57 protein-coding genes, 2 tRNA genes and 2 pseudogenes (2 of these 61 only partly in view) are annotated in these 55,260 nt (G+C 59.2%); 35 read left to right on the top strand and 26 right to left on the bottom strand.

The window, feature by feature from the left end:
* Nucleotides 1-1,048, bottom strand: the 5' portion of a protein-coding gene (locus RBH10_RS13880) for a YcbK family protein (RefSeq protein ID WP_281036821.1). 197 nt of this gene lie to the left of the window's left edge; 1,048 of the gene's 1,245 nt are visible here — the first part of the coding sequence; it begins with the start codon at nt 1,046-1,048; its stop codon lies beyond the left edge, outside the window.
* Nucleotides 1,049-1,206: 158 nt separating this feature from the next.
* Entirely contained in the window at nt 1,207-1,647 is a 441-nt protein-coding gene (locus tag RBH10_RS13875) for a VOC family protein (RefSeq protein ID WP_045017251.1), read from the bottom strand.
* Between the two features lie 190 nt (nt 1,648-1,837).
* Between RBH10_RS13875 and RBH10_RS13870 the strand changes: the two genes are divergently transcribed.
* Nucleotides 1,838-2,416, top strand: coding sequence for a cold-shock protein (locus RBH10_RS13870; protein WP_045017249.1), 579 nt, complete (start codon nt 1,838-1,840; stop codon nt 2,414-2,416).
* On the top strand, nt 2,416-2,901 hold the full coding sequence (locus tag RBH10_RS13865) for a DUF192 domain-containing protein (RefSeq protein ID WP_281036822.1): 486 nt from the start codon (nt 2,416-2,418) through the stop codon (nt 2,899-2,901). Before RBH10_RS13870 ends, RBH10_RS13865 begins: the two co-directional genes overlap by 1 nt.
* 60 nt (nt 2,902-2,961) lie before the next feature.
* On the opposite strand, the gene RBH10_RS13860 is transcribed toward RBH10_RS13865, so the two are convergent.
* Nucleotides 2,962-3,210 (bottom strand): BON domain-containing protein, encoded by a 249-nt coding sequence (locus tag RBH10_RS13860; RefSeq protein ID WP_003507987.1) that lies wholly within the window; start codon nt 3,208-3,210, stop codon nt 2,962-2,964.
* A gap of 212 nt (nt 3,211-3,422) precedes the next feature.
* On the opposite strand from RBH10_RS13860, the gene RBH10_RS13855 reads away from it, so the two are divergent.
* Nucleotides 3,423-3,692, top strand: coding sequence for a DUF982 domain-containing protein (locus RBH10_RS13855; protein ID WP_045017246.1), 270 nt, complete (start codon nt 3,423-3,425; stop codon nt 3,690-3,692).
* Between the two features lie 183 nt (nt 3,693-3,875).
* Here the strand turns inward: RBH10_RS13855 and RBH10_RS13850 are convergent, their stop codons facing one another.
* Nucleotides 3,876-4,604 carry an NIPSNAP family protein gene (locus RBH10_RS13850; RefSeq protein WP_281036823.1) on the bottom strand — a complete coding sequence of 243 codons (729 nt, stop codon included), beginning with the start codon at nt 4,602-4,604 and terminating at the stop codon, nt 3,876-3,878.
* Between the two features lie 96 nt (nt 4,605-4,700).
* On the opposite strand from RBH10_RS13850, the gene RBH10_RS13845 reads away from it, so the two are divergent.
* Together RBH10_RS13845 and RBH10_RS13840 are read left to right on the top strand one after the other, a co-directional pair.
* Entirely contained in the window at nt 4,701-5,327 is a 627-nt protein-coding gene (locus RBH10_RS13845; protein ID WP_281036824.1) for a TetR/AcrR family transcriptional regulator, read from the top strand.
* A gap of 198 nt (nt 5,328-5,525) precedes the next feature.
* A pseudogene (locus RBH10_RS13840) lies at nt 5,526-6,669 on the top strand (ceramide glucosyltransferase).
* A gap of 54 nt (nt 6,670-6,723) precedes the next feature.
* Here the strand turns inward: RBH10_RS13840 and RBH10_RS13835 are convergent.
* A tRNA-Pro gene (locus RBH10_RS13835) sits at nt 6,724-6,800 on the bottom strand.
* 266 nt (nt 6,801-7,066) lie between these two features.
* On the opposite strand from RBH10_RS13835, the gene RBH10_RS13830 reads away from it, so the two are divergent.
* Together RBH10_RS13830 and RBH10_RS13825 are read left to right on the top strand one after the other, a co-directional pair.
* Nucleotides 7,067-7,372, top strand: coding sequence for an ETC complex I subunit (locus RBH10_RS13830; RefSeq protein ID WP_045017240.1), 306 nt, complete (start codon nt 7,067-7,069; stop codon nt 7,370-7,372).
* Nucleotides 7,373-7,420: 48 nt separating this feature from the next.
* Nucleotides 7,421-7,497: transfer RNA gene (locus tag RBH10_RS13825), tRNA-Arg, on the top strand.
* 55 nt (nt 7,498-7,552) lie between these two features.
* Here the strand turns inward: RBH10_RS13825 and RBH10_RS13820 are convergent.
* On the bottom strand, nt 7,553-7,771 hold the full coding sequence (locus tag RBH10_RS13820) for a hypothetical protein (protein ID WP_306180654.1): 219 nt from the start codon (nt 7,769-7,771) through the stop codon (nt 7,553-7,555).
* A 176-nt stretch (nt 7,772-7,947) separates the two neighbouring features.
* Entirely contained in the window at nt 7,948-8,103 is a 156-nt protein-coding gene (locus RBH10_RS13815) for a hypothetical protein (RefSeq protein ID WP_281036826.1), read from the bottom strand.
* A 236-nt stretch (nt 8,104-8,339) separates the two neighbouring features.
* On the opposite strand from RBH10_RS13815, the gene RBH10_RS13810 reads away from it, so the two are divergent.
* Genes RBH10_RS13810 through RBH10_RS13800 form a run of 3 tightly spaced genes read left to right on the top strand, consistent with a single transcriptional unit; the run spans nt 8,340 to nt 11,570 of the window.
* The gene (locus RBH10_RS13810; RefSeq protein ID WP_281036827.1) at nt 8,340-9,638 is read left to right on the top strand and encodes an efflux RND transporter periplasmic adaptor subunit; all 1,299 of its coding nucleotides are present in this window, start codon (nt 8,340-8,342) and stop codon (nt 9,636-9,638) included.
* A 14-nt stretch (nt 9,639-9,652) separates the two neighbouring features.
* The gene (locus RBH10_RS13805) at nt 9,653-10,372 is read left to right on the top strand and encodes an ABC transporter ATP-binding protein (RefSeq protein WP_281036828.1); all 720 of its coding nucleotides are present in this window, start codon (nt 9,653-9,655) and stop codon (nt 10,370-10,372) included.
* A complete protein-coding gene (locus RBH10_RS13800; RefSeq protein WP_045017235.1) occupies nt 10,362-11,570 on the top strand; it encodes an ABC transporter permease in 1,209 nt (402 codons plus the stop codon). Before RBH10_RS13805 ends, RBH10_RS13800 begins: the two co-directional genes overlap by 11 nt.
* 10 nt (nt 11,571-11,580) lie before the next feature.
* Here RBH10_RS13800 and RBH10_RS13795 read toward each other — a convergent pair whose 3' ends face one another.
* Nucleotides 11,581-12,921, bottom strand: a complete 1,341-nt coding sequence (locus tag RBH10_RS13795; protein WP_281036829.1) for a HAMP domain-containing sensor histidine kinase — start codon at nt 12,919-12,921, stop codon at nt 11,581-11,583.
* Nucleotides 12,918-13,592 (bottom strand): response regulator transcription factor, encoded by a 675-nt coding sequence (locus tag RBH10_RS13790; protein ID WP_045017232.1) that lies wholly within the window; start codon nt 13,590-13,592, stop codon nt 12,918-12,920. Before RBH10_RS13790 ends, RBH10_RS13795 begins: the two co-directional genes overlap by 4 nt.
* Before the next feature lie 273 nt (nt 13,593-13,865).
* On the opposite strand from RBH10_RS13790, the gene RBH10_RS13785 reads away from it, so the two are divergent.
* Nucleotides 13,866-14,453, top strand: a complete 588-nt coding sequence (locus RBH10_RS13785) for a class I SAM-dependent methyltransferase (RefSeq protein WP_281036830.1) — start codon at nt 13,866-13,868, stop codon at nt 14,451-14,453.
* 5 nt (nt 14,454-14,458) lie between these two features.
* Complete coding sequence (locus tag RBH10_RS13780; RefSeq protein WP_281036831.1) at nt 14,459-15,058, top strand: DedA family protein; 600 nt, start codon at nt 14,459-14,461, stop codon at nt 15,056-15,058.
* A gap of 167 nt (nt 15,059-15,225) precedes the next feature.
* Here RBH10_RS13780 and sufA read toward each other — a convergent pair whose 3' ends face one another.
* The 8 genes and pseudogenes from sufA to RBH10_RS13740 form a co-directional block, all read right to left on the bottom strand.
* Nucleotides 15,226-15,615 (bottom strand): Fe-S cluster assembly scaffold SufA, encoded by a 390-nt coding sequence (sufA, locus tag RBH10_RS13775; protein ID WP_003507965.1) that lies wholly within the window; start codon nt 15,613-15,615, stop codon nt 15,226-15,228.
* Between the two features lie 111 nt (nt 15,616-15,726).
* Nucleotides 15,727-16,110, bottom strand: coding sequence for an SUF system Fe-S cluster assembly protein (locus tag RBH10_RS13770; RefSeq protein WP_045017427.1), 384 nt, complete (start codon nt 16,108-16,110; stop codon nt 15,727-15,729).
* 37 nt (nt 16,111-16,147) lie between these two features.
* Nucleotides 16,148-17,398: a cysteine desulfurase gene (locus tag RBH10_RS13765; RefSeq protein WP_281036832.1), complete on the bottom strand. Its 1,251-nt coding sequence runs from the start codon at nt 17,396-17,398 to the stop codon at nt 16,148-16,150.
* Nucleotides 17,391-18,662, bottom strand: a complete 1,272-nt coding sequence (gene sufD, locus RBH10_RS13760) for a Fe-S cluster assembly protein SufD (protein WP_281036833.1) — start codon at nt 18,660-18,662, stop codon at nt 17,391-17,393. Before sufD ends, RBH10_RS13765 begins: the two co-directional genes overlap by 8 nt.
* A 24-nt stretch (nt 18,663-18,686) precedes the next feature.
* Entirely contained in the window at nt 18,687-19,442 is a 756-nt protein-coding gene (gene sufC, locus RBH10_RS13755) for a Fe-S cluster assembly ATPase SufC (protein WP_003507958.1), read from the bottom strand.
* A gap of 113 nt (nt 19,443-19,555) precedes the next feature.
* Complete coding sequence (locus tag RBH10_RS13750) at nt 19,556-19,897, bottom strand: GIY-YIG nuclease family protein (protein ID WP_281036834.1); 342 nt, start codon at nt 19,895-19,897, stop codon at nt 19,556-19,558.
* Between the two features lie 58 nt (nt 19,898-19,955).
* Nucleotides 19,956-21,426: pseudogene (gene sufB / locus RBH10_RS13745) on the bottom strand (Fe-S cluster assembly protein SufB).
* 198 nt (nt 21,427-21,624) lie between these two features.
* Complete coding sequence (locus tag RBH10_RS13740; protein ID WP_281036836.1) at nt 21,625-22,794, bottom strand: cysteine desulfurase family protein; 1,170 nt, start codon at nt 22,792-22,794, stop codon at nt 21,625-21,627.
* Nucleotides 22,795-23,004: 210 nt separating this feature from the next.
* Here RBH10_RS13740 and RBH10_RS13735 point away from each other — a divergent pair, with 210 nt between their 5' ends.
* Entirely contained in the window at nt 23,005-23,682 is a 678-nt protein-coding gene (locus RBH10_RS13735; protein WP_020012833.1) for an alpha/beta hydrolase, read from the top strand.
* Between the two features lie 227 nt (nt 23,683-23,909).
* Here the strand turns inward: RBH10_RS13735 and RBH10_RS13730 are convergent, their stop codons facing one another.
* Nucleotides 23,910-25,031 (bottom strand): anhydro-N-acetylmuramic acid kinase, encoded by a 1,122-nt coding sequence (locus RBH10_RS13730; RefSeq protein WP_281036837.1) that lies wholly within the window; start codon nt 25,029-25,031, stop codon nt 23,910-23,912.
* Between the two features lie 150 nt (nt 25,032-25,181).
* On the opposite strand from RBH10_RS13730, the gene tyrS reads away from it, so the two are divergent.
* Nucleotides 25,182-26,435 (top strand): tyrosine--tRNA ligase, encoded by a 1,254-nt coding sequence (gene tyrS / locus RBH10_RS13725; RefSeq protein WP_281036838.1) that lies wholly within the window; start codon nt 25,182-25,184, stop codon nt 26,433-26,435.
* Between the two features lie 45 nt (nt 26,436-26,480).
* Here tyrS and RBH10_RS13720 read toward each other — a convergent pair whose 3' ends face one another.
* Complete coding sequence (locus RBH10_RS13720) at nt 26,481-29,867, bottom strand: DUF3971 domain-containing protein (RefSeq protein WP_306180653.1); 3,387 nt, start codon at nt 29,865-29,867, stop codon at nt 26,481-26,483.
* Between the two features lie 118 nt (nt 29,868-29,985).
* Here RBH10_RS13720 and RBH10_RS13715 point away from each other — a divergent pair, with 118 nt between their 5' ends.
* The 14 genes from RBH10_RS13715 (at nt 29,986) to RBH10_RS13650 (ending at nt 42,787) form a co-directional block, all read left to right on the top strand.
* The gene (locus RBH10_RS13715; RefSeq protein WP_045017213.1) at nt 29,986-30,453 is read left to right on the top strand and encodes a peroxiredoxin; all 468 of its coding nucleotides are present in this window, start codon (nt 29,986-29,988) and stop codon (nt 30,451-30,453) included.
* Between the two features lie 14 nt (nt 30,454-30,467).
* Entirely contained in the window at nt 30,468-31,295 is an 828-nt protein-coding gene (locus tag RBH10_RS13710; RefSeq protein WP_281036840.1) for a ferritin-like domain-containing protein, read from the top strand.
* A 162-nt stretch (nt 31,296-31,457) separates the two neighbouring features.
* Complete coding sequence (locus RBH10_RS13705) at nt 31,458-32,774, top strand: M23 family metallopeptidase (protein ID WP_281036841.1); 1,317 nt, start codon at nt 31,458-31,460, stop codon at nt 32,772-32,774.
* A 219-nt stretch (nt 32,775-32,993) separates the two neighbouring features.
* Nucleotides 32,994-34,505: a DEAD/DEAH box helicase gene (locus RBH10_RS13700; protein ID WP_045017209.1), complete on the top strand. Its 1,512-nt coding sequence runs from the start codon at nt 32,994-32,996 to the stop codon at nt 34,503-34,505.
* Between the two features lie 32 nt (nt 34,506-34,537).
* A complete protein-coding gene (locus RBH10_RS13695; protein WP_281036842.1) occupies nt 34,538-34,957 on the top strand; it encodes an NUDIX domain-containing protein in 420 nt (139 codons plus the stop codon).
* 882 nt (nt 34,958-35,839) lie between these two features.
* A complete protein-coding gene (locus tag RBH10_RS13690; protein ID WP_281036843.1) occupies nt 35,840-36,919 on the top strand; it encodes an ABC transporter substrate-binding protein in 1,080 nt (359 codons plus the stop codon).
* Nucleotides 36,920-37,050: 131 nt separating this feature from the next.
* Entirely contained in the window at nt 37,051-37,728 is a 678-nt protein-coding gene (gene rpe / locus RBH10_RS13685) for a ribulose-phosphate 3-epimerase (RefSeq protein ID WP_045017204.1), read from the top strand.
* A gap of 61 nt (nt 37,729-37,789) precedes the next feature.
* On the top strand, nt 37,790-38,326 hold the full coding sequence (locus RBH10_RS13680) for a hypothetical protein (RefSeq protein WP_281036844.1): 537 nt from the start codon (nt 37,790-37,792) through the stop codon (nt 38,324-38,326).
* A gap of 110 nt (nt 38,327-38,436) precedes the next feature.
* A complete protein-coding gene (gene purB / locus RBH10_RS13675) occupies nt 38,437-39,744 on the top strand; it encodes an adenylosuccinate lyase (RefSeq protein ID WP_045017422.1) in 1,308 nt (435 codons plus the stop codon).
* Between the two features lie 69 nt (nt 39,745-39,813).
* Nucleotides 39,814-40,377 (top strand): alpha/beta hydrolase, encoded by a 564-nt coding sequence (locus RBH10_RS13670; protein ID WP_281036845.1) that lies wholly within the window; start codon nt 39,814-39,816, stop codon nt 40,375-40,377.
* A 183-nt stretch (nt 40,378-40,560) separates the two neighbouring features.
* Nucleotides 40,561-41,325, top strand: coding sequence for a phosphoribosylaminoimidazolesuccinocarboxamide synthase (gene purC, locus RBH10_RS13665; protein WP_003516002.1), 765 nt, complete (start codon nt 40,561-40,563; stop codon nt 41,323-41,325).
* Between the two features lie 36 nt (nt 41,326-41,361).
* Nucleotides 41,362-41,604 carry a phosphoribosylformylglycinamidine synthase subunit PurS gene (gene purS, locus RBH10_RS13660; RefSeq protein WP_045017198.1) on the top strand — a complete coding sequence of 81 codons (243 nt, stop codon included), beginning with the start codon at nt 41,362-41,364 and terminating at the stop codon, nt 41,602-41,604.
* A gap of 21 nt (nt 41,605-41,625) precedes the next feature.
* Nucleotides 41,626-42,297, top strand: a complete 672-nt coding sequence (gene purQ, locus RBH10_RS13655; protein WP_045017196.1) for a phosphoribosylformylglycinamidine synthase subunit PurQ — start codon at nt 41,626-41,628, stop codon at nt 42,295-42,297.
* An 85-nt stretch (nt 42,298-42,382) separates the two neighbouring features.
* Entirely contained in the window at nt 42,383-42,787 is a 405-nt protein-coding gene (locus tag RBH10_RS13650) for a hypothetical protein (protein WP_281036846.1), read from the top strand.
* A 247-nt stretch (nt 42,788-43,034) separates the two neighbouring features.
* Here RBH10_RS13650 and RBH10_RS13645 read toward each other — a convergent pair whose 3' ends face one another.
* Complete coding sequence (locus RBH10_RS13645) at nt 43,035-43,340, bottom strand: DUF1127 domain-containing protein (protein WP_045017193.1); 306 nt, start codon at nt 43,338-43,340, stop codon at nt 43,035-43,037.
* A 93-nt stretch (nt 43,341-43,433) separates the two neighbouring features.
* Between RBH10_RS13645 and RBH10_RS13640 the strand changes: the two genes are divergently transcribed.
* From RBH10_RS13640 to RBH10_RS13630, 3 genes are all read left to right on the top strand, one after another.
* On the top strand, nt 43,434-44,852 hold the full coding sequence (locus RBH10_RS13640) for a PLP-dependent aminotransferase family protein (RefSeq protein ID WP_281036847.1): 1,419 nt from the start codon (nt 43,434-43,436) through the stop codon (nt 44,850-44,852).
* Between the two features lie 154 nt (nt 44,853-45,006).
* The gene (gene purL, locus RBH10_RS13635) at nt 45,007-47,241 is read left to right on the top strand and encodes a phosphoribosylformylglycinamidine synthase subunit PurL (protein WP_281036848.1); all 2,235 of its coding nucleotides are present in this window, start codon (nt 45,007-45,009) and stop codon (nt 47,239-47,241) included.
* 16 nt (nt 47,242-47,257) lie between these two features.
* Nucleotides 47,258-47,491 (top strand): BolA family protein, encoded by a 234-nt coding sequence (locus tag RBH10_RS13630; RefSeq protein WP_003516012.1) that lies wholly within the window; start codon nt 47,258-47,260, stop codon nt 47,489-47,491.
* A 136-nt stretch (nt 47,492-47,627) separates the two neighbouring features.
* On the opposite strand, the gene RBH10_RS13625 is transcribed toward RBH10_RS13630, so the two are convergent.
* Complete coding sequence (locus tag RBH10_RS13625) at nt 47,628-48,776, bottom strand: hypothetical protein (RefSeq protein WP_281036849.1); 1,149 nt, start codon at nt 48,774-48,776, stop codon at nt 47,628-47,630.
* Nucleotides 48,777-48,988: 212 nt separating this feature from the next.
* Between RBH10_RS13625 and RBH10_RS13620 the strand changes: the two genes are divergently transcribed.
* The 4 genes from RBH10_RS13620 (at nt 48,989) to RBH10_RS13605 (ending at nt 51,463) form a co-directional block, all read left to right on the top strand.
* On the top strand, nt 48,989-49,240 hold the full coding sequence (locus RBH10_RS13620) for a hypothetical protein (protein WP_281036850.1): 252 nt from the start codon (nt 48,989-48,991) through the stop codon (nt 49,238-49,240).
* Nucleotides 49,237-49,647, top strand: coding sequence for a hypothetical protein (locus tag RBH10_RS13615; protein ID WP_281036851.1), 411 nt, complete (start codon nt 49,237-49,239; stop codon nt 49,645-49,647). Before RBH10_RS13620 ends, RBH10_RS13615 begins: the two co-directional genes overlap by 4 nt.
* Nucleotides 49,648-49,784: 137 nt before the next feature.
* On the top strand, nt 49,785-50,120 hold the full coding sequence (gene grxD / locus RBH10_RS13610; RefSeq protein WP_045017179.1) for a Grx4 family monothiol glutaredoxin: 336 nt from the start codon (nt 49,785-49,787) through the stop codon (nt 50,118-50,120).
* A gap of 134 nt (nt 50,121-50,254) precedes the next feature.
* Nucleotides 50,255-51,463, top strand: a complete 1,209-nt coding sequence (locus RBH10_RS13605; RefSeq protein ID WP_281037380.1) for a multidrug effflux MFS transporter — start codon at nt 50,255-50,257, stop codon at nt 51,461-51,463.
* Nucleotides 51,464-51,537: 74 nt separating this feature from the next.
* On the opposite strand, the gene RBH10_RS13600 is transcribed toward RBH10_RS13605, so the two are convergent.
* From RBH10_RS13600 to rpsD, 5 genes are all read right to left on the bottom strand, one after another.
* Nucleotides 51,538-52,362: an inositol monophosphatase family protein gene (locus RBH10_RS13600; RefSeq protein ID WP_281036852.1), complete on the bottom strand. Its 825-nt coding sequence runs from the start codon at nt 52,360-52,362 to the stop codon at nt 51,538-51,540.
* A 29-nt stretch (nt 52,363-52,391) separates the two neighbouring features.
* The gene (locus tag RBH10_RS13595; RefSeq protein WP_045017176.1) at nt 52,392-53,219 is read right to left on the bottom strand and encodes an inositol monophosphatase family protein; all 828 of its coding nucleotides are present in this window, start codon (nt 53,217-53,219) and stop codon (nt 52,392-52,394) included.
* Between the two features lie 16 nt (nt 53,220-53,235).
* Entirely contained in the window at nt 53,236-54,150 is a 915-nt protein-coding gene (ttcA, locus tag RBH10_RS13590; protein ID WP_281036853.1) for a tRNA 2-thiocytidine(32) synthetase TtcA, read from the bottom strand.
* A 63-nt stretch (nt 54,151-54,213) separates the two neighbouring features.
* Nucleotides 54,214-55,143 carry a glutaminase gene (locus RBH10_RS13585; RefSeq protein WP_003507897.1) on the bottom strand — a complete coding sequence of 310 codons (930 nt, stop codon included), beginning with the start codon at nt 55,141-55,143 and terminating at the stop codon, nt 54,214-54,216.
* Between the two features lie 69 nt (nt 55,144-55,212).
* Nucleotides 55,213-55,260: the end of a 30S ribosomal protein S4 gene (gene rpsD, locus RBH10_RS13580; RefSeq protein WP_306180652.1), read on the bottom strand. 570 nt of this gene lie beyond the right edge of the window; only the last 48 of its 618 coding nucleotides appear in the window; the start codon falls outside the window, past its right edge; its stop codon occupies nt 55,213-55,215.

The raw sequence follows: 55,260 nt of genomic DNA, 5'->3' as shown, positions 1-55,260 counted from the left end.
CCTGCCTAATGCCCTTCGGCGGGCGATAACCCGAAGTGACGATGGCCGGGCTGTTATAGTGGCGTTCGACGTCCTTGATCATCTTCACCAGTTCCGGCTTGAAACAGCCGACTTCGACATGATCCGTCTGCAGGAAAAGCCCGTTCGGGGAGACACGGGTCAGGCCGGAGAGCGAGGCGAGCTTCATCAGGCCAGTCGGCTGGTCATCCTCGTCGTCGAGATGCGCATCGTCGAATTCGTCAGACATCACCGAGCGGCCGGAAAGCGCAATACCCATCGTCCTGTCCGGCCCGCCGGGGAGCGCCGCGACCTGCGTATTCTCCGCTGTACCGTTTTCGATCATTTTCGGAAGGCGCTTCTTGGCGGCACCGGCGAAAAAAGCCGCAAGCGTCACGCCCGTGCCTTCACTTTCCTGCCCCGAGCCTGCGCGTTTAGCATCTCCGGAAGGCTGTGCGGCAACGGCAGCCGCCTGTTCCGATGCGTGCTGCGGCACGGGCACCACTTGCCGGTTTTCGCTGTGCTGTTCCGCCGGCACCGGCACCACGACCGGTACTGGTGCGGATACCGGCTGCGGCTGGGCCGCCTGTGCTGGTGCCGAATAAACACTGCTGACGGCGGGGACGATCCCCTGCGATGGCGCGCCGGCTGTGGCGGCAGTACCCGCCGCAACGGCAGGCCTGGTGGAATAGATGCTGGATGTTCCGGCGGAAATCGCCGTCGGTTGCGTCGACAGCCCGCCAATATCGGCGGCGGCGCCATAAGCCTGCGCCGGGCCACCGGGTGTGTGCGGCTGGGCCGGCACGGCCCCGCCGGTTGCCGAGGCCACGGCGGGGTCCACATAATGTCCCTGCTGCTGTTTGGCGGCCGGATTATTGACCGCCGATGCCGCCTGCACCTTCTGCTCGGCGGAGATCGTCGGCTTCTTGGCATTGGCGGCCATGTCGTCATCCGTCACCGCCGAAACGCATCCGGCAAGCCCGAGCAGCGAAACCGCGACAACAAGACGCTGACAGGAAACGCGTCCTTTCGCGCTATCGACAGCTTTCATGGGTGGCCTCCGTATCTTGCATTTACAACAGCAGGACGGGAACGGAATCGTCTGCTTTCTCCAAAACAGGACATGCCGTTTCGATTCGCGGACTATGCCTCAACCTATCCGGACAAGGCAAGAGTGCCCGAAACCGTCGCCGCTGGCCGGTAAAAACCCTACCAGGAACCGGTATTCGGCATAGATATCCACGGTTCGGCTGGTGCGAGGCTTTCGCCCTTTTGCAGGATTTCGAAGGAAATGCCGTCCGGCGAGCGGACGAAGGCCATGTTTCCGTCACGCGGCGGCCGGTTGATCACGATGCCGTTTTGCTGAAGGTGGGCGCAGTAGTCGTAAATATTGTCGACCTCATAGGCCAGGTGCCCGAAATTGCGTCCGCCGGTGTAATCCTCGGTGTCCCAATTGTAGGTGAGTTCGAGGCACGGCGCCTTTTTTTCGCGAGCCGCAGCAATATCGTCGCGCGCGGCAAGAAAAACCAGAGTGAAACGGCCTTTTTCGTTTTCGATCCGGCGTATTTCCTCAAGACCCAGCAGGTCGCAATAGAATTTCATTGATTCGCCAAGGTCTTTGACGCGAACCATCGTGTGCAGATACCGCATTTTCTTCCTCTCCAATACGCATTCCGGGGGCATAAACGCATGATCGCAAGCCCCGGACAAGGACGGCGACATAAAAGCAGCTGAGCAAATCAAAAACTAGGGCTTGCGTGAAACCGTTACCAAGATGTTAATCTGGTACACAGGAATCAGTTGTCCGGTGTATGGCGCGTAATCGAGGGGTTGGCAGGATATGGCTGATAGGATGTCATCGAAAACAATAGTCGATGTCGAGGACCTTTCGGCCGATGCCGTGGACCTGATCGAAATCACTGGTGCCGTAAAATGGTTCGACGTTGCCAAGGGTTTCGGCTTTATCGTGCCTGACAATGGCATGCAGGACGTGCTGCTGCATGTCTCCTGCCTGCGCCGCGACGGATATCAGACCATTCTCGAGGGTACACGTATCGTCGCCCTCATCCAGCGGCGTGATCGCGGCTTTCAGGCTTTCCGTATCCTGTCGATGGATCAGTCCACCGCCATTCACCCGTCGCAGCTGCCGCCGGTGCGCACCCATGTACAGGTAACGCCCTCAAGCGGCCTTGAGCGTGCCATCGTCAAGTGGTTCAACCGCACCAAGGGTTTCGGCTTCTTGACGCGCGGCGAAGGCACCGAGGATATTTTCGTGCATATGGAAACGCTGCGTCGTTTCGGCCTCACGGAACTGCGCCCCGGCCAGGTGGTGCTGGTGCGTTTCGGCGATGGCGACAAGGGTTTGATGGCGGCGGAAATCCACCCCGACAACCCGGCTCCGATCGGGATGTCCCACTAATGACCGTCCTGTTTCGCAACATGATCAAGAGCGCCGTTCTGGCGCTTCTTTTTTTCACGCTTGCAGGCGTTGCGCAGGCTCAGCAGTTGCAGACATTCCAGTCCGAGCCGCTGACGATAGAAACCGCCTCCGGAGAAGTCCACGAATTCGCAGCGGAACTGGCGCTCGACAACGACCAGCGCGAACAGGGCCTGATGTTCCGCAAGTCCATGCCGCTTGAAAGCGGTATGTTGTTCGACTTCGGCAAGGAGCGCGACGTGGCCATGTGGATGAGGAACACTCTCATTCCGCTCGACATGCTGTTCATCGCCCAGGACGGGCGCATCACCCATATCCACGAAAACGCGGTTCCCCATTCGGAAGCGATCATCAGCTCCCGCGGGGCGGTAAAATTCGTGCTGGAATTGAATGGCGGCACTGCCAAACGCTACGGCATCAAACCGGGCGACATGGTCCGCAGTGCGCAAATCGGCAACCGGAAATGACGTTGCCGCGTTACTGCGTCTGAAACAAGCCGGACGATGTTTCGCCCGGCTGACACGATGTCAGTAGACCGGCTCGATATGGCTCAAAATCCGGCAATTGGAAATGGATGCGGCAAGATTGATGGCGATGTCGATCGCCTCGACCGAATCGGCCGTTCCCTCAAGATAGATCACGTCATTTTCGACGCTTGCGGAAATCCGCGACTTCTCAAGACCCGACTCGAAGGCCAGCGCCGAGGTGATCGCCTCGCATACACCCGCCATGCGGTCTCCAAAGAAGCTTTCCTGAATGCCTGACAAATTGAACATGTGCGTTCTCCTTCTTACGGATATTACAACGCCCGAATCGCGGTTTTGTTCATCTCCGGTTCATCATTCCGTTCATCTTCCATTCATCTTGGCAAATTGAAACCCCCTGACCGATCACATTTTAGGTGATCGGGAACCATTTCGTGAGGTGAGCATTTCGCGCATGGGAATGAAGTTTGCCGTCAAGGCGCGTGAAACAGGGAGGAAATGACATGCTGATTAACAGAACGGAGCCGTGTCACCACGCCTTGTGGATGAAGCCGGTGGCGATCCACCTGCCGCTGTCCGCAGCCGTGGAGATCTACAGCCCTCTGGTCGCGCTGGACATGCTGATGTACCGCTGGCCAGAGGAACACGGCCCCGAATATGAAGACGCGCGCAGGAACTGCCTCGATGCCATCGCCGGAAAGTGCGACATCGAAAAAGCGCGGGAATCGTTTCTCGTCGCAAGCAGCCACGCGCATATTCTGAACATCCACTAGGGCGTAATGCCGATCGTTGAGTACGTATTCTCGACACAATATCAGTAGCTTACGTTGGTGATATCCGGATGATCGACAGGCCGTCGATCAGCGTTCATCACCATGCCGCCAAAGGTCAAAAAAAGGGCGATCCAGTGACATGGATCGCCCGTTCGGTTGAAGCGCTGCTTCGTCCTGATCAAATCACCAGGCGCAGAGGGATCGGGACGTTGGCGTCAAATATACCGTCTCGATTTTACGCCAGCACAGGCCGTCCATATGCGGATAGATTTCGTTCGTCCAATCGGTGTTTTGACGTAACCGTTCCTGATAGCGCGTCACACCCGCCTCGTCCTGGTGGCATTCGAACCAGACAAAAACGGTCTCTCCTTCGCGAACCGGCAGCCGGCGAAAACCGTTCGCGCTTTGCTCGGTAACAAACGCGGCATCAACCCGTGCGCCCGCTTCCTGAATGACCGGGAGTGCGCGATCGAAAAAGTAACGCGCGAAATCGCCGTCTTTCCCGGGCGCCAGCGAACAGGTATTCGCGATGACGATGCCTCCCGCCTGTGGCCGCTGCGTCTCCTCTTCCCTCGACACATTGCCCGCGAAGGGCTGCACGGCACCGGCCGATTTCAGCAGCAGCACATTGTCCGAGTTGAGCATGGTTGCGTTTGCTTCCGACCCGAATTGTTTCCAGATGGGTCCCGTATAGAAGGATTGAAGCGCTTCCGTCCGTGCTTCCATGTCCCGGAAAGAGCGCACCCAGACGAAAGCATCGGGATCGTCAAGATCACGAAACTCGGCCACGACACCCATGCCCAACGCTTCCTGCGGCTCAACAAATTCCCTGTCGAACAGGCTGATCAATGGCTCCCGGCCTCCGGGGAGGAGCCGATAGCGGCGGAGTTCAAATATCGTGTGGGGTTCCATTTTTTCTCCTGACAGGTCAATCGTCCTGTTTTAAAAAGAGGATGATTGACCTGTTTTGTCAAGATGCTATTGTGCGCAAAATTCCTTTGGAGGTGCATGATCGAAAACAGAAGAACAAATGACCCTCAGGGCGTGCGCCGCCGCATCGTCGACACCGCCTATGATGCCTTCGTCAGACAGGGTTACATCGCAACCGGGATGATGGAGATCCGCGAAAAGGCTTCCGTGTCCGGCGGTGCCATGGCGCATCATTTTCCGGCAAAACGCGAACTCGGGCTGGCGGTTATCCGCGATCGGGTGAGCCACGCCGTTCAGCAGACGTGGATTGAGCCGCTGGATACATGTGTCGATGCGCCTGCCGCCATCGCTATGATTTTCGAGGGTATAATCGGCGAATTGGCCGACAAGGGCGCGGTTTCCGGCTGTCCGCTCAACAACATGGCTATGGAAGTCTCCCCCCATGATCCGGAAATGCGTGTTGCTCTCGGTGAAATTTTCACTACATGGCACGATGCCTTGTCTGCAAAACTTCAGGCTGACCTAGCGTCAGGACGCGCAAGCGACATCGACCCGAACCGTCTGGCGACGCTGGTAATCGCCACCTATTCCGGTGCCATGGCGATGGCAAAAGCACATCAGAATGTTCGTCCGCTGGTCGATTCCCGGACGGAACTGGCAGCACTTCTGGCACTGAAATATCATGCGGCGCCTCCTGCCGGTTAACGCGCCGTTTTCAGCTCATCAGAGATGGTTTGACCCCGCTTCTCCGCCATTGCTCGCCTGGACACCCAAGGCCACACCCTGCCCTACTGCGGGCGATGACATGTAACTGTCACTCAAACGTTATAATCCGCAGTGACGAATTCCATGGAATCGGTTGGCGGAAAAACCGCTGAGAGCTTGGGAGTGGAACTGGCCAGCATGGAAACTGTTTTTGCCCTTTGCGCAATTCTCCTCCTCGCCTTCAATCTTCTCGGCGTCGTTCTGGCCGGCTGGCGCCTGACGCGGCACGACACGGAAAGCGCGCTTGTGCGGCAAAAACCGCCGGTCTCGCTGGTGGTACCGCTACGCGGCGTCGAAAACTTCACGCCACTCACACTGTCACGGGCGTTTCAGCTCAACTGGCCGGATTACGAATTGCTGTTCTGCGTCGCCGACGAATTCGATCCGGTCATCGAAGAAGTACGCAAGGCAAGCGCCGCTTTCCCGGCGGTTTCGGCACAATTGCTCATCGGCGATGACCGCATCAGCGCCAATCCGAAACTGAACAATTGCGTCAAGGGCTGGCGCGCTGCCCGGCACGAATGGGTCATTCTTGCCGATTCTGAACGTGCTGATGCCGCAGTCCTATATCGCAACGATGATGTCGGCCTGGCGACGCGATAGCGGACTGGTCTGCTCGCCGCCGCTCGGCTCCCGGCCCACGGGCTTCTGGGCGCATGTGGAATGCGCCTTCCTCAACGGCTCGCAAGGCCGCTGGCAATATGCGGCCGAAGCGATCGGCATGGGCTTCGCGCAGGGCAAGTCGATGTTGTGGAACAAGCCGTTTCTGGAAGAACGTGGCGGCATTCGCGCTCTGGCCGCCGAAATCGCCGAAGACGCCGCCTCCACGAAACTGGTCAGAAACGCCGGCCGCAAGGTGCATCTGGTCTCGGCCCCGTTCGAACAGCCGCTCGGCCAGCGCCATGCCGGTGAGATCTGGTCGCGGCAGACCCGCTGGGCACGGCTGCGGCGCGTGACCTTCCCGCAATATTTCGCCCCGGAAATCCTGACAGGCGCGCTGCCCCCGCTTCTCTTCGCACTCGCTGCCGCCGTTGTCGCGGATGCGAATCTTGCCGTCACCGCTATTGCCGTTCTCGCCATCATGTATGGTCCGGAACTGGCGCTTGCCGCCTTCAACCGGTGGCCTGTGTCCATCTACACACTGCCTGCCATGATCGCGCGGGATGTCATCATGCCATTCGTCTGGGCACGCAGCTGGATCGGCAGCGCAGTCGCCTGGCGCGGCAATGTCATGACGATCGGCACAGCCGAAAGCACATTGGCCGGCCCATCGGCGGATTGAACGAAAGCTTTTCTTTGAGGGGGTTACGCCAACAAGCGAATGTTTCGCTTTAAATGGTCGGAGTGGAGAGATTCGAACTCCCGACCCTCTGGTCCCAAACCAGATGCGCTACCAGACTGCGCTACACTCCGCCGAGGCGATGGCTGGGGAATACACGGTTCACCCGAAGTCCGCAACAGGGAAATTCATCTTTGTTCAGCCCATTGTCTCTATCGTGGAAAACTCATGCAAAACGGCAGGACCGCGAATAGGCAGCAAGGGATAATCGTCTTGACTCTCACATGAAGTCAGTCCATTTCAAATTCAGCGTTCCTGACACGATTTGGTTATTCTATTCAGGTACGTGAATAGTAATCTGGGGCGAGACGCCCCGCCGCCCAACCGGAGCAGTTTCGACATGTCTGCGAAGATTTACCGCCCTGCAAAGACCGCCATGCAATCCGGCACGGCGAAAACCAATGTCTGGGTTCTGGAATTCGACGCCGAGGTCCCGCGCAAGATCGATCCGATCATGGGATACACCTCAACAACCGACATGAAGCAGCAGGTCAAGCTGACATTCGAGACGCAGGAACAGGCCGAAGCCTATGCACAGCGCAAGGGCATCGAATACCGCGTCATCCAGCCGAAAGAAGCCACCCGCAAGGTTGTTTCCTACACGGACAATTTCCGTTTCAGCCGCACCCAGCCCTGGACGCATTGAAGACGACGCACTGAACGATTTTCCGCCGGAGTATCATACCCGGTAGACGGCCCCTTAGCTCAACTGGATAGAGCAACTGCCTTCTAAGCAGTAGGTCGCAGGTTCGAGTCCTGCAGGGGTCGCCACTTCTTCTCACATTATCCGTGAATGACTGGTTTGGGTCCTATCGCAGACACGGTATCAGTCTGGGCTTGCACCTCGGCTATTCTTTATCTTTCTCCATCTCAGGAGATAACCAAAGCCCGGTCCAATCAGCATCCCGCCTATAACCCACTCGGCCAAAGTCAGGGGTCGCTCATCCGGATCGTGGCCAGTCACGTAAAGGAAGAGAAAAAACGCGACCACGCCGCAAATCAAGAGTGTGACCGGAAAAAACAGACTGTTGCGAAAGTCGCTCATATAACCCACCTCCCTTAGCGATGTTGATAACGGTATTGGGTATGAACCTGTTGGCAAGTGGCTTTTATAGTAACGATGGCAAATGATGACACGAGCATCTCTGCGCCAACTGCCGTCATTGGAATAATGACAATTCAAGAGCGCTAACGCCGCCCGCTTCGGCAAACTCCTTCGCCCTACCCCTGCCCGAAAAACGTGAAATACCCCCAGGCGGCCACGAAAAATGCGATGATGGCGGCGATTGTCAGGGCTTTTTTCGATTTCGGCCCGAGCGGCTGGCGCGGTTTTTTCGGCGGTGCCGGTTTGCGGAACTTCACCACATTGTCGTTCATTCTATCATCGTCCTGCATGTCGCTGCTGAAACCGGCGCCACCTCAATGGCATCGGCCTTTCCAGATTTATATCTACCAGATCAGAGCTATCATAAATATTACCAAGTTTTCACTTCCCCCTTTGGGCAAGCTATGTCACTTCCCACAATCAGAGGAATACAAACAGCGATAGACGGACCGGAAAACAGGGGTGGAAACAATCCTCTGTAGTATTTTGAATTTTGCGGGTGATGAAAATGAATGACGCCAACACCAATGGTCGCGACACGGAAAACAGCCAGCCCGATCTGCGCGACATTCTGGGCGCAAACAGGTCAGGCAGGAAGAAGAAGTCGCGCCGTTATCTCTATGCCGCAGCAGCCCTCGTGCTGATCGGTGGCGGCCTTGGCTATTATTACCAGTCGCGTGCCGCAGGCGTCGCCTACACCTACACCACGGAAGCGGCGCGGCAGGGTGATCTTTCCGTCATAGTCACCTCCACCGGCTCGGTGCAGCCGACGGATCAGGTCGATATATCGAGCGAATTGTCCGGCACCGTGCGCAAGGTCAACGTTACCTACAACACGCCGGTCAAATCAGGTGATATCCTGGCGGAACTGGACACCAACAAGCTGGAGGCCGACGTGCAGAGCGCCCGCGCCAAGCTTGCCTCCGCCAAAGCCAACGTGCTGAAGGCGCGCGCCGATCTCGGCTCGGCAAAGACCTCGATGGAGCGTCTGCGGTCCCTCGTGCAGAACCGGGTGTCCAGCCAGCAGGATCTGGATGCCGCGCAGTTCAGCCATGATGCCGCCGCCGCCACGCTGCAGGTCAACGAGGCGACCGTGCTTTCCGCCGAAGCGGATTTGCGGCTCGCCGAGGTCAATCTCGGCAAAGCGAAGATCGTCTCGCCCATCGATGGTGTCATCCTCACCCGCAGCGTCGATCCCGGCGCCACCGTCGCCTCCTCGCTCAACGCCCCGGTTCTTTTCACCATCGCCGGCGATCTGCGCCATATGGAATTGCAGGTGTCAGTGGATGAGGCCGATGTCGGCAAGGTCGAGACCGGGCAGAAGGCCACCTTCAACGTCGATGCCTATCCCGACCGCAGCTTCCCGGCGGAGATCGAAACCGTGCGTTTCGCTTCCGAGACGGTGTCGAACGTAGTGACCTACAAGGGCATATTGACTGTCGACAATGAGGAATTGCTGCTTCGCCCCGGCATGACGGCGACGGCCAATATCATTGTCGAGGAAATCAAGGACACGCTGCTGGTGCCGAATTCGGCGCTTCGTTATACGCCGCCGCGCGAATCCGCCTCCCGTGGCGGTGGGTTGATGAGCCTGTTCCGCCCTCCCCGCATGGGTCGGTCGCAGAACCGCGATGCCAGCCAGGCGGCAACGGGTAAAAGAACGGTCTGGGTGCTGCGCAACAATGCACCGGTATCGGTTCCGATCGAAACCGGCTCCACCGATGGCCAGCATACCGTGGTAAAATCGGGCGAGTTGAAAGCCGACGATCTGGTGATTACCGACGCAACGGCCCGTAACGCCGGCTGACGGAGGAAAACCGCATGCAACAGCCGCCGCTCATCGAATTCCGCAACGTCGTCAAGCAATATGGCCGTGGCGAAGCGACGATCCACGCGCTTGATGGCGTCAGCCTGTCCATTCGCGAGAAGGAATTCGTCGCCATCATGGGTCCATCCGGCTCGGGCAAATCCACCTCGATGAACATCATCGGCTGTCTGGATGTGCCGACGGCAGGCGAATATCTGTTTCAGGGCGTGCCGACCAGCGGTTTCGACAATGAACACCTGACGCTGCTGCGCCGCCATATGCTGGGTTTCGTGTTTCAGGGTTTCAATCTTCTCTCACGCACCTCAGCGGTGGAAAATGTCGAGCTGCCGCTGATCTATCGCGGCATGAAGGCCTCGGAACGGCGCGCACGCGCCATGGAGGCGCTGGCACAGGTGGGACTGAAGGGCCGCGAGGATCATACCACGCAGGAGCTTTCCGGCGGTCAGCAGCAGCGTGTGGCCATTGCAAGGGCCATTGTCACCCGCCCCGCCCTGCTTCTGGCTGACGAGCCGACCGGCAATCTCGATACGAAAACCAGCGCCGAGATCATGGAGCTGATCACCGCGCTCAACCGCGACAGGGGCATTACGGTCGTCATGGTCACGCATGAAGAGGATATCGCCGCCCATGCCGGCCGCCTCCTGCGCTTCGTCGATGGGCATCTTGCCTCAGACAGCGCGGCGGAAGAAAAGGAGACATCCGATGTTCTTTGAAACGTCGCGTCTTGCGTTGCGCGCCATCAGCCGCAACCTGTTGCGCTCATTCCTCACCGTGCTCGGCGTCGTCATCGGCGTCGCCGCCGTCATCGCCATGGTCACCATCGGCAACGGCACGACCGAACAGGTGAAATCGGAACTGTCGCGGCTCGGCACCAATATGCTGTTCGTGCGCCCCGGCCAATTCGGCCCCGGCCGCGCCAGCACCGAGGCCAAACGCTTCGATGACCGCGATGTCGAGGCCATCCGCAACCAGATATCAGGCATTCGTGCCGTTGCCCCACAAAACCGCAGCTCCGCCGCGACAGTCATTTTCGGCGGCAAGAACCACCAGACCAGCGTCATCGGCACCACCAATGATTATCTCGTGGCACAGGATTGGACGATTGCGCTCGGCCGCGACTTCCAGCCGGCTGAAGATCGCGGCGGGCAGATCGGCTGCATCATCGGTGAAACGGTGCGGCAGGAACTGTTCGGTGCGGAAAACCCTGTCGGACAGACGATCCGCGTCAGCAACATCTCCTGCCCCGTCATCGGCGTTCTGGCGAGAAAAGGCCAATCCGGCCTCGGTGACGATCAGGACGACACGATCATCATGCCGCTGAAGATCCACCAGCGGCGCATCGGCGGCACCACCACCATTTCCTCGATCATGGTCTCGGCACAGGATGGCGTTTCGACCGCAAAGGTGCAGAGCGACCTGCAGAACCTGCTCAGGGAACGCCGCCGCATCGGCATCGGCCGCGAGGATGATTTCACCGTCAACGACATGACGCAGATTGCCTCCGCCATGACCGGCACGACGACGCTGCTGACCGGGCTTCTGGGCGCGGTCGCCGCCGTCAGCCTTCTGGTCGGCGGTATCGGCATCATGAACATTATGCTGGTTTCGGTGACGGAACGCACCCGCGAGATCGGCATTCGCCTCGCTATCGGCGCGCTGGAGAAACAGGTGCTGACGCAGTTTCTGGTGGAAGCGGTGATGCTCTCCGCCTTCGGCGGCACCGTCGGCATCCTGACCGGCCTTGGCCTTGCCTATGGCGTCGTCAACTATCTCAACGTGCCCTTCGTCACCAGCCCGTCGATCATCCTCCTCGCCTTCGCCTTCTCGGCGGCCATCGGGGTGATTTTCGGCTATTTCCCGGCACGGCGGGCAGCGAGTTTGAGCCCCATCGAAGCGCTGCGGCACGAGTGAAACGGATACTTTAAGTTTCTGAAAAAGCGAGGGTAAAACAGGCGCCCTTCACATGGATCGCGCCATTGTGCAGCTCCATGATTTCCTTCACGAGATTAAGTCCGAGGCCGGTTCCGGAACTGCTGGGCAGAAGCCGATTGAACGGTTCAAAGATGTCCTCCAGATTTTCCGGGGGTATTCCCTTTCCCTCGTCCGAGACTGTGATCGAGCGGTTTTTCGAAACCGTGACCCGGATGGTTCCCGCGCCACCGCCATGATCGATGGCATTCTGGATGAGGTTGGTGACTGCGCGTTCGATAGCCATCTGGTCGCCCTGGACAACGACTTTGTCGCCGTCCGGCTCAAAGGACATTTCATAACCCGCTGCAAATGCCAGAGGGGCAAGATCGAGCACGACGCGACCGGCAACGTCAACGAGATCGACAGGCAGACGCTGTACGGAAGCGTGATTGAGCCTTTGAAGATCGAGAAGCTGGCCGCTCAGATTTGCCAATCTCGACGTATCCTGCAAAAGTCGCGTCTTTTCAGGGCTTTGAGGCAAAGCCGCGATACGCGCGCTCAAAATCGCAACCGGCGTCCTCAATTCGTGAGCGGCCTGCGCCAGAAAACGGTCGCGGATCGCGTGTCCCTTGTCCAGCCGGCTCAACGCATCATTGATCGCCGTGACAAGCGGCCGGATTTCATCCGGAACTTCGCTCGCCGATATGCGAACTCCCCTTTTGTCATAGGTGATTTGCCCGGCCTGATCGGCAGCCTGTTTGATACCCGTCAGGGCAAACCGGACGACGAGCGGCGTCATCGCGAGAGCGGCCAGAACCATTGCCGCCAGAACCGGAAAGATAACCGTCAGCATTCCCGCGGAGATTCCCGTCAGCAGTCGCTTGACCGAAATCCGGCCTTGCGTGCCGGTGAATATCTGCACGTCGCCGGCTTCTGTTTCCTGCCATTTGACAATCGCATCCGGGCGATTGGCGCGTCCGGACTGATTGGTCAGCCGCGCATCGCTCACATGGTCCAATATGGCCACGGTTTGCGCAAACGCCGGAGGAATGACGCCCTCAACGAGTTCCTGACCGTTTCTGTCGCGCACGACAAACCAGAGGTCATGCACGTCGGCCCGCAACTGTTTTAAATCAGGGGTTTCGACAAGCGCCAGCTTGCCATCGTGATCGCGAATGAGAGCATCCTTGAGCACATCGATATTGCCGCCCTCATAGTCCTCGATCAGGTAGCCCGAACCCCAGAGACCACCGACGATGACGGCCAGCACGGACATGATGATAAGAGTTTCAAAGATGACCAGACGGCTGACGAGACGCCATTTCAGCGATCGGGCGCTCCAGAGCCTCATTCCGTTTCCCGCAACAGGTATCCAAGCCCCCTGACGCCGTTGATCGTCACGCCGGCATTCGCATCCGACAGTTTGCGGCGCACCCGGGAGATATGCGTGTCGAGTGCGTTTGAATCAATTTCGTCATTCATGCCGAAAACGGCCTCCATGAGCGTCTCACGTTGCACCATGCGGCCCATGCGCCGCGACAGGGCTTCGAGTACGAGAACCTCCCGCCGCGGCATTTCAACCCGCTCGCCGGAAACCCATGCCTCACGATGCGCGAAGTCAAACTCCAGAGCGCCGATCTTCGCCACGTCCGGCGCCAGGCTGGATGGCCGGCGCAGCAGAGCGCGAACCCGGGCAAGCAGCTCTTCAATCGCAAAAGGTTTTCCAAGATAGTCGTCGGCACCGTTTTGCAGACCCGCAACCCGATCATCGAGATCGCCTCTGGCCGTCAATACGAGCACAGGAATGGTTTGTCCCCTCGCCCGCAATCTCGGCACCAGTGACAAACCATCGCCATCGGGAAGTTGACGGTCAAGCACCAGAACATCGTGCACATTCTCTTTCAGCATGTGTTCGGCAGCTCCAATCGTTGAAACGCTGTCAACAATCATGTTTTGCCGAGTGAGAACGTTGCAAAGAGCGACCACCATCTCCTCTTCATCCTCCACCAACAATACCCGCATCTCGGCCCCCGGTGTCCGTTGATTGTTCAATCGAGCGCTAATATCGCCTTGTACATTGAGGCTACCTTGCATGGATGCACAAGCGGACCGTTCTTTTGCAATGCGTAAATCCGCAGCGGCGCGCAGCATGACACGCTGCCTCAATCTGGAGGTTGCATCCGTTTCTTCGTCACTCACAACACACGCGAGGAAACACCGTGAAACCAACCCTGCACGATGGCCTGTCAACAGCCTCTACGCTGCCCCGTTCCTTTTACAACCTCGGAGCGTCCCATGTCAGTCTCTGATCTGCTCCCGTTTTTGCGATCCTGGGTTCGCAATCCGCTTCGAACCGCGGCAATCATGCCCTCCGGCCCTGCCGTATCGGCACTCATGACGCAGGAAATCCATGCCGACATGGGGCCGGTGCTGGAGCTTGGCCCCGGTACGGGACCATTTACCCGTTCACTTCTCGAACGGGGCATCCCGGAGGCTCAACTCACGCTGATCGAGTATAGCGACGAATTCACCCGTCTTTTAAAAGGCCGTTTTCCCCAGGCCCGCATTCTTCAGATGGACGCCGCACGGATCGGCGAGGCCGATCTCTTTGAAACAGGAACAGTCGGTGCAGTGGTCAGTGGGCTCGGGGTGCTCACCATGTCTCCGAGACAGGTGAAGGGCATCCTCATCGGCGCGTTCAAATACCTGCGGCCCGGAGGATCCTTTTACCAGATCACCTATGGCGGACGCTGCCCGGTCTCCTCAGCACTCCTCGACCGTCTGGATCTCGAAACCAGTTTTGTCGGACGCACCGTGCGCAACGTTCCACCCGCATCGGTTTACAGGATCAAGCGCAGTTCTTGCCCCTCTGCCGCGGAGTGAAGGCTATGGATACTCTCAACTGGTTCGCACCACTGCTCGGTTATGGCTTCAGCGGTATCGTCTGCCTGGCAGTACTGGAAAAATTCGTACCTCTTTTTCCATCCTATCTGCTGCTCATGCTTCTCGGCATGGCCATTGGCGATGTTCATGGCCTTGTTAATACGATCGCAGCCGCCACGGCCGGCTCTACTCTTGGCGCAATATGCTGGTACTCCATCGGCAAATTCTGGGGGGCCGACCGTGTAGTCAGTATAGTCAGGCGGTATGGACGCTATCTCTTCGTCAGCCCGCAATTCTATGACCGAATGACGAATGCCTATCGCCGGAACCATTTCTGGGTGACGCTGTCAGGACAACTCATACCCGCAGTGCGCATTTATCTTGCACTACCCGCCGGCGTTCTGCGGCTCCATTTCCCGAGTTTCGCGGCTGCGACCAGCATCGGGAGCCTGCTGTGGAACGCCACTTTCCTGTGCCTCGGATACGGTATCCGGGCGTCGCACTATGATCCGGTCAAGGTGGGTTTCTGGGCAGCCATATGTCTTGTTTGCGCGGAAGCACTGATTGCCTCTTCAATCGCAATTTACAAACGGGCGTATCGATGACTTTGCGGAATGTCCGATTGTATCATGCTCAATGATCAGAGCAGGAAGCAGAATCGATTTTCGACGGGAACAATGCGCAGATTGAAAGTGTCAGTGCGTCCTTTATCCATCCGAAAGAACGCAAGTCGCCCGAAACCGTCCAGCCGTTTCGGGTGACATGCCCTAAATCAAACGCTGGCCTCTGCCTCGCGCTGCTTGGCAAGCGCCGCCAGATCGGCAGGCTTCAGCTCAACCGATTCGCCGCAACCGCAGGCGGATGTCTGGTTCGGGTTATTGAAGGTAAAGCCGGAACGCATCTTGGTTACTTCGAAATCCATCTGGGTGCCGAGCAGATAAAGCACGGCAGAGGGCTGAACCCAGACCCTGGCGCCTTCGAATTCGACCAGGTCATCCTTCGCATCCGCTTCGGTCACGAGGTCGATGGTATATTCCATGCCCGCGCAGCCACCCTTCTTGATACCGACGCGCACGCCCTTGGCATCCGGGCCGGAATTTTCGACGATTGCTTTAACGCGCGAGGCGGCAGCCCCGGTCATGGTCATGATCGCAAAGCCCATCGGCTCATTCTCCTTCGACAATCGAGTTCAAGGCTCGATGTTCACGGATTTGAATTTAGTAGTGCTTGAAGGCGCCATCAAGCGAGAGCGCCTGTCAAAATCACGTCAGTCTCAATACCAGCCGACAGCGACCTGCGCCTCTTCCGACATGCGCTCCGGCGTCCACGGCGGATCGAAGGTCATTTCAACCGCAACACCGGAAACACCCTCGACGGCGCCCACGGCATTTTCCACCCAGCCCGGCATTTCGCCCGCCACCGGGCAACCCGGGGCCGTCAGCGTCATGACGATCTTGACCATCCGGTCGTCTTCGATATCGATCTTGTAAATCAGGCCGAGTTCGAAAATATCGGCCGGAATTTCAGGGTCGTAGACGGTCTTCAGTGCCGAGATCACGTCATCGCTGAGACGCGCCAGCTCGTCGGGCGGAATGGAAGATGGCTTTGCCGTCTCTTCGGTCGCGTCGGGTGTCTTTGCAGTGGCTTCCGCAGTCATGGTCTGATCCTCAATCCTGATCTCTTTGTTGGCGACATCAGGCGAAAAATTTGCGCGCATAGTCCAGCGCCTCAACAAGAGAGTCTACTTCGGCGCGGGTATTGTAAAGGCCGAACGATGCCCGGCATGTGGAGGTGACGCCAAACCGTTTCAAGAGCGGCATGGCACAATGGGTGCCGGCACGCACGGCAACGCCGCGCCGGTCAATCACCATCGAGACGTCATGGGCATGAATGCCCTCAAGTTCGAAGGAGAAGATGCCGCCCTTATCAGGTGCATTACCGATGATGCGCAGCGAATTGACCTCGCGCAGCCGCTCAGCGGCGTAAGCCGCAAGATCGGCCTCATGTGCTGCTATCGCGGCGCGACCGAGATTGTCCATATAGTCAAGCGCGTAACCCAGACCGATGGCCTGCACGATCGGCGGCGTACCCGCTTCGAAGCGATGCGGTGGCTCGTTATAGGTCACATTGTCTTCGGAAACGTCGAGGATCATCTCCCCACCGCCCTGGAACGGCCGCATCTCGCGCAAGCGGTCAGCCTTGCCGTAAAGCACGCCGATGCCCGAGGGACCGTAAAGCTTGTGGCCGGTCATGACATACCAGTCGCAGTCGATATCGCGCACATCGACCGGCATGTGAACAGCGCCCTGGCTGCCGTCGACCAGCACCGGAATGCCGCGCTCATGGGCGATGCGGCAGATTTCCTTGACCGGCACGATGGTGCCGAGCGCATTCGACATATGGGTGATGGCGACGAGCTTGGTGCGCTCCGTCAGGCTCTTTTCGAAAGCCTCGATATGGAACGCGCCGTCATCATCAACAGGCACCCAGACGAGCTTGGCGCCCTGCCGTTCGCGGATAAAATGCCACGGCACGATGTTGGAATGGTGCTCCATGATCGAGATGACGATCTCGTCGCCCTCGCCGATCTTTGGCATGCCGTAACCGTAAGCGACCGTATTGATCGCTTCTGTCGAGGATTTGGTGAAGACGATCTCGTCCACCGAACCGGCGTTCAGGAAACGGCGCACCTTTTCACGCGACGCCTCATAGGCATCGGTTGCGGCATTGGAGAGGAAATGCAGGCCACGATGCACATTCGCATATTCATTGGAATAAGCATGCGAAATGGCGTCGATCACCACCTGCGGCTTTTGAGCGGACGCGCCGTTGTCGAGATAGACAAGCGGCCTGCCATAGACCTCGCGCGAAAGGATCGGAAAATCCTTCCGCACGGCTTCAACGTCATAGGGGGCCGCCAGCGCGGCGCGTTCGCTCTCAGGCATGATGTTCCAGCCAGCTGGAGATGATGGCCTCCAGCGCCTCTACCAGATTTTCTTCTTCCAGTTCTTCGGCGATTTCCGCGACAAAGGCGTTGACGAGCATCGCCCGCGCCTTGGCCCGCGGCACGCCACGCGCCATCAGGTAATAAAGATGGTTGTCGTCGATATCGGCAACCGTCGCACCGTGACCGCACTGAACGTCGTCTGCGAAGATTTCAAGCTCCGGCTTTGCCGAGAACTCGCCATCGTCAGACATCAGCAGCGTATTGCACGCCATCTTCGCATCGGTCTTCTGGGCATCGGGCGCCACCCGGATCATGCCCTGGAAAATGCCCTTTGCACGGTCGAACACAACATTGCGGAACACTTCCGTCGAAGTGGTGTTCGGCACGTTGTGGCCAAGAACCATCGTCACGTCGGTATGCGTTTCGCCGCCCAGCAGGTTGACGCCGCGAACGATGAGGTCAGTACCCTCGCCGTCCACGTCGATGCGCAGTTCCTGCCGCACCAGCTTGCCGCCGGCGTTGATCACGAACAGGCGAATCTTGGCATCCGCGCCGATTTTCATGCGCAGCTGGCCGAGATGGATATCGGCCGCACCCTGCTGCTGCAGGATGATCCAGGTCACTTCCGCGCCGTCTTCAACGACGACATCGGTGACGGAGGAAACGAAGGCTGCATCAGGAGTCACCGAAAGGTGACGCTCGATGACGGTTGCCTTGGAACCCTTGCCGAAGCGTACCGGAAAGCGGCTGTGAACCTGGCCTGCGCCATGGATCGCCTGCAATTCGATCGGCTTTTCAATCTCGGCATCGGCGGGAATGTCCAGCGTCAGGCCGTCGCGCACGAAGCTGCCGTTGATACGGCCGATCACGTCGTCCTTGCTGGCTTCCGCAAGACCTGCGGCGGCGGAGCCGTCCGCCAAGCTTTCGGCGAAGCTCGAGACACCGACGTCTTCGATCTTGCCGATATTGGCCGTGCCATGCAGCACATAGGCGACCGGCGAACCGGCGATGACGGGCGCAGCCTTCTCGATGACTGGAGCAGGCTGGTCTTCCGGAACGGCGCGCAGCAGGCTCTTGAGATCGGTATAGTGCCATGCCTCGATGCGGCGGGTCGGAAGACCACCGGTCTTCAGATCGTCGAACAGCACGTCACGGGCAGCGACAACCGCACCATTGCCCGGCAATTCGCTGAACTTGGCGGTATAGGCGTCGATCAGCGCGGTTTCCGCTGGTGTCAGCCGATTGGTCGTTTGAATGTTCATGGACATCACCTCCTGGCCTCTGGCTTAGGCCGCTTCACCGATGATGTCGGCGTAACCATTGTTTTCCAGCTCCAGCGCCAGGGCCTTGTCACCCGAGCGGATGATCTTGCCCTTGTAGAGAACGTGAACGCTATCAGGTACGATGTAATCGAGCAGGCGCTGGTAGTGGGTGATGACGACGGTGGCGCGATCCGGCGACTTCAGCGCGTTGACGCCGTCAGCCACGATCTTCAGCGCGTCGATGTCGAGGCCGCTATCGGTTTCGTCGAGAACGCAGAGCTTCGGCTCCAGAAGCGCCATCTGCAGGATTTCGGCGCGCTTCTTTTCACCGCCGGAGAAACCGACGTTCAGCGGACGCTTCAGCATGTCCATGTCGATCTTAAGGTCGCCGGCGGCTTCCTTGACGCGACGGATAAAGTCCGGCGTCGTCAGCTCGGCTTCGCCACGCGCCTTGCGCTGCTCGTTCATCGCAACTTTGAGGAACTGCATGGTGGCGACGCCCGGAATTTCGACCGGATACTGGAAGGCAAGGAAAATGCCCTTGGCAGCGCGTTCGGCCGCGTCCAGTTCCAGAATGCTTTCGCCGTTGTAGAGAATGTCACCGGAGGTGACTTCATAGTCTTCGCGGCCCGACAGGATGTAGGACAGCGTCGACTTGCCGGAACCGTTCGGGCCCATGATGGCCGCAACTTCACCAGCGGCAACCTTCAGGTTGAGGCCCTTGATGATCTCTGTTTCGGTATCGGCGATCTTTGCGTGCAGGTCGATGATTTCAAGCATGGTTTTGTTCCTGTTCATGGTGCGGTTTCAAGGACCGCCTCGTAGACCCAGTTACGGGCCTGTCTCAACTTTTGCATCCGTCATCCTCGGGCGTGTCCCGAGGATCTAATCCGTCAATTGTAGTCGCCCCACTGCCGCGTATTTTCGTGCGGCCGATAGGCATTTTCGATCTCGTTGATGCGCTCGTAAAGGTCCATACAGGTCGGATTCAGCTCTTCTATCAACCTGATTTTCCATTCCCGCGCATAGCGTTTCAACGATTTCTCCCGCTGGATCGCCAGCACGATATTTGGATGGGTTTCAAACCAGACGAGGTTCTTTGCCCTGTATTTCTCGGTATAACCCTTTTGCAACGCGTTTCGATGTTCAAATACCCGTGCCTGTAGATCACTTGTGACACCGGTGTAGATCACACCTCGCGGCTTGTCGGACATCATGTAGACGAAACCGCTCATCCCCGCATCCCACGTTGCAGATCCTCGGGACAAGCCCGAGGATGACGAAGAGCAAGAGTTAACCCACAGACCCTTCCAGCGAAATGCCGATCAGCTTCTGCGCTTCAACCGCAAATTCCATCGGCAGCTGCTGGATGACATCCTTCACGAAGCCGTTGACGATCAGTGCAATCGCCGACTCCTCGGGGATGCCGCGCTGCAGGCAGTAGAACAGTTGGTCTTCGGAAATCTTCGACGTCGTCGCCTCGTGCTCGAAATGAGCAGACGAGTTCTTCGCCTCGATATAGGGCACGGTATGCGCGCCGCACTTGTCGCCGATCAGAAGCGAGTCGCACTGCGTGAAGTTGCGGGTGTTGGTCGCCTTGCGGTGAGCCGAAACCTGGCCGCGATAGACGTTTTCCGAAAAACCAGCAGCGATACCCTTTGCGATGATGCGGCTCGACGTGTTCTTGCCGAGATGGATCATCTTGGTGCCACTGTCGATCTGCTGGTGGCCGTTGGAGACGGCGATCGAATAGAACTCGCCACGACTGTCGTCGCCACGCAGAATGCAGGACGGGTATTTCCAGGTGATAGCCGAACCGGTTTCCACCTGCGTCCACGAGATCTTCGAACGGTCGCCACGGCAATCGCCACGCTTGGTCACGAAGTTGTAGATGCCGCCCTTGCCGTCCTTGTCGCCCGGATACCAGTTCTGGACGGTGGAATATTTGATTTCGGCATCATCGAGCGCCACCAGCTCAACCACGGCGGCGTGAAGCTGGTTCTCGTCACGCTGGGGCGCCGTGCAGCCTTCCAGATAGGAGACGTAGGCGCCTTCTTCGGCAATGATCAGCGTGCGTTCGAACTGGCCGGTGTTCTTTTCGTTGATGCGGAAATAGGTGGAAAGCTCCATCGGGCACCGCACGCCCTTCGGCACGAACACGAAGGAACCGTCGGTGAAGACAGCCGAGTTCAGCGTTGCGTAGAAATTGTCCGTCTGCGGCACGACCGAACCGGAGATATTTCTTCACCAGATCCGGATATTCGCGAACGGCTTCGGAGATCGACATGAAGATCACGCCGGCCTTGGCCAGTTCCGCCTTGAAGGTGGTGACGACGGAGACGCTGTCGAACACGGCATCCACAGCCACGCGGCGGTTTTCCACACCGGCGAGGATTTCCTGTTCCTTCAGCGGAATGCCGAGCTTCTCGTAAACCTTCAGCAGCTCCGGATCGACCTCGTCCAGCGACTTCGGGCCGGGCGTGCTTTTCGGTGCGGCATAATAATAGAGATCGTTGAAGTCGATCTTGGGATAGCTGACGCGCGCCCATGTCGGCTCTTCCATCGTCAGCCAGCGCTGATAAGCCTCAAGACGCCATTCCAGCATCCATTCCGGCTCCTGCTTCTTGGCCGAGATGAAGCGGATCACCTCTTCCGAAAGACCCTTGGGGGCCTTGTCGACTTCGATCTCGGTTTCGAAGCCGTATTTGTACTGGTCCACATCGATCTGGCGAACCTGATCGATCGTTTCCTGAACCGCTGCCATGTCGTTCTCCAATCTCGCCGGAGCCAAGGTCCGGTGGCTTGTCAACGTATCAGGCGGCAAGCCGCCTTATCCATCTTCGGGCAAATAATCCGGGCCCGTATAAACGGGGCGGACCTTATACCCATGTAAGTGCGGGATGGCGCTTTTCACACATCCCGGCAAGCGGAAAATTGCTATTCCGCAATTCTTTGCCGCATTTTAAGCGGCCTGACCGGCCAGCTTGCGCCGCCCGGCAATTTTCGTGAACGCCGCAAGCGTGCGCTCAATGTCTGCCTCATCAGTCGCATGGCCAAGGGAAATCCTGAGTGCGCCAAGCTTGGGATCGCGTCCCATCGCCGTCAGCACATGGCTTTCCCCCACCTTGCCGGAAGAGCAGGCCGAACCGGCCGAGAGTGCTATGCCTTCTATATCGAAGGCAATCTGGCCCGTCTCCGCCTTCAAACCGGGCAAGGTGAAAAACGTGGTATTGCCGACACGTCCAACATCCTCGCCGTGGATGATCACGTCAGGCGCATTTGCCCGCATGCCGTCTTCCAGCCTTGCGCGCAACGCGACAAGACGCGTCGCTTCCGCCTCGAGATTTTGCGCGGCAACAGCGGCCGCGGCACCAAAACCGAGGATCGACAGGGTATTTTCAGTACCCGAACGGTGTCCCTTTTCCTGGCCGCCACCGTGGATCAACGGCTTCGGCATCATCACCTCGCCGCGCGAGATCAAAGCTCCGGCACCCTTCGGGCCACCGAGCTTGTGGGACGAGAGGACGAGAAAATCCGCATCGAGCCTATTGATATCGAGCGGGATGCGACCAGCTGCCTGCACGGCATCGACAATCATCAATCCGCCCGCCGCATGCGCAAGCCGCGCCGCTTCCGCCACCGGCTGAAGAATGCCCGTCTCGTTATTGACCAGCATGCAGGCGACCATCGGCAAGCCGGCGGATTTGTCATGCGAAGACAAGAGCGCTTCGAGTGCGGCGAGATCGATGACACCCGCTGACGTAACGGGAATTTCCGTAACGTCAGCCTTGCCGAACCGACCGCCTTCACGAAAAGCCGGATGCTCGATGGCCGAAACATAAAGACGGCCATAGCGCACGGGAGCGCGTCCCATCCTGAAATCCGGCGTCAACACCAGATTGGCCGCTTCCGTCGCACCGCTGGTAAAGGTGACGTGCGACGCCTGTGCGCCGCAAAGCACCGCCACATCACGACGGGCAGCCTCAACCGCCGCGCGGGCAGCGCGCCCTTCCCGATGCACGGAGGACGGGTTGCCGGCAATCTCCAGCGCGGAGACGAGAACCTCCCGCACGGCGGGCAAAAGCGGCGCCGTGGCGTTCCAGTCCATATATGTGCGCGTCAAACCCGTCATCGCGGAATAGTTTCGCTCAATCTTAATTGCGCCAAAACGCATTTTTCTTGAAATTACAGTTGCGCTTGCCTTATGACACGACCGAGTGCTTAAGCACACGCAAAGTTTCGAATTATTCTAAACTGCGTTCTAGAAAAGATGACACAGTTCGTCAAGTCTTCTCATCGGAAGAATGCGGTTGGAGAATGAAAAAACACGACCGGAGTACCAATGCCCGAAGTCATTTTTAACGGCCCTGCGGGTCGCCTCGAAGGCCGTTATCAACCCTCCAAGGAAAAGAGCGCGCCGATAGCGATCATCCTTCATCCGCATCCGCAGTTTGGCGGCACGATGAACAACCAGATCGTCTATCAACTCTTCTATCTTTTCCAGAAGCGCGGCTTCACCACGCTCCGGTTCAATTTCCGTTCGATCGGCCGCAGCCAGGGCGAATTCGACCACGGCGCGGGCGAGCTGTCCGACGCCGCTTCCGCTCTCGACTGGGTGCAGAGCCTGCATCCGGATTCGAAGAGCTGCTGGGTTGCCGGTTATTCCTTCGGCGCCTGGATCGGCATGCAGCTTCTGATGCGCCGCCCGGAAATCGAGGGCTTCATGTCGATCGCGCCGCAGCCCAACACTTACGACTTCTCCTTCCTCGCGCCCTGCCCGTCTTCCGGCCTCATCATCAACGGCGATTCCGACAAGGTCGCGCCTGAGAAGGACGTGAACGGTCTGGTGGAAAAGCTGAAGACCCAGAAGGGCATCCTCATCACCCACCGCACCCTTCCCGGCGCCAACCACTTCTTCAACGGCAAGGTGGATGAGCTGATGGGCGAATGCGAAGACTACCTCGATCGTCGTCTCAACGGCGAACTGGTTCCGGAACCGGCAGCGAAGCGCATTCGGTGATTTGGGGCGTATAGTTTGGGCAGGCCATAGTTATCGACGGCGGGGGTGGCCCCCCCTCTGCCCTGCCGGGCATCTCCCCCACAAGGAGGGAGATCAGCTAGACGCTTGCTCCTCGCCTACGCTGCTAGGTTAAAGATGGCCGGAAGGTCACCACGATCCGATCTCCCCACCTGTGGGGGAGATGCCCGGCAGGGCAGAGGGGGGTGAGCTACACCCGCCGTCGTCTATTACGCCCTCACCAAAACCCCACCCGTCACCGGCTCATTCACGCCCGTCGTGCCGGGATAGGTCAGCGGCAGACCTTTAAGCGATCGCACGGCGAGATAGGCCCAAGCCTCCGCCTCCATCGCCCCACCATCGAAACCCGCCTCTTCCGCCGCAATCACCCGCGCCCCCACCTTTGCGGCAAGGTTTGCAAACTCTTCCATGATCACCGGGTTAAGACGTCCGCCACCGCAGACCACATAGGTTTTCGCTTCTTCCGGCAGGTAGCCTGCCGATTTGAGGATAGCGGCCCCCGTCAGATGCGAAAGGGTGCGCGCGCCGTCGGCAAACGAGGCCTCGCCCTTTTGCGGCGGCACAAAATCGCTGCGATCAAGGGAGCGGCGGATATTGGCCGAGAAGAACGGGCTTTCCATATAGCGTTTCACAAGCGAGGCAACGACGGTGCCGCCCGCCGCGGTCCTGCCGCCCTTGTCGAAGGCTTTGCCCGTATGCGCCTCGATCCACTGGTCGATCAACATGTTGCCGGGGCCGCTGTCGAAAGCCGCAAGTCGCCCTCCTTCGCCAATATAGGTAAGGTTGGATATGCCGCCGATATTGACGAAGACGGCAGGCGTTTCGAAACCATCAGGCAGGTTGGCGGAGAGCGCCATGTGATAGGCGGGAATGAGCGGCGCGCCCTGCCCGCCATGCACCATGTCGTTCGCCCGCATGTCGTAAACCACATCGATGCCGGTTTCTTCAGCCAGAAGCGCGCCGTCGCCGATCTGCACGGTCAGCGCCTCATCCGGGCGGTGCAGCACCGTCTGACCATGAAAACCGATCACGTCGACATCGCTGGCTTCAAGCCGGTGACGGTGGAGAAAGGATTTGACCGCCGCCGCATGGGCAAGCGTCAGCTTGCGCTCAGCGTCGCCCAGATCGCCGGGGCGTTCGCGTCGTTCACGAATGGATTTGGCTGTCGTGAGCGCCTTCTGCCAGATGGCGCGCAGGCCCGGATCATAGGGAAAATAACCGCTCGGTCCGTGCCGGACGACGCTTTCGCCATCCGTGCGCAGCAGGGCGATATCGATGCCGTCCATCGATGTCCCGCTCATCAACCCGATCGCCGTTTTGACCTCGCCCACGCGCCGCTCCTTTGCAATATCGAATCATGCTTACACGAATCGCCGTTATTCATGGCCGAAACGGGTGCACTTTTCAAAAAACAATGGTAAAGCCCCCGGCGTTCATTGGCTGCCAATGACGATAAATATCCAACCAGAAAGAAAAAGGTTATGTCCAGGTTCAAGTCCGATTTCCTCCGCACGCTCGATGAGCGCGGCTTCATTCACCAGATCTCCGACGAGTCGGGTCTCGACGAACTGTTCGCCAAGGAAACCGTGACCGCCTATATCGGCTATGACCCGACAGCCTCGAGTTTGCATGTCGGCCACCTCACCCAGATCATGATGCTGCATTGGATGCAGAAGACCGGCCATCAGCCGATTTCCCTGATGGGCGGCGGCACCGGCATGGTCGGTGATCCCTCCTTCAAGGAAGAGGCCCGCAAGCTGATGACGATCGACATGATCGAGGACAACATCACCTCGCTCAAGCACGTCTTCGCCAACTACCTCGATTATGACCGCGCTGAGAACCCGGCGTTGATGATCAACAATGCCGACTGGCTGCGCGGCCTCAATTACCTCGAATTCCTGCGCGATGTCGGCCGCCATTTCTCGGTCAACCGCATGCTGTCCTTCGACAGCGTGAAGACGCGCCTCGACCGCGAGCAGTCGCTGTCCTTCCTCGAATTCAACTACATGATCCTGCAGGCCTACGACTACGTGGAACTGAACCAGCGCACCGGTTGCCGCCTGCAGATGGGCGGTTCGGACCAGTGGGGCAACATCATCAACGGCATCGATCTCGGTCACCGCATGGGGACACCGCAGCTCTACGCGCTGACTTCGCCGCTCTTGACCACCTCCTCGGGTGCGAAGATGGGCAAGTCGGCGTCGGGCGCCGTTTGGCTGAACAAGGATCTGCTGCCGGTCTATGATTTCTGGCAATACTGGCGCAACACGGAAGATGCGGACGTCGTTCGCTTCGCGAAGCTCTTCACCACGCTTCCGATGGATGAGATCGCCCGCATTGCGGCGCTTGGCGGATCGGAGATCAACGAGGCGAAGAAGATCCTCGCAACGGAAGTAACCGCGATCCTGCATGGCCGCGCTGCTGCGGAAGAAGCTGCCGAAACCGCGCGCAAGACCTTCGAGGAAGGCGCGCTTGCCGAAAACCTGCCCTCCATCGAGGTTCCGGTATCCGAACTCGATGCTGGCGTCGGCGTGCTGTCGCTCATCGTCCGCGCTGGCCTTGCCGGCTCGAATGGCGAGGCCCGTCGCCACGTTCAGGGCGGCGCGGTAAAGATCAACGACAAGGGCGTATCCGACGACCGCCAGATGATCGGCTCCGCCGAAATCACCGGCGACGGCGTCATCAAGCTGTCAGTCGGCAAGAAGAAACACGTTCTCGTTCGCCCGGCGTAAAACCCGAGCAAATCATCAGATGAAGGGCCGCGAAAGCGGCCCTTTTTATTGAAACTCGAAAATCTGCCTGAAGACACCGGGCGCGATCAGCGACAGTGGGTTTATCGTCAGCTTCGGCTGGTCCGTCTGGCCGGAAAGCTTGAAGGTGATGCCGAGCAGCCCACGGTCGCGGCCATTGCCGAGGAAGATGCCGATGAAGGGCAGCTCGCCGAACAACCGGTTCAGGCCATAGGCGGGCATGAAGGTGCCGGTCATCTCCATACGGCCGCTCTGGTCTTTCAGGAGGCCCTGGAACGTCGCGCCGATCTGTTCGCCGCGCACCACGCCGTTTTCCACCGCAACCGAGCCGTTGACGTAAACGAGCCGGGCAAAACCGCGCTGGAACTTCTCCGAGCTGACATCGATATTGCGGCGCACCGCATTATTGAGACTTCGGCCGTCATCGCCCGTCGGCGTCGCGACGATATCCTGAAGCTTCGCCTCGTTGACGACGGCGAAGTTGCGCAGGTCGAGCGAGCCGCTCCAGTCGCTGCCGTTGACAGTTGTCAGTGCAAGATTGAGAAGACCACCGCGAATGCGCGTGTAGATATTGGTGAAACGGGCGAGAGAACCGGCGTCGCTGCTGGTGAGGGTCACGGTTCCCGTCGCACCGCGATTGGTGGTCTGCGCCACGACGGCCTGCCCCTTGCCCGTAACACCGCGAAAATCGACCGAGCGGACCTTGCCTTCGCGCACGCTGACATCGGCGCTGACATTGGAAAGGATCTCGTCGTTGAAACCGTAGACCTTTTCGAGCTGCGCCTTGATGGCAAGCGAAGGCTGCGAACGCGATGTGCCGTCACCTCCCCCTGAAGAGCTGCGAAGCTTCGAGAGGAAAGGCCGAAGATCCGCCGATTTTCCCGAGGCGTTGATGCTGTATCCATTTTTCGAGGCCGTGACCGCGACGGCGTAATTGTCGGACGGTGACAATTGCACGCGGCTGAGATCGGCCGAAATCAGCCCGTTCTTGCTGAAGGTGATATCGCCGGCAGCACCGAAGCCATCACCGGTGAGGGAAAAATCGCTGACCGTCGTGCGGCCGCCATCGCCGGTTTCCAGGGTAAAGACGGCTTTTGCCGGAATACCGACGCCCTTGCTCCAGCCAAGCCCCGGCAGAATGATTGACGCCTTCGCCAGGTCGAGCCGGATCTCCTGGCTTTTCGTATCCGCGCCTTCGATTTCCACAACCGTGGTGCCGCCCAGAACCGTGGAAAGCTCCGGCGCGAGCTTGGCGACCTGCGTCTCGTTCAGGGTTGCCTTCAGCGACAGCGTCGGGGCGACGTCGCTGTTCTTGCGCACAGGCTCCGTCATCTCGATATTCATCGGCACGTCATCCACCCGGCCCTTGCCCTCAAGCTTGAGCTGCCGGTCGTTGATGGCCATGAAACCGTCAAGCGCGGTCACCTTGCGGCCGCCGAACGGCTTTGTCAGCGACAGGTTCTTGAGATCAAGGTCGGCGGTCCACACCGGCGGCGGCGGATTTTGGCTGGAGAGCATGCCGACGGTCAGCTTTGCATTCGTCTTCACGTCGCCGGTGAAGTCCCCCGGTTTGAACTGCGTGTCCTTGAGCGCGTTGATGGGCTTCAGCGTTGCAAGCTCCGCCACGGCATCGGCCGAACCCGAAACGTTCAAATCGAGATTTCCAAGCAGGGGCTTGTCATAAACGTCGGAGATGGAGAACCGGCTGTCCTCCAGCGCAAGCGACCGGTTGGAAGAGAAATAGGATGTCGCGCTCTTGAGATCCACATTCAAGCGGCCGCCGACGAGATTGAAATGCGCGTCGACATCGCGCAATGGCGGAATGTCGCCGGTGGTGTTGAGCCGCGTACCATTTATATCGAAGCCGATTTGCAGTTCGCTCTCGCCGAGCACCAGCGGGCAACCGGGACCGCACATCCGCCCCAGCGGAATGAAGACCGCAATCGAGCCGTTCGTGACCGTGCCGCCATAAAGATTGGACACCACCCATTCGCGCGGCTTGTGCGCCATCCAGAACGGCCAGAGCTGTTTGACCGCCGTGGCCTCCATCTTCGGAATCTGCCCGACGAAGCTGATTTCAGGCGAGGCCTCACCGAAGCGGATTTTCAGCGATCCCGCCATGTCTCCAAGCGGCCCGGTGACGTAAAGCGAGGGAACCTCGAGCTGTTTGGTTGCCACCGTGAACTGCCCGTCCGCCTTCAGGCTGAAAGGAACGGGTTCCTCGCCGGACGCTGCGGCCGAAGCGATCGCATTGTCGATCCGCAGCGAAAGACCGAAGCCACCTTCCGTGTCCCTGATTTCGCCGGTGACCGGAATAGTTGTTCGCCCGAGATCGATCCGCGAATTGTCGATCACGAGGCTGCTTTTCTGAAAATCGTAGCGCGCGTTGACGGTGCCTGCGGTGAAAGGCTGCGCCTCGCCGCCGATGAGAAGCGTTCCGTTGCCCATGCCGACCGAGACGTCCAGCCGTGGCTCATGCCCTTGCATGGCGCGCCGAGCGAGGATGCTCACACCGGTCTTGACGTCCAGCCCCTCGTGAAGATTGCCGTCCGGATCGAATTTTTCAAGAAAAGGACCGATGTCGAAACCGTCGATCCGCGCGTCGAAGCCGTTGATCACACCGTCGGCTCCCGACGTCTTCAGCGACAGGCTGGCGATTTCGCCGTTAAACAGCGTTTCGCCCTCAAGCGAATATCCGCCCTGCTGGTCGGGAGTCAGCGAAAGTTCGCGCACTTCTATGGTGCGCGGCTTGCCGGCTTCGCTCGGCGGCAGGTGGATCGAAACGCTGGAAAGATCGATTTCCTCGGTTCCGCTGCTTAGAAACGCCTGCGCCAATTTGTCGAGCTGGGAAAACGCCATCTGCAACTGCTGCGGCACGGCATCGAGCCGGAGACTGGCGAGATCAAAACCGTCGCCCTTCGGCAGCAGCGCCGTATCGAGTTCCATCCCGTCTGCTTCGAGGCTTTGCACCGAAACGCGACCAGTCAGAAGTGCGAGCGGATCGAGCGCCATGCCGATCGCCCTCGCCCGGCTCATATGCTGGCCGGACTCTTTCTCGACGATATCCACATCCTCAGCCACCAGCGCGAGACGCAGTCCGGTCGAGAACCTGATGGCCGAAGAGCCTATCCGCGCGCTGTAATGGGGGCCGAGCGCCCGTTCTAGCGCCTGCTGCGCCTGGTTGGAAAGGGCTTTGTCGATCGATCCGGTCTCGACGGAGAGGATGATGCCACCGATGGACAGGAAGGCCAGCACGAAAAGAGCAGCGAAAATCTTGCAAAGAGCGCGCGCCATGGAGCGCGGCGCCGGGCAATGCACGATGAGGGGATCTTCGGCCTGCGCCGAAGGAAGATCGTGCAGCGCAACGATATCGCGCTTGCCGAATCTGACCATTTCACCCCGTATTTCAGCCATACGCCCGTGTTTGCCCCTGAATAGCTTTTGTTTCGCCTCAACACTGGACGACGCCCGGTTCGCTATATATCGAATGTGGCGACTTTCACTCAACATCCCGGCGAAAGAAAGATGGATTATGACAGACCTGACAATTGGCAGCCCTGCTCCGGACTTTACTTTGCCCCGCAACGGTGAAGGAACGGTGACATTGTCCGGCCTGCGAGGCAAGGCGGTGGCTCTCTATTTCTACCCGAAAGACGATACTTCCGGCTGCACCGCCGAAGCGATCGACTTCAGCGCGCTCGGTGGAGAATTCGAGGCCGCCAACACGGTGGTCATCGGCATTTCTCCCGACAGCGTCAAAAGCCACGACAAGTTTGCTGCAAAACACAAGCTCTCCGTCATGCTGGCCGCCGATGAGGACAGGAAGGTTCTGGAGGCCTACGGCGTCTGGACGGAAAAAAGCATGTACGGCCGGAAATACATGGGCGTCGAACGCACCACCGTCCTCGTTGCCCCGGATGGGAACATCGCGGAAATCTGGAAAAAGGTGAAGGTCGCGGGCCACGCGCAGGCCGTCCTCGACGCCGCAAGGAAACTCTGAAAGACTACCCCGTCGTGACGCCATCTTTCAAGATCATCTCCCTGCGTGGCGGTGCGACCGATGCGATTGCCAGCGCCGATCTCGATCGAAAAACCGCCTTGGCGCAAGAAACGGCAACGCGGTGGTTCGAGCGGCGTCTTTCGCTGCGCTCCCCGCTCGATCCGCCCCTGCCCGAACGGCCGGGCAGGCCGGAGAAACCGGAACTCGTTCCGCCGACGGCCGTCGAGCGCCGCTCCCTCCATACCGTCAAGGGCCGCATAGCCCTGCTGCACGCCATCGCCCATATCGAGCTGAACGCCGTTGACCTCGCGCTCGACATCGTTGCCCGTTATGCCAGCGAGCCGGTGCCGCATTCCTTTTTCGACGGCTGGATGCAGGTTGCCTTTGAGGAGGCGAAACATTTCCGGCTGGTGCGCGACAGGCTGCGAGACCTCGGCGCCGACTACGGCGACCTGCCCGCCCATGACGGGCTTTGGCAGGCGGCGCATTCCACCCGCAACGATCTCACCGCGCGGCTGGCGGTCGTGCCGCTGATCCTCGAGGCGCGCGGGCTGGACGTGACGCCCTCCCTGCAGGCGAAGATGCGGGAAACCGGCGACCTCGAAAGTGCGGCCGTTCTCGATGTTATCTATAATGACGAAAAGGGCCATGTCGCCATCGGTGCCAAATGGTTCCGGTTCCTCTGCGCCCGCGAAAAGAAGGACCCGGCCGCAACCTTCAAACAGCTGGTGCGCACCAATTTCCGCGGACCGCTGAAACCGCCCTTCAACGACCTCGCCCGCGCCGAGGCCGGCTTGACGCCGTCCTTTTACCGCTCGCTCACCGCGGTCAGCAACAGCTGACGTCGCTTTCCGGCCCCAAACGCCGCCTCCGGCAAAACTTCGTTAACCTTAACGAATTATGATTTCCTGTAGAGCGCCATACGTCCACTCGGACAAAGGCCGCTCTAACGTGTTGAATCTACGCATCGTGCTTTGCAAAAATCGGCCAGCCGGAGAGAGATTTTGACTGATACAGCGGAAAACCGGGTATTCGGCAAAAAGCGGCAGCAGCACGTCCTCGTTCTGGCGAGCGGCGACAAGGTCCGGCATATGACGATCCGGCCGTGGATGACGGCGCTCGTCGGCTGCACGATCGGCCTTTTTTCTCTCGGTTATCTCGGCGCCACCGGCTATCTCATCCTGCGCGACGACCTGATCGGCGCGACCATGGCGCGCCAGACCCGTATGCAGCACGATTACGAAGACCGTATCGCAGCGCTGCGGGCACAGGTGGATCGCGTCACCTCGCGGCAATTGCTCGACCAGCAGGTGGTTGAAAAGAAAGTGGAAAAGCTGCTGCAACAGCAGGCGGCGCTCACTTCCAGACACGGGCGCATGAGCGAATTGCTGGAGCGAGCCGAAAATTCCGGCATCGCCGAATCCGCAGCCACTGCCCCGGTTTCGACCGCGCCCTCCTCGCTCTCGAACGCGATGGTGCCGGAAAAACGCGCCGATCTGACGGGTGGCCTCTCCGCCATCGAGAACCTCATGGCACCCCGCACGCCACAGCCGGAAAAAGCAGCCGGAACGGACAAGCGCGCGGCCTATGTGCCCGAAAACGGCGAAACGCCTTCCGACCGGGCCGACCGGGTATTTTCCAAGGTGACGCTGTCGCTGAAGGACATCGAACGCCAGCAGATATCGCGAATAGCCAGACTGACCAGCGACGCGGAGGATAAAGCGAGCGCGATGCAGGACATCATCCGCCAGGCCGGCCTGAAAATCGACGAAAGCGGCACGGACGATGTTGGCGGTCCCTATGCGGATCCGCAGCGGAATGAAGCCGATCCGTTCAATATGTCTTTGACCAATCTCGATAATGCGCTCAACCGGCTGGATATCGTCAAGGAAACAGCAACCGCCCTGCCCTTCGGCAACCCGGCCCCCGGCAGGACGATCACCAGCCGGTTCGGCAACCGGATGGATCCGTTCCTCGGGCGGCCTGCCTTGCATACCGGCATCGATTTCCGCGCCGAAACCGGCGCAGACGTCAAGGCGACCGGTGCTGGCAAGGTGACGGTTGCGGAAAATTCCGGCGGCTACGGCAATATGGTCGAGATCGATCACGGCCAGGGCGTATCGACGCGATTCGGCCATCTCTCCACCATTCTGGTGAGAGCCGGCGACAAGGTAGAGGCTGGCGACGTCATTGGCCGTGCTGGCAGCACCGGGCGCTCCACCGGTCCGCATGTGCATTATGAGGTGCGCCGCAACGATACGCCCGTTGATCCGATGCGGTTCCTGATCGCCGGGGCCGAGCTTAAAACCTATCTCAAATAGCAGTCCGATTTTAACGCTTTTTTCGCCCTTTTTACGATAAATCGCCCGAAACCGCGCCAATGGCTGAAAAGCCTCGCCCGCCGCCCGGCGTTTCGCGCGCATTTCCCGTTGTTTCCTTGACTTTCCGGCAATTTGGGCATATCCCCGCGCCAAGTCTTTGCAAGTGTCGCAGCGGCACGCAGGTGTTCTTACCGAACCAGAACGGAAAAAGTTCTTCCTTTGACAACATTCTCTGATCTTGGCCTGAGCCAAAAAGTTCTTTCCGCTATTGCAGATGCCGGCTACACGACGCCGACACCCATTCAGGCCGGCGCAATTCCGCCCGCACTGGAAAAGCGTGATATCTGCGGTATCGCACAGACCGGCACGGGAAAAACCGCGTCCTTCGTTCTGCCGATGCTTACCCTGCTGGAAAAGGGCCGCGCCCGCGCCAGAATGCCGCGCACGCTGATCCTTGAGCCTACCCGCGAACTTGCGGCACAGGTGGCGGAAAACTTCGAGAAATACGGCAAGAATCACAAGCTGAACGTCGCCCTTCTCATCGGCGGCGTCTCGTTTGAAGATCAGGACCGCAAGCTTGAGCGCGGCGCAGATGTCCTTATCTGCACGCCGGGCCGCCTTCTCGACCATTGCGAGCGCGGTAAGCTCCTGATGACCGGCGTGGAAATCCTCGTCATCGATGAAGCCGACCGCATGCTGGACATGGGCTTCATTCCCGATATCGAACGTATCGCCAAGATGATCCCCTTTACCCGGCAAACGCTGTTCTTCTCGGCCACCATGCCGCCGGAAATCCAGAAGCTTGCCGACCGGTTCCTGCAGAACCCGACACGTATCGAAGTCGCCAAGCCCTCCTCTACCGCAAAGACCGTTGCCCAGCGCATCGTCGCTGCGCACAACAAGGACTACGAGAAGCGCGCTGTCCTGCGAGATCTCGTCCGCGCTGAAGAGGCTGAACTCAAGAACGCGATTATCTTCTGCAATCGCAAGAAGGATGTCGCCGACCTGTTCCGTTCGCTGGATCGTCACGGCTTCTCTGTCGGCGCACTGCATGGCGACATGGACCAGCGTTCGCGCACCACGATGCTGCAGAACTTCCGCGACGGAAACCTGACGCTGCTGGTTGCTTCCGACGTTGCAGCCCGCGGACTGGACATTCCCGATGTCAGCCACGTCTTCAACTTCGACGTTCCCATTCATGCCGAAGACTATGTCCACCGCATTGGCCGTACCGGTCGTGCGGGCCGTTCGGGCAAGGCCTTCACCCTCGTCACCAAGAGCGACGCAAAGTATCTGGACGCGATCGAAAAGCTGATCGCCGAGAAGATCGAGTGGCTGAGTGGTGACCTGTCCTCTCTCCCCGCGCCCATGGAAAGCTTTGAAAGCAACTCCTCCCGCCGGGGTCCCAAGGAACGTGGCGGCAGAGGCCGCGACAGAAACCGTCGCGATGCACCGGCATCGCCGGTCGAAATCATCAATCAGGATGCGCAATCCACTGTGGATACGGACATCGCGGCTCACGGAGAAGACAAGGTGAAGGCAGAACGCAGACCGGAAAAGACCCCGCGCAATTCCGAGCGCAACAGCCGGAGCCTGAACTCGCAGCACGCCAATGACGACAACCGCGACCGCCGCCGCCATTATCGTGACCATGACGATGGCCCGACACCGGTTGGTTTCGGCGACGACATCCCGGCATTCATGCTGATCGTGGCCAACGCCAAGGCCTGAGCCCCAAAGGGCTGGTGCAGGAAACAACAAGCATGACGCCGACGATCAAGCCAGGACAAGACTTTCCGGGTGTCGGCGTTGGGCTTGCCATATTACGCGATGGCCGCCTGCTTTTATGCCGACGCCTGAAAGCGCCGGAAGCCGGATACTGGAATATTCCGGGCGGCAAGGTTGATCACCTGGAACCCTCCCTCGCCGCAGCACGACGAGAGGCCGAAGAAGAGACCGGGCTGACAATCGGCAAGGTCGAGTTTCTCTGTCACAGCGAATATATAAATCCGGAAGACCATCACCATTGGGTCTCGCTGATCTTCGTCACCCGCGACACGCAGGGTGAGCCAGCGCTGACCGAACCGGACAAGCTTTCCGACATCGGCTGGTTCGACCCCGATAACCTTCCCGAACCAATCTCCGCCTTTGCAAAAGACGCGTTGGCGGCTCTCACGAAATAAGCCGAATAACGGACGGACGCCGCAACTGCGCCGAAAGGCGCGGGCTTTCGGCGGTCTTCAACGGAACCTTGAGCCGCGTCAAAGACAGACCCGGCCTGAGACGGACGTGATCCCTCTGCGCGATTTCTTTCCGGAAAATATAGTTATGAGGGAATATCTTTGCGTGAAGCTTTTGGAATACAATTTAAAATTGCTTAAATTAGCTTCACATAAAAAACCGCCCCGGTTACCCGAAGCGGTTTATTCGTAATGAAAATAATAGAATATATAATGTAATATAGTTTGGCAGTGCTTACATTCGGAACACTTCCGAGGCTTGTTACAGCCAATTTCAGTCGTCCCCTGAAACACGTATATCTAAGCTAATCATTTACTTTCCGTCAAGCAGATCTTCTCGCAAATGCGAAAAAAACATGGCAAAGCACAAATAGAGATCGGGGAAACATGTATATTCCCCTTAAATATCAATTAATTACGTGAGTGAAAATAAAATGTGCAATTTATTGGGCTGCACTATAAAAAGCAGAATCGCAAACCTGCTCTTCATAAACTGTGCTTATACGCACTGCATGTTACAGTTTTATAAAGTAAAAATCCTCTAAACCATGACGGGAAGTACTTCTTCGCTCGCGCAATACAATAGTGAATTTCCAACCTTAAAAATGAATCTCGTCCGAGAGCAGTCGCGCGCAATTCCGTTGGATGACGACAACCAGAACGTGTTGTCGCGGCCTGCGGTTCCAAATCGGTCAAGTTGCGATCAAAACCGCCGCCTCGCGAACCGGGATGTGCGATTATGATGGGGTGTCAGCGATTTTTCCTTTGGAAAACCGGTTGTTGCCGATAAACATCAAGCCGGGACAACAGGATTTCGCTCACGTCATGCTTTCACTTCGCCTGCTAACGATCATCGCCGGTTTTGCCTTCGCGGGCTCAGCATGCGCGGCGTCGATCGGCATTGTTGCCCCGCAGAGCGGCCCGTACGAACTTCTGGGACAGCAGATCAGGCAGGGCGCAAAAGCGGCCGCGGCCAAGCTCGGGCTTGATGTCGTTGAAATCCATGAAAGCTGCGAAGACGGCAGCGGCGGTGCGATCGCCGACGGTCTCGTGGCCGCCAAGGTCAGCGCCGCAATCGGCTTTTTGTGCACCGAAACGCTGCAGGGCGTTCTGCCGCCGCTGAAGGCAGCTGCCATTCCAGTGATCACACTCTCCAGCCGCGCGCCGATCCTGATGGAAGACGCCCTGAAATACGGCTGGCCGCTTTTCCGCCTCGCCCCATCTGACAAGGCCGAATCGGACAGGGCCGCAGAAATCATCCTGCGCGACTGGAAAGGACATTCCATCGGGCTTGTGGATGACGGCACGATCTTCAGCCGCGACATGGTCGACCGCATCCGCTCGACGCTGGAAGAAAACGGGCTGAAACCTACACTCACCGATACGATGCGCCCCGCCCAGGAACAGCAGGTGGCGCTTGTGCGGCGGTTGGCGCGCACCGGCATCACCCATGTCTTCATCGGCGCGGAACGCAACGACGTCGCCATCGTCGCCCGGGACGCCGGCTCTGAGAACATTCCCCTCACCATCATGAGCGGCGATGCCATGAATGCGGCAAACAACCCCGTGGCGCTTGCAGCAAATGTGCTTGCGATCACACGCCCGGCCTACGACACACTACCATCGGCACAGGCCGTCTCCGGCGAATTGCGCGCCGCCAACATCGAGCCCGAGGGTTACGTCCTGCCCGCCTACGCGGCTGCGGAACTGACGGCGGCGCTTGCCGAAGCGGCGCAATCGCAGGGAAAGCCCGCACCGGAGATACTCGCGAAGGGCACCGTCTTCAAAACCGTGATCGGTGATCTCGCTTTCAACCCGTCACATGAGCTTGTCGACAATCCCTATCGCCTGCAGCGCTGGAACGGCCAGCGCTTCGACCCGGCGGACAAGGCCGAAAGACAATAAGCGAACCCGGCATGCCTGAAATTCAATAAGTCACGGCTGAAAACCGTCGGCAACCGCCCGGCAAGCCGTTTCAAACCCGGATACTTGATGCTAAAGGCAGCTTACGCAACGCGTCGAGAGGAGTTTGCCCCATGTCCCTGCCCATCCGCATAGCACCGTCCATTCTGGCCTCCAATTTCGCCAAGCTGGGACAGGAAGTCGCCGATGTGACGGAAGCGGGCGCAGACTGGATCCATCTCGATGTCATGGACGGTCATTTCGTACCCAACATCTCGTTCGGTCCTGACGTCATCAAGGCGCTCCGTCCGCACAGCAATGCCTTTTTCGATTGCCATCTGATGATTGCCCCCGTCGATCCCTATCTCGAAGCCTTTGCCAAGGCTGGCTGCGACGGGATCACCGTGCATGCGGAGGCTGGGCCACATCTGCATCGCTCGCTCCAGACCATCCGCACACTCGGCCGGAAGGCCGGTGTGACGCTCAATCCCGCCACGCCGCTTTCGGTCATCGAAAACGTGCTTGATGATGTCGATCTCGTGCTGATCATGAGCGTCAATCCCGGTTTCGGCGGTCAGAAATTCATCCCGGCGATGCTCGACAAGATCAGGGCAGCGAAGGCGATGATCGGTGACCGGCCGATCGAGCTTGAAGTAGACGGCGGTGTGACGGCAGAGACCGCAGGCGCCATCATCGCGGCGGGCGCCAACGCGCTGGTGGCCGGTTCGGCCATCTTCAAGGGCGATGGCGTCGCAGACTATCGCAAGACGGTTTCGCTTCTGCGCTCGGTGTCGGAAGCCGCACGGTCCTGACCCGCCGCCGAGCGCGGATACGCCGGAGGCAAGACGACAGGGCGTTTGGTGGGGGGCTTTGATGGATAGCGACAGGCAGGATTTCCGCAAAGCAATCTCGGCAGCGCTGTTTCCGCTCCTCGCCCCGCTGGTCTGGGCCGCCATTTCGGCGGCCACCGCCACTCTTGGCCTCTATCTCCGAAACCGGCTGGAAACCGACCACGCCGCTGATATTGCGGTGCTGTTCTTCTGCGGCGGTCTCCTGGGCTGGCCGCTGGCCATTCTGGCCTTACGCTTCCTTCCCGCATCCACCGGCCTGCCACTGCGCTTTGCGGCAAGCTGTCTTGCCATCGCTTTATTTACAATCGCGGTCGCGGCGGCATTTTTCGCGCTCCAGTACCGCATCTTTTATGCGCAATGGCACGCACCGGCATTTTCGCGCATCTGGTTTTTCCAGCAGTTCTTCACCTCACTCGGCGCGATCTACCAGTTCTGCGTTCTCGGCCTCGGTCTCTATTTCCCGCTTGCCGCCGTTCCGCTGGCGCTGGCAGGCGCAATCCTCTGCCGGCGGGCGCATAGAGCGCCGTACGTCCCTTCGGACGCACAAAGGACGCCCTGACATTTTGAATACGCGCATCCGGCCGATGCGCAGGCTTCATAGTTGATTGAGATTCGCGGAACACTTTGCTAAACGGGCAGCAAAGCTCCTCCACCAAGAAAGTCATTGCCATGATCCCTCGTTACTCCCGGCCGGAAATGGTCGCCATCTGGTCGCCGGAAACAAAGTTCCGCATCTGGTTCGAGATCGAGGCGCATGCCTGTGACGCGCTGGCCGAACTCGGTGTCATTCCGAAAACGGCCGCGCAGACGATCTGGGAAAAAGGCGGCAGCGCAACCTTCGACGTCGCCCGCATCGACGAGATCGAGGCCGTGACCAAACACGACGTCATCGCCTTCCTCACCCATCTTGCCGAATTCGTCGGTCCCGACAGCCGTTTCATCCATCAGGGCATGACTTCGTCCGACGTGCTTGATACCACCTTCAACATCCAGCTCGTGCGCGCCGCCGATCTGTTGCTCGCCGATATGGACCGGGTGCTTGCCGCATTGAAGACACGCGCCTTCGAACACAAGGACACCGTACGCATCGGCCGCAGCCACGGCATCCATGCCGAGCCGACCACGATGGGCCTGACCTTCGCGCGCTTTTATGCCGAGATGCACCGCAACCGCGAGCGTCTCGTCAATGCGCGTGCGGAAATCGCCACCGGCGCGATCTCCGGCGCCGTCGGTACCTTCGCCAATATCGATCCCCGCGTCGAGGAACATGTCTGCGCAAAGCTCGGCCTCGTGCCCGAGCCGGTCTCCACGCAGGTCATCCCGCGTGACCGTCACGCTATGTTCTTCGCCATTCTTGGCGTCATCGCCTCGTCGATCGAAAACGTCGCCATCGAAATCCGTCACATGCAGCGCACCGAGGTTCTGGAAGCGGAAGAGTTCTTCTCCCCGGGCCAGAAGGGCTCGTCGGCCATGCCGCACAAGCGCAACCCGGTTCTCACCGAAAACCTCACGGGCCTTGCCCGTCTGGTGCGCATGTCGGTGGTTCCCGCGCTTGAAAACGTGGCGCTCTGGCATGAGCGTGACATCAGCCACTCCTCCGTGGAGCGCGCCATCGGCCCCGACACGACAGTCACCCTCGATTTCGCACTGAACCGGCTTGCCGGCGTCATCGAAAAGCTGGTAATATATCCGGACAACATGTTGAAGAACATGAACAAGTTCCGCGGTCTTGTGCACTCGCAGCGCGTTCTTCTGGCGCTGACGCAGGCCGGCGTATCCCGCGAGGACGCCTACCGTCTGGTGCAGCGCAATGCCATGCGGGTTTGGGAACAGGGCGCGGATTTCCTTGAGGAACTGCTGGGCGACGAAGAAGTGCGCGCCGCTCTTCCCGAAAACGTCATCCGCGAAAAGTTCGACCTTGGCTACCACACCAAGCATGTCGACACGATCTTCGCCCGCGTCTTCGGCAAAGCCTGAGGCAAGGCTTCCTAAGTTAATGCCGTCGCGACCTTGATCGCGACGGCATGAAACCACAGATATGGGCCCATGAAAGTTTCAGAAGCAGATATTCTCATCGTACCGGGTTACACCAATTCCGGTCCTGACCACTGGCAGACCCGCTGGGAGCGCAAGCTTTCGACAGCGCGCCGCGTCGAGCAGGCGGAATGGGCAAAGCCGGTGAAGGAAGACTGGATCGCGCGGCTGGTGGAAGAGGTCAACGCCTCGACCAAGCCCGTTGTCATCGTCGCCCATTCGCTGGGTGTGCCGACCGTCATCCACGCCCTTCCGGAAATCGGCAAGAAGGTCGCAGGCGCACTTCTGGTCGCGCCGCCGGATGTCGCCAATCCCGATATCCGCCCGAAACATCTGATGACCTTCGGCCCCTACCCGCGCGATCCGTTGCCGTTTCCGGCGATCACCATCGCCAGCCGCAACGATCCGTTCGGCTCCTATGAACATGCCGACGATATTGCGAGCGCCTGGGGTGCCATGTTGGTTGACGCCGGCATGTCCGGCCATATCAACGCCGAGTCCGGCCATGGGCCATGGCCCGAAGGCGGCATGGTGTTTGCCCAGTTCCTGAGCCGCCTGAAGGTGAACGACCCCTGACGATTGCGGCCGGCCGCTCACGCCAGCCGATATTCGGCCGGACAACATTCTTTGGCCCGATACAAGAATTGAAGGGAAGATATGCGAGCCGCATTGTAGAATGCACTCTTTTCCTTTATGGGACCGCTCAAAGATACAAACGCAACGCCACCAGAATCGGCGTCAACCAAGAGACCTGCCATCATGAACCGTCGCCGCCGTATTTACGAAGGCAAGGCCAAGATCCTCTACGAAGGTCCGGAGCCAGGCACGCTTATCCAGTTCTTCAAGGACGATGCGACTGCCTTCAACAAGAAAAAACACGAAGTCATCGACGGCAAAGGTGTGTTGAACAACCGGATTTGTGAATATGTCTTCACGCATCTGAACAAGATCGGCATCCCCACACACTTCATTCGCCGCCTGAACATGCGCGAGCAGTTGATCAAGGAAGTCGAGATGATCCCGCTTGAGATCGTCGTGCGCAATGTCGCCGCCGGCTCGCTCTCCAAGCGCCTTGGCATCGATGAAGGCGTGGTGCTGCCGCGCTCCATCATCGAGTTCTATTACAAGTCCGACGAGCTGGAAGACCCTATGGTCTCCGAAGAGCACATCACGGCGTTCGGCTGGGCCAACCCCGCCGAGCTTGACGACATCATGGCGCTGGCGATCCGCGTCAACGACTTCCTGTCCGGCCTGTTTTTGGGCGTCGGCATCCAGCTCGTTGACTTCAAGATCGAATGCGGCCGCCTGTTCGAAGGCGACATGATGCGCATCATCCTCGCCGACGAGATTTCGCCAGATAGCTGCCGCCTGTGGGACATCGAGACCCAGAAAAAGATGGACAAGGACCTGTTCCGCCGCGATATGGGCGGACTTGTGGAAGCCTATTCCGAAGTGGCACGCCGTCTCGGCATCATCAATGAAAACGAACCGATCCGCGGCACCGGTCCGGTACTCGTGAAGTGACATTGGCCTAAAAGGCAAAAATCAGGAGAAGATCAGGTGATCAAGGCACGGGTGACTGTTACGCTGAAAAATGGCGTTCTCGATCCGCAGGGCAAGGCAATTGAAGGCGCGCTCGGCAGCCTCGGTTTCGGTGGCGTCGGCCATGTCCGTCAGGGCAAGGTCTTCGATCTCGAACTGGAAGGCGCCGATACGGCCAAGGCCGAGACCGACCTGAAGGCGATGTGTGAAAAACTCTTGGCCAATACGGTTATCGAAAACTACTCTATCGCCATTCTCTAAAAGCCGCAGGAGCCGCCGACCATGAAATCCGCTGTCGTCCAACTTCCCGGCCTCAACCGCGATCGCGACATGATCGCGGCGCTCACGAAAATCTCCGGCAAGGCGCCCGTCACCATCTGGCAGACGGAAACGACTATCCCGGATGTCGACCTGATCGTTATTCCGGGCGGCTTTTCCTACGGTGACTACCTGCGTTGCGGCGCGATCGCCGCACGTATGCCGGTCATGCAGGCCATCCGCGAGAAGGCCGAGAAGGGCGTCAAGGTTCTCGGCGTCTGCAACGGCTTCCAGATTCTCGTTGAAGCAGGCATGCTGCCGGGCGCGCTGATGCGCAACGCCTCGCTGAAATTCGTCTGCCGTGAAGTGAAGCTCGAAGTCGTCAACAACGACACCGAGTTCACCCGCGCCTATGACAAGGGCCAGGTCTTGCGCTGCCCCGTTGCCCACCACGACGGCAACTATTTCCTCGATACGGATGAGCTTAAGTCCGTCGAAGACAATGGCCAGGTTGTGTTCCGTTATGCTGATGGCACCAACCCCAACGGCTCGCTGAACGACATTGCCGGCGTCATCAACGCCCAAGGCAACGTTCTCGGTATGATGCCGCATCCGGAAAACCTGATCGAAGCCGCCCATGGCGGCAATGACGGCCGCGGCCTCTTCGCCTCGGCGCTCGGCGTTATCGCAGCCTGACAGGCGGGCGGGCTACCAGCCTGCCCTCTTCTCGATGCCGCTGCTCTTACGGCTCCAGTTTTTGGCTCCTATTTTGGATGACGCGATGAACCGCCTGCTCCGCTCCCACGCCCCGAAGGCCGCCGGATTGCTTCTCGCCGCAGCAGCGCTTGTCGCCTGCCAGCCCAAGCCGCAACCGGTATCGTCCGTATCCCGTGCGGCATTGCCGACCATGGAACGGGTGGCGCTTGGCGCCAACGCCTGCTGGTTCAAATCGGGCGACCCGGCCTTCAAGGCCTATCGCCTGGCGCCCGAACTGAATTCCTTCTCCGGCCGTCCCCGCATTCTCCTCGTGCCGCGCAACAGCCCGGAATCGCGCCCGATGCTGGTCGTTCAGGCCGAAGGCAACCCGGCCAAGCTCGACGCTTTCGGCCCGGCGATGAACGAGGCCATTTCCGGCCGCATCGCAACCGACGTCAAACGCTGGGCGAATGGCGGCAAGGGCTGCTGATCTAGCGACCTTGACGTACTCAGCAAAGATTTGACGATAAAGCCACCCCGCACGCGGCGTCATCCTCGGGCTTGACCCGAGGATCCACAGCCGCATGAGAATGGGTCCTTGGGTCAGTCCCGAGGACGACGGAGGGTGGAAAATTCAAGACAAAAAGACCCGCCAACGCCGGTTGGGACTGGCGTGGCGGGCCTGCCGAATGGCAATCAGGCACCGGGGAAAGATGGCGCCGCTCTCCGGCAGAAAATCAAAGCGGTCGTGACGGCCAGGAGAGCAGCTGCGATTTGGCGGCCTCTTTCAAGGCCTCCTCCCGCGTGACGCCGATATCCTCCAGAAGATCGTCGGACAATTCTCGCAGGGCAAGCCGTCCCTGACGTTTGCCGTGCCAATAGGACAAGCCCGCAATCATGCGACCAATAAACGTGCGAGCGATCCGGGCCGGAAAGGGCGACGGTGCGACCATGTCGCCGGTATCGCGGAACACGCGTTCCCGTTCGTAACCGTCAGGATAGAGTGTATCCGCTGTCGAAAGGTATTGATCCATCTTGCGCATATTGCACCTATTGTCTCCGTGTGTTTGATCTCATTTAATGCAGCCAATAAATACAATTGACTTGGGTACAGATACAATGCATAAATTGTCACCATGACAAATTGGCTTCCCGACATGACCGAGGGCGACGGCCCGATTTATCTCCGCCTCGCGGACAGCATTGAAGGTGCGATTTCGGACGGTACCTTGCAGGCCGGCACGAAATTGCCGCCGCAGCGCAACCTCGCCTACGATCTCGGCGTGACAATCGGCACAATCGGCCGCGCCTATGCTCTCATTCACGAACGCGGCCTCGTCAGCGGCGAAGTCGGCCGTGGCACCTATGTCAATGAACGCAAGACCCCCGCCCCGTTATCGCGTGTGGAACCGGCAGCGTCGGCATTCGGCGGTACGCGCTACGCCATCGACACCGGTGCCGAGTTCCGCCTGAACACCACGGCGGCACCCGATGTCGGTCAGAGCGTGTTGGTCAGCAAGCACATCGAGGCCCTCGCCAGAGAACATCCTTTCGAAATCTCCAACTACACCCGCAGCTTTCCCGACAACTGGTGTATGGCGGGCGCTCGCTGGCTCTCCCAGAACGGCTGGTCACCGAAACCGGAAAACATCGTCTCGACGCTAGGCGCCCATGCGGGGGTGATGAGTGTGGTAACGGCAATGACGGCACCGGGCGACCGCATCGTCTTCGAACCCGTCACCTATTCCCACATCAGCCGCAGCTCCACCCTTGCCGGACGCCGTGTCACGCTGGTGGAAGCGGATGAAAAGGGCATCGTGCCTGATGATTTCGAGCGCGTCTGCGCCCAGCAGCATCCGAAAATGATCTTCCTGATGTCGGCTGGCCAGAACCCCACCTGCGCCACCCTGCCCGAGGATCGGCGGCGTGCGATCGCCGATATCGCCCGCAGATACGGCGTATGGATCGTCGAGGACAATCTCTACGGCGCCATGACCCGCGAGCAGATCCCGCTCATCGCCGAATTCGCGCCCGATCTCACCTTCGTCGTTGGCGGCCTGTCGAAATCCGTTGCCGCCGGTGTGCGGGGCGGCTGGGTCGCCTGCCCGGCGCAATTTTCATCGAGAATACGGATTTCGCATTCGATGATAACAGGCGGATTGCCCTTCATGCTGGCCGAACTGAATGCGCGCCTCGTCAACAGCGGCGACGCCGATGACATCCGCAAGGATTGCATCGCCGAGATCAACCAGCGCGAAGCGATCGCCAGACGCGTCTTTGCCGGGCTGGACTTCAACTCCCTGCCCGATATCGCCTTCCTGTGGCTGCGACTGCCCGAACCCTGGCTTTCCGGCACCTTCCGCAATGCCGCCATGAAGGAAGGTGTGCTGATCGACGATGAGGACGAGTTCAAGGCCGGCCGGTCGGAAAAGGTTTTCCATCGCGTCCGCATCAGCTTTTCCGGGCCCTCCACGCGCGAGGAACTGACACATGCCTTCGGCATCCTGCGCAATTTGCTCGACAACGGTTCATCCGGCTATGAAAGCGAGGCGTGATGCGGGTTGTGGCCTTCAGGGCATCGCCCGCAGCCGGTGAATAACGGCAAAAACCGCCAATTAGCCAGCAAACCGGCGCATTTTCCTGTCGCACGGATGAGCCTCTTGCGCTAAAGAACCGGAAACTTTCCTCGGCTCGAACCGCGTGAGACCTATGTCGATTCCAAATTCCATCAAGATCACCCCGGAACTCGTTGCATCCCACGGGCTGAAGCCCGACGAATACCAGCGTATCCTCGACCTGATCGGACGGGAGCCCAGCTTTACCGAGCTTGGCATCTTCTCGGCCATGTGGAACGAGCACTGCTCCTACAAGTCTTCCAAGAAGTGGCTGAAGACCCTGCCGACAACAGGTCCGCGTGTCATTCAGGGCCCCGGTGAAAACGCCGGCGTGGTTGACATCGATGATGGCGACTGCGTCGTCTTCAAGATGGAGAGCCACAACCACCCGTCCTATATCGAGCCCTATCAGGGTGCGGCAACCGGCGTCGGCGGTATTCTGCGTGACGTCTTCACCATGGGCGCACGCCCGATCGCGGCCATGAACGCGCTGCGCTTCGGTGCACCCGATCATCCAAAGACCCGCCACCTCGTGGCTGGCGTCGTCGCCGGTGTCGGCGGTTACGGCAACTCCTTCGGCGTGCCGACGGTTGGCGGCGAAGTGGAATTCGATCCGCGTTATAACGGCAACATCCTGGTTAACGCCTTTGCCGCCGGCCTTGCCAAGTCCGACGCGATCTTCCTCTCTGAAGCCAAGGGCGTCGGCCTGCCGGTGGTCTATCTCGGCGCAAAGACCGGCCGCGACGGCGTCGGCGGCGCGACCATGGCCTCTGCCGAATTTGACGAATCCATCGAAGAAAAGCGCCCGACCGTTCAAGTCGGCGACCCCTTCACCGAAAAGTGCCTGCTGGAAGCCTGCCTCGAACTGATGAAGACCGGCGCGGTCATCGCCATTCAGGACATGGGTGCCGCCGGCCTCACCTGCTCGGCCGTCGAAATGGGCGCGAAGGGCGATCTCGGCATCGAACTCGACCTCAATGCCGTGCCGGTGCGCGAAGAGCGCATGACGGCTTACGAAATGATGCTGTCGGAAAGCCAGGAGCGCATGCTCATGGTTCTCGAGCCCTCCAAGGAAGAGGTCGCCAAGGCGATCTTCGTCAAATGGGGCCTGGACTTCGCCATCGTAGGCAAGACCACCGACGACCTGCGTTTCCGCGTGCTGCACAATGGCGAGGAAGTCGCCAACCTGCCAATCAAGGATCTCGGTGATCAGGCTCCGGAATATGACCGCCCGTGGACGCCCGCCAAGGTTCAGGCTCCGCTTTCGGAAAACGACATTCCCTCGGCCGATATTGCCGATGCGCTGGTTTCGCTGGTTGGTTCGGCCAACAACTCCTCGCGCCGCTGGGTGTACGAACAGTACGACACGCTGATCCAGGGCAATTCCCTGCAGCTGCCGGGCGGTGACGCTGGCGTCGTGCGTGTCGAAGGCCATGACAAGAAGGCGCTGGCCTTCTCCTCCGACGTGACGCCGCGTTATGTCGAGGCTGATGCCTTCGAAGGCGGCAAGCAGGCCGTGGCCGAATGCTGGCGCAACATCACCGCAACCGGCGCCCTGCCGCTGGCCGCGACCGACAACCTCAATTTCGGCAATCCGGAAAAGCCTGAAATCATGAGCCAGCTCGTGCATGCCATCAAGGGCATCGGCGAAGCCTGCCGTGTTCTGGAATTCCCGATCGTTTCCGGCAACGTCTCGCTCTACAACGAGACCAACGGTCAGGCGATCCTGCCCACCCCCACCATCGGCGGCGTTGGCTTGCTGAAGGATTGGGGCCGCATGGCGCGCATCCGTTTTGCTGCCGCTGACGAAGTGGTGCTGCTGGTCGGCGCGCCTGCCGGTCTCGGCACCCACATCGCCCAGTCGGTTTACATGCGCGACATCCATGGCCGCATCGATGGCCCGGCACCGCATGTCGATCTGGTTGCCGAGAAGAAAAACGGCGATTTCGTCCGCACGCTCATCACCGATGGTCTTACGACAGCCGTTCACGATTGCTCGTCGGGCGGTCTGGCACTTGCGGTTGCGGAGATGGCGATTTCTTCCGGCATCGGCGCGACGATCGATGCGGTCGAAGGCCATAATCCAGTCCTCACCTTCTATGGCGAAGACCAGGGCCGTTACGTTCTGACGGTGAAGAAGGCCGATCTCGACAAGGTACAGGCAGCGGCGAAGGCGGCGGGCGTTTCCTGCCCGGCAATCGGCGTTACCGGCGGTGCAAGCGTAAAGCTGGGCACGGCACGCGCCGTCGAGATTAAAGAATTGCACTTGGCCTATGAATCGTGGTTCCCTCAATTCATGGACGGCGAAACTTTGATCGCCGCAGAATGAATTAAGGAGAAACACCATGCCCATGAAACCCGGCGACATTGAAGACATGATTAAGGCGGGAATTCCCGGGGCAAAGGTCACGATCCGCGATCTGGCCGGTGATGGCGACCATTACGCGGCAGAAGTCGTTGCGGATGCGTTCAAGGGCAAGACCCGCGTGCAGCAGCACCAGATGGTCTATGACGCGCTGAAGGGCAACATGGGTGGCGTTCTGCACGCCCTTGCCCTGCAGACCTCGGCTCCCGAATGACCGTGGCCGTCAAAGCCGTTCGGGCAAGACAGTTTCACTGTCCTGCCAATGCATAAAGGCTCCGGACTAAAATCAAAGGCCCGCGTGATACTCTCACGCGGGCCTTTTCATATCCGGTAGAATGAGCGGTAGCCGCTTACAAAACAGGCGGGCTCTGCGATTCCAGATCGGCAAAGGAGGCTGCCGGCAAAGGCCCTGCCGTCAGCAGGGTAAAATCGTAACCGGACTTGCGGTCCGGCCCCAGAACATATTGCCGGTGCATGCGCAGGAAGTTGCGCTTGTTCTTTTTATACCGCTCCGGCGAAAGCGAATGCTTGAAGCGGATCGGCACGATCTTCGGCTGCGGCGCGTCCCTGTGGCCGGTCAGGGCAACGGTGTTGCACCTGTAGAGGTGGATCGGATCCGTCAGGCACTGGATATCGAACCATGTCACTTCCGGGTGATGCGCAATCGCACCGACGCTCTCACGAAGCCTGTCCGCACTCGACAGGAACGCACATTGCAGCGCCGCCCCGCCCAAAGTCGCAAAGGACAGTTTCCGGCCATCCAGCGCATCCGGCTTCAGCTCCAGCACGCGGCCGATCACGGCGAGCGCCAGGCTGGCCCCCATGCTGTGCGACACGACCAGAACCTCCTCAGAGGGCTGCTCCAGCGCCTTGAGAACGAGGGCTGCCTTTTCTTCGATCCACTCGCGGGCAATCGGGTCATCGCGGCCGACGGCCAGCGCGAAGCGCCAGTCGGCGTAAAGATGCAACGTATGAAACCGCTCCGCGAAAGGCAGAAACACCTTCACGAAAAACAGGGCGGCGGCGGGAAGGCTGATCGCGAAGAGCCAGAGAGGCAAAGCGAAAAGCCAGGGCGACAGCGCGATACCCGCAGCAAGCGCGCCGCCGATAAGCATCAGCAGGAACGGGAAGATGAAGAACAGGCCGAAGCGCCAGGCGTGGCGGAAGTAGCGCGCCGCACCGCCCTCACCGATGATGCCCGCCCCGGCCCTGAAACCGAGCCAGGTCTGCCGCCAGACCGGCGCATCCCGCAATTGCGATATCACCGTATTATGATCATAAACAAGAATCGCCGAACGCGTCCGCCAGTCACCCTTAGAGGCCTCAACCGTGAAGGTTTCACCAGCCGGCATATTCTCCAGCGGCCCCACCGAATAATCGACATCCCACGTCTTGCCGGCAAGCGCCGCCGCGCGCTGGTAACGCAGATGGTGGGCGGCCGCATCGAGCGGATCGAAGCCAGGGAAATAAAGAACAAGTCGTGACCTGACGGGCGGCATGCACAAACCTTCGGGCTGGAGCATTTCCAGTAAAAGCGGCACCGCTTTTACGTCAGGACAATGCGTAAAAACAACGAGATAGAGCATTTTCGCGTTTCGGAGAAAAGCGGAAATGCTCTAGCGACACCCGAAAGGATCGCTTGATACAGTGGGCGATGCACGTATAGTAAAAATCGCGACGGAAATATGATTTATTTACTGGCGAGGGAATTTTGTCTGGCATCGTCGATCAGTTGCTCAATGGCGTCGTCAAGAGCGCGCTCTCTGAAATCCTCACCAAGACCGGTCTTCGCAAGACCCGCCGCACCCGCCGCCGGACAAAAAGCAATACGTCCCTTGCGGGCGGCATCGTCGGCTCCGTTCTGGAAGCCGCGATCAACGCCGCGGTCAAACCCAAGCCGGCCAAAAAACAGGTAAGCAAAAGACGCACCGCCGCTGCCCGCAGCAGGCAGCGATATCGATGACACATCTGCTCATCGCCTGCGCTCTTCTGACGTTCTTAGGGCCGCTACAAGGAATCGTGAAGGATGCGAGCGTCGAAGAAATCAAGATCGGCTTCATCGTCATGCTCGATGGTGCTGATCGGATATCTGGCACAGCCTTTTGCAAAACGGGCAAAACCTGCCGCCTGATAGAGCAGGAAAGCCCAAAGTTAATCATCGATCTTAAAGCGAACAGGTTCTACAGCGAGATCGAAATAGATTGCGAGGATGATTGCTCGCTGCAAAGCGGCCGGCGCACAATGATCATCAAGAACACAGAGGAACTTTATATTTATAACGGTGAAACAGGTACGCTGATGGATTCAGTCTTCAGACGGCGGGAGCCAATAGGGAATATAATGCTCAGCTTTCCTTACCCGCCCCGATAGCCGGAGTTTCAGCCCGTATTCAACGAAGCCACACCCGCGCATTTTTTACGCTCCACGGGTGGAAATCGCGCCGCGACATGTTATCTAGAGACAAAGTCAAAGCAGCGGCCTTGAACCGCATGTGAAAGGAATAGGCCATGAGCGGCATTCACGATATGATCGACAGCGAAGTGAAGAGCAACGATATCGTTCTTTTCATGAAGGGTACTCCGCAATTCCCGCAGTGCGGTTTTTCCGGTCAGGTCGTACAGATTCTTGATTATCTCGGCGTCGACTACAAGGGCATCAACGTGCTTGCCGATGCCGATATCCGTCAGGGCATCAAGGACTACTCCAACTGGCCGACCATCCCGCAGCTCTATATCAAGGGCGAATTCGTCGGCGGCTGCGACATCGTAAAAGAGATGTTCCAGTCCGGCGAGCTGCAAAGCCACTTCCAAGAACAGGGTATCAGCGTCCGCGGCGCGGCCTGATTTCGGCCGGTTCATCCGGCCCACCCTGATTGTCAGAAAACTATGCCAGGCGTTGCTTCATGCAACGCCTTTGCCGTTCTTTTTGGGGCAATCCTGTGACAGAACTTTCACAATCCACTTCCCGCGCCGGTTCGATGGGGCGCACGGAATTTATCGCGCTCGCCGCGATGCTGATGGCGCTGAACGCGCTGGCCATCGATATCATGCTGCCCGGCCTGCAGGAAATCGGCGCATCGCTGGGCGTCGTCAATGAAAACCATCGCCAATACGTCATTTCCACCTATCTTCTCGGCTTCGGCATCGCCCAGCTTCTGTACGGACCGATTTCGGACCGTTTCGGGCGCCGCACACCGATGCTGGTCGGGCTTGCCATCTACATCGTTTCAGCCATTGCCGTGGTCTTCGTACCATCATTCTCCGGCCTGCTGGTCCTGCGCTTCATTCAGGGCATCGGCTCGGCGGCGACGCGCGTCATCACCATCTCGATCGTGCGCGACATCTATGGCGGCCGCCAGATGGCGGAAGTCATGTCGCTGATCATGATGGTGTTCATGGTCGTTCCGGTCATCGCGCCCGGCACCGGCCAGATCGTGCTATTTTTCGGTGACTGGCACCTGATCTTCGCCTTCATGGCCGGAATTGCCGCCGTGGTGACGGCCTGGATGTATTTCCGCCTGCCGGAGACCCTGCATCCGGACGACGTCCGTCCCTTTACCGTCCGCTCGGTGCTTGGCGGCTTCAAGATCGTGCTCACCAACCGTATCGCGCTCTGTTACACGCTCTCCAGCACCTTCATCTTCGGTGCGCTGTTCGGGTTCATCAACTCGGCCGAACAGGTCTACAAGGGCATTTACCAGCTGGGTGCATGGTTTGCGGCCGCTTTTGCGGGCGTGGCACTGTTCATGGCCTTCTCGTCCTTCATCAATGCAAGGCTTGTCGGCCGGATCGGCATGCGCAAGCTGTCGCACGGGTCGCTGCTCGGCTTCATCGCCATCACCTTTCTCTGGCTGGTGGTGCAGATGGTTGGACCGGAACCGATGCCTTTTGCCATCTTCATCGTGTTCTTCGCCCTTGCCATGTTCCAGTTCGGCTGGATCGGCTCGAACTTCAACTCGCTGGCCATGGAGCCGCTCGGCCACGTTGCCGGCACGGCCTCTTCGGTCATCGGCTTCATGGGAACGGTCGGCGGCTCGCTCATCGGCGCAGCCATCGGCCAGGCCTTCGATGGCACGGCGCTGCCAATGGTGGCCGGCTTCTTCGTCGTCTCCATCATCGGTCTCGTCTTCGTGCTGATCGGCGAAAAGGGCGTGTTGTTTCATGCTCACAACAAGCCGACCCGCTAAGGGCGGATAAACAAATAAAAAGGGCGCGGAACTCGGTTCCGCGCCCTTTTTTGTTGGTTACAACTGCACTTCGCTCAGACCATGAAAATCTTCTCGCGCAGCAATTCCCACGTCTCCTGATCAGGAGCAAGCAGCAGGCCGCCATCCAGATGGCGCGGCAGATAGGGAGAGCCGTCGAGACGAGCGGCATAGGCGCCCGCTTCCTGCGAAAGCAGCGTGCCGGCCAGATGGTCCCAGGGCATCAGCTTGTTATACATCAGGAAATGCATATGGCCGCCGCAGAACACGCGGTACTCATGCGCCGCGCAGCGATAGCTGGTGAACAGCCGCACATCGGCAAGGTTCAGAAGAATCTTGCGCCGGGTCTCGATATCGAAATAGCCGGTATTGGCGATGCCGACCATTTGCGACAATGCAGGCGCGGTCACGACCGACATCTGCCTCTGCGAGCCATCGGCGGCGCAAAGCCAGGCGCCGGAGCCTTTTTCGGCAATCGCCCAGTCATTGCCCATCGGATCGAAGATCAGGCCAGCGACCGTCTCACCCTTCGAGATGACACTCATCATCACGCCGAAGAGCGGCAGGCCGGAGGCGAAGTTATAGGTGCCGTCGATCGGATCGACCACGACGGCGAGATCGGCATCGGCAAGCTTGCCGAGCAAGGATGGATCGGCCGCAACGGCCTCTTCGCCGATGAACAGTGCGTCCGGCATGATTTCCTGCACGCGGGCACGGATCAGCCGCTCGGCAGCCTCGTCGGCCTCCGTCACGAGGTCGATCGCCTCGGTCTTTATCCTGACGTCGCCTTCGCCCAGATTACGGAACCGCGGCAGGATTTCCACTGCCGCCGCCTCCTGAAGCGCGTTGGCAAGAGAGGCGATGTCGAGTTCGATAGCCATGGGCGATATCCTTCTGTCTAAGCGTAAAACTATAAAGCTACGATTTCCCGGCGCAGCATCTTCCAGCTTTCCTTGTCGGGCGCCGACAGGATGCCGCCTGTCGTCTGGCCCGGTCGGTAGGGCGTATTGTCGAAACGGGCCGTGTAACCACCCGCTTCCTGATGGACGAGGACACCGGCGAGATGATCCCAGGGCATCAGCTTTTCATGACCGATGAAATGCAGCTTGCCGGCCGAGGCAAGCCAATATTCATGTGCCGAGCAATTGATTGAAAGCGCCATCTTGATCTTGGCCATATTGGCGGCGATCACCGGACGGCGATCCTGATGGCTGTGGCCCCAGGAAAAGATACCGACCATTTCAGACAATGGCGCGGGATCGGCAACCCTAAGCTTTGCCTGCGTGCCGTTCTTGCGGTTAAGAAAGGCGCCCTCGCCCTTGAGGGCAACGATGGTATCGCCCATGACAGGATCGTGGATGATGCCCGCAACCGTTTCACCCTTGACGGTGACGGCGAGCAGCGTACCGAAAGCTGGAAAACCGGAAGCGTAGTTGAAGGTGCCGTCGATGGGATCGATCACGAAGGCGAGCGGCGCGTCGACAAGGGCGGGAATGACGGATTGATCCGCGTCATAGGCCTCTTCGCCGACGATATGGGCCTGCGGAAACCGCTGCAGCAGAGCGGCGGTGATCGCCTTTTCCGCCAGAACGTCAGCCTCGGTGACGAGGTCGATGGCGGAGGTCTTCTCGGAGATTGCGCCGGCGCTCAAGTTTCGGAAGCGGGGCATGATTTCATCCGTGCCGGCAGCGGCAACGGTGGAAACGAGGAAGTCGATATCTTTATCGGAAAGGGTCATCGCTAAGGGCACTTCTTCATAAGGGAGGGCTGGCCTCACTACGCTCTTCAGGTGACGCCCCGGTGACAGAAAGCGCCGAAAAATCAAAAAGCTTCGGGTCGAGCAGATGCGACGGATTGACGTGGGCAAGCGCCCTCAGCATCACGTCCTTGCGGCCCGGCATGCGCCTTTCGATATCGGCCAGCATCTCCTTCATGGCGTTGCGTTGAAGCCCGTCCTGCGAGCCGCAGAGGTCACAGGGAATGATCGGGAACTCCATCGCCGCCGCGAATTTCGCCATATCCTCTTCGGCGCAATAGGCAAGCGGGCGCAGCACCATCAGGTCGCCCTCGTCGTTCATCAGCTTTGCGGGCATGCCCGCAAGGCGACCGCCATGGAAGAAGTTCATGAAGAAGGTCTCGAGAATATCCTCGCGGTGATGGCCGAGCAGCAGCGCGTCGCAGCCCTCTTCCCGCGCGATGCGGTAGAGATTGCCGCGCCGCAGCCGCGAACAGAGCGAACAATAGGTGCCGCCCGCCGGCACCTTTTCCTTCACCACGGAATAGGTGTCGCGATATTCGATGCGATGGGCAACGCCAATCTTTGCGAGATATTCCGGCAGCACATGTTTGGGAAAATTCGGCTGGCCCTGATCCAGATTGCAGGCAATGAGTTCGACGGGTAAAAGGCCACGCCATTTCAGATCGAGCAGCAGCGCCAGAAGACCGTAGCTGTCCTTGCCGCCGGAAAGGCCGACAAGCCAGCGCTTCTGGCCGTTCAGCATGCCGAAATCACCGAAGGCCTGACGCACATTGCGAAGCAGCCGCTTGCGCAGCTTGTTGAAGGAAACCGAACGCGGTGCGGCGTCGAACAGCGGATGCGAGCTGCCGTTTTCTCCGGACAGGTCCTGATCGGCCTCGACCTCGTCTGCGATGCTGGTGAGAATGTTCATGATTAGCCCGCTCTGGCGCTTAGCCATTTTCAATGCAGGAAATGCCCGCATCCGCCCGCAATATCAAGCCCCGAATACCGACCAGCCGGTTTTCGTCGCCAGCATTTCCAGTGCCTGCGACCCGAGTGCCGAATTGCCGACCTTGTTGAGACCCGGCGACCAGACCGCAATCGACGCCTTGCCCGGCGCCACCGCCATGATGCCGCCGCCAACGCCGCTCTTGCCCGGCAGGCCGACATGATAGGCGAAATCGCCCGATCCGTCATAATGGCCGCAGGTCAGCATCAGCGCATTGATACGCCGCGCCCGCCGGTCCGAAACGACAGTGTGCCCAGTCAGCGGATTGCGACCGCGATTGGCGAGGAACAGCCCGGCCCGCGAAAGCTGCGCGCAGGTCATGGACAGCGCGCATTGGTGAAAATAGACGCCCAGCGTATATTCGACGGGGTGGTGAAGATTGCCGAAGGAGCGCATGAAATTGGCAAGCGCGAAATTGCGAAAACCCGTCGCCTGCTCGGATTTCGCCACCGTGTCGTCGATGCTGATCGTGTCATCGTCAGCGAGATAACGCACGAAGCGCAGAAGTTCGCCAATCGCCTCGCGCGGCTGGTGGCCGGAAAGAACGATGTCCGTCACCACGATGGCGCCGGCATTAACGAAGGGATTGCGCGGAATGCCGTGCTCGTGCTCCAGCTGGACGATGGAGTTGAAGGAAGACCCCGATGGTTCACGCCCGACGCGGTTCCACACCGTTTCCCCCGCCTTGCCGAGCGCCAGCGTCAGCATGAAGACCTTGGAGATGCTCTGGATCGAAAACGGCGTGAGCGCATTGCCGGCCGTATAGGTGGTTCCATCGACGGTGGTGATGGCGATGCCGAACTGGTTCGGATCGACCTTGGCAAGCTCGGGAATATAGTCCGCAACCTTCCCCTCGCCCAGCCGCGGCACCATGCTGTCGTAAATGGAATCGACGATCGCCTGAATGTCCTGCATGCAAAGCCTTCCCCAGCAAACAAAAAAGCCGCCCCGAGGGGCGGCTTTCTCAATACTGAAACGCGTCGATTAACGCGAGTAGAATTCGACGACCAGATGCGGTTCCATGACGACCGG

This window comes from Rhizobium sp. AN73 (genome assembly GCF_030757975.1).
Classification (GTDB): domain Bacteria; phylum Pseudomonadota; class Alphaproteobacteria; order Rhizobiales; family Rhizobiaceae; genus Agrobacterium; species Agrobacterium arsenijevicii.
This window is presented reverse-complemented; position numbering and strand designations above follow the sequence as displayed.

Bases quoted from the DNA above. Each gene is read 5' to 3' on its own strand.
- RBH10_RS13605 (WP_281037380.1), top strand. From the start codon at position 50,255: ATGGGGCGCACGGAATTTATCGCGCTCGCCGCGATGCTGATGGCGCTG.
- RBH10_RS13805 (WP_281036828.1), top strand. From the start codon at position 9,653: ATGCAACAGCCGCCGCTCATCGAATTCCGCAACGTCGTCAAGCAATAT.
- RBH10_RS13815 (WP_281036826.1), bottom strand. From the start codon at position 8,103: ATGAACGACAATGTGGTGAAGTTCCGCAAACCGGCACCGCCGAAAAAA.
- RBH10_RS13830 (WP_045017240.1), top strand. From the start codon at position 7,067: ATGTCTGCGAAGATTTACCGCCCTGCAAAGACCGCCATGCAATCCGGC.
- RBH10_RS13875 (WP_045017251.1), bottom strand. From the start codon at position 1,647: ATGCGGTATCTGCACACGATGGTTCGCGTCAAAGACCTTGGCGAATCA.
- RBH10_RS13615 (WP_281036851.1), top strand. From the start codon at position 49,237: ATGACACATCTGCTCATCGCCTGCGCTCTTCTGACGTTCTTAGGGCCG.
- RBH10_RS13820 (WP_306180654.1), bottom strand. From the start codon at position 7,771: ATGAGCGACTTTCGCAACAGTCTGTTTTTTCCGGTCACACTCTTGATT.
- RBH10_RS13670 (WP_281036845.1), top strand. From the start codon at position 39,814: ATGAAAGTTTCAGAAGCAGATATTCTCATCGTACCGGGTTACACCAAT.
- purL (WP_281036848.1), top strand. From the start codon at position 45,007: ATGTCGATTCCAAATTCCATCAAGATCACCCCGGAACTCGTTGCATCC.
- RBH10_RS13720 (WP_306180653.1), bottom strand. From the start codon at position 29,867: ATGGCTGAAATACGGGGTGAAATGGTCAGATTCGGCAAGCGCGATATC.
- sufA (WP_003507965.1), bottom strand. From the start codon at position 15,615: ATGGGCTTTGCGATCATGACCATGACCGGGGCTGCCGCCTCGCGCGTT.
- RBH10_RS13780 (WP_281036831.1), top strand. From the start codon at position 14,459: ATGGATACTCTCAACTGGTTCGCACCACTGCTCGGTTATGGCTTCAGC.
- RBH10_RS13855 (WP_045017246.1), top strand. From the start codon at position 3,423: ATGCTGATTAACAGAACGGAGCCGTGTCACCACGCCTTGTGGATGAAG.
- rpe (WP_045017204.1), top strand. From the start codon at position 37,051: ATGTCCCTGCCCATCCGCATAGCACCGTCCATTCTGGCCTCCAATTTC.
- RBH10_RS13870 (WP_045017249.1), top strand. From the start codon at position 1,838: ATGGCTGATAGGATGTCATCGAAAACAATAGTCGATGTCGAGGACCTT.
- RBH10_RS13845 (WP_281036824.1), top strand. From the start codon at position 4,701: ATGATCGAAAACAGAAGAACAAATGACCCTCAGGGCGTGCGCCGCCGC.
- RBH10_RS13865 (WP_281036822.1), top strand. From the start codon at position 2,416: ATGACCGTCCTGTTTCGCAACATGATCAAGAGCGCCGTTCTGGCGCTT.
- RBH10_RS13640 (WP_281036847.1), top strand. From the start codon at position 43,434: ATGACAAATTGGCTTCCCGACATGACCGAGGGCGACGGCCCGATTTAT.
- purQ (WP_045017196.1), top strand. From the start codon at position 41,626: ATGAAATCCGCTGTCGTCCAACTTCCCGGCCTCAACCGCGATCGCGAC.
- RBH10_RS13630 (WP_003516012.1), top strand. From the start codon at position 47,258: ATGCCCATGAAACCCGGCGACATTGAAGACATGATTAAGGCGGGAATT.
- RBH10_RS13810 (WP_281036827.1), top strand. From the start codon at position 8,340: ATGAATGACGCCAACACCAATGGTCGCGACACGGAAAACAGCCAGCCC.
- RBH10_RS13750 (WP_281036834.1), bottom strand. From the start codon at position 19,897: ATGAGCGGTTTCGTCTACATGATGTCCGACAAGCCGCGAGGTGTGATC.
- RBH10_RS13850 (WP_281036823.1), bottom strand. From the start codon at position 4,604: ATGGAACCCCACACGATATTTGAACTCCGCCGCTATCGGCTCCTCCCC.
- RBH10_RS13860 (WP_003507987.1), bottom strand. From the start codon at position 3,210: ATGTTCAATTTGTCAGGCATTCAGGAAAGCTTCTTTGGAGACCGCATG.
- RBH10_RS13735 (WP_020012833.1), top strand. From the start codon at position 23,005: ATGCCCGAAGTCATTTTTAACGGCCCTGCGGGTCGCCTCGAAGGCCGT.
- sufC (WP_003507958.1), bottom strand. From the start codon at position 19,442: ATGCTTGAAATCATCGACCTGCACGCAAAGATCGCCGATACCGAAACA.
- RBH10_RS13650 (WP_281036846.1), top strand. From the start codon at position 42,383: ATGAACCGCCTGCTCCGCTCCCACGCCCCGAAGGCCGCCGGATTGCTT.
- ttcA (WP_281036853.1), bottom strand. From the start codon at position 54,150: ATGAACATTCTCACCAGCATCGCAGACGAGGTCGAGGCCGATCAGGAC.
- RBH10_RS13765 (WP_281036832.1), bottom strand. From the start codon at position 17,398: ATGCCTGAGAGCGAACGCGCCGCGCTGGCGGCCCCCTATGACGTTGAA.
- RBH10_RS13795 (WP_281036829.1), bottom strand. From the start codon at position 12,921: ATGAGGCTCTGGAGCGCCCGATCGCTGAAATGGCGTCTCGTCAGCCGT.
- RBH10_RS13695 (WP_281036842.1), top strand. From the start codon at position 34,538: ATGACGCCGACGATCAAGCCAGGACAAGACTTTCCGGGTGTCGGCGTT.
- RBH10_RS13680 (WP_281036844.1), top strand. From the start codon at position 37,790: ATGGATAGCGACAGGCAGGATTTCCGCAAAGCAATCTCGGCAGCGCTG.
- RBH10_RS13595 (WP_045017176.1), bottom strand. From the start codon at position 53,219: ATGACCCTTTCCGATAAAGATATCGACTTCCTCGTTTCCACCGTTGCC.
- sufD (WP_281036833.1), bottom strand. From the start codon at position 18,662: ATGAACATTCAAACGACCAATCGGCTGACACCAGCGGAAACCGCGCTG.
- RBH10_RS13800 (WP_045017235.1), top strand. From the start codon at position 10,362: ATGTTCTTTGAAACGTCGCGTCTTGCGTTGCGCGCCATCAGCCGCAAC.
- RBH10_RS13785 (WP_281036830.1), top strand. From the start codon at position 13,866: ATGTCAGTCTCTGATCTGCTCCCGTTTTTGCGATCCTGGGTTCGCAAT.
- RBH10_RS13690 (WP_281036843.1), top strand. From the start codon at position 35,840: ATGCTTTCACTTCGCCTGCTAACGATCATCGCCGGTTTTGCCTTCGCG.
- RBH10_RS13600 (WP_281036852.1), bottom strand. From the start codon at position 52,362: ATGGCTATCGAACTCGACATCGCCTCTCTTGCCAACGCGCTTCAGGAG.
- RBH10_RS13585 (WP_003507897.1), bottom strand. From the start codon at position 55,143: ATGCAGGACATTCAGGCGATCGTCGATTCCATTTACGACAGCATGGTG.
- RBH10_RS13715 (WP_045017213.1), top strand. From the start codon at position 29,986: ATGACAGACCTGACAATTGGCAGCCCTGCTCCGGACTTTACTTTGCCC.
- grxD (WP_045017179.1), top strand. From the start codon at position 49,785: ATGAGCGGCATTCACGATATGATCGACAGCGAAGTGAAGAGCAACGAT.
- purC (WP_003516002.1), top strand. From the start codon at position 40,561: ATGAACCGTCGCCGCCGTATTTACGAAGGCAAGGCCAAGATCCTCTAC.
- RBH10_RS13625 (WP_281036849.1), bottom strand. From the start codon at position 48,776: ATGCCGCCCGTCAGGTCACGACTTGTTCTTTATTTCCCTGGCTTCGAT.
- RBH10_RS13740 (WP_281036836.1), bottom strand. From the start codon at position 22,794: ATGACGGGTTTGACGCGCACATATATGGACTGGAACGCCACGGCGCCG.
- RBH10_RS13770 (WP_045017427.1), bottom strand. From the start codon at position 16,110: ATGACTGCGGAAGCCACTGCAAAGACACCCGACGCGACCGAAGAGACG.
- purB (WP_045017422.1), top strand. From the start codon at position 38,437: ATGATCCCTCGTTACTCCCGGCCGGAAATGGTCGCCATCTGGTCGCCG.
- RBH10_RS13790 (WP_045017232.1), bottom strand. From the start codon at position 13,592: ATGCGGGTATTGTTGGTGGAGGATGAAGAGGAGATGGTGGTCGCTCTT.
- tyrS (WP_281036838.1), top strand. From the start codon at position 25,182: ATGTCCAGGTTCAAGTCCGATTTCCTCCGCACGCTCGATGAGCGCGGC.
- RBH10_RS13645 (WP_045017193.1), bottom strand. From the start codon at position 43,340: ATGCGCAAGATGGATCAATACCTTTCGACAGCGGATACACTCTATCCT.